The following is a 54,931-nucleotide window of genomic DNA, read 5'->3' on the forward strand; positions in this document are numbered from 1 at the left end:
ATCCGGACGCGGCACATGCACGGCATGAAGCCTGTAGCCGCCGACATCGATCATCTCTCCTGCCGGGGGATAGCGTGCCTCGATTTCGCGGGCCTTCAGCCTTGTCCAGATCGCGAGTCCGGCCAGAGCCAGGAGAATGATGGAAATCAGGATAATCATGATGGTCCGGACCGGTTTTTGAGCGAGCATGAGGGATCGTTGCCAATAGGTGGGGGCAGGGGGCTTCCCCTTGTCATTACCGGAATTGCGCGGGGAAAGTTTCAGATCTTGCTGCCGGTCAGCTTGTCCGCCAGTTCGCCAAGCCGCGTCTGGGCCTGCCGGTTGGCCGGGTAGATTTCCAGCATTTGTTCCCAGGCCCTGAGTTCGAGTTCGTCATTGCCTGCGGCTGAGAGTATGGCGGCCATGCCGGCGATGGCGCCGAAATGGCGCGGCTCCAGCATCAGCACGCGGCTGATATCGGCCATTGACTTGTCGTGGTTGCCGAGCGCGTAATTCAGCGTGGCCCTGCGGTTCCATGCTTCGGGATAATCCGGCATCAGCACCACAACCTGATCCAGCAGATCGAGAGCCAGGCCATTCTTGTTCTCGGCCACCGCCTTGTCGGCCCACTGCATCAGAAGGTTGGCCGTGGCGCTGCCCGAATCGCGCCATTTCGCCCAGATGCGTTCGCTGATTCGCCTGGCCTCGATTTCATCCGGCTCACGCTTGAGTTCGGCAAACAGCGTGTCGAGGGTGTTGGCCGGTTGGGCGGATGTCCCGGTTGCAGGGGACGTCTGGGCGAAAGCCGGCATGGCCTGAACGCTGCCGCACAGGAGCAGCGTGATCAAGACGGGGCGGATTCTGACATACGAAAAATGGCGCATGACGGAAAACTAGTCCGTCTGCGCCAAAGATCAAATGCAAATTTCAGTGATGGCCAAGCGGCCGTCAGCTTCAGCCCTGACGAGCCTTGAAGCGTGGGTTCATCTTGTTGATGATGTAAACCCGGCCCTTGCGACGAACCAGACGGTTGTCACGGTGACGAGCTTTGAGCGCCTTAAGCGAATTCTTGATCTTCATTGTTCTGATCCGCGAGTTATCCGGGCGACGAAGCCGCCTATTCAATCAAAAGCGCGCCAGTCAGGGACGCGCTCATCGGTTGGGAGGCATGTACCCGCTCGGCCATTTCCTGTCAACTGCGGGGCCGCTTTTTCCCGCCCTGAGCCTGTTCAAAACGGCTCTGTGCGTGGACTGATCCGGGTGACATGCCCCATCTTGCGTCCGGGCCGGGCTTCGGATTTGCCATAGAGATGGATGACAGCGTTGGGCTCGCCCGCCAGTTCGGCGACGTTGTTTATGTCGTCGCCGATGAGGTTTTCCATCACGCAGTCGGAATGGCGCTGCGTGTCGCCCAGCGGCAGTCCGGCTATGGCGCGAACATGCTGTTCGAACTGCGATATGGCGCAGGCGGCTTCGGTCCAGTGACCGGAATTGTGAACGCGCGGGGCGATTTCGTTGACCAGCAACCGGTGCCTATCGCCCTCGCGAACGGCGAAGAATTCAACGGCGAAGACCCCGACATAGTCGAGATGCCCGGCAATTGCCGTGGCAATCCGGAGAGCTTCGGCTTGCGCTTCCGGTCCAAGGCCGGACGGAACGGTGGAGGTATGGAGAATGTGATTGCGGTGTTCATTCTCGGACACGTCGAAGGCGCGGACTTCGCCTGACATGCCGCGCGCGGCGACCACCGAGACCTCGCAGTCGAAATGGACAAAGGATTCGAGGATGGCCATCTGGCCCTGCATGGCCGCGAACGCGCTTTCAGCGTCTTCCGGGCGGAGCAGTTTCGCCTGGCCCTTGCCGTCGTAGCCGAGCCGTGTGGTTTTCAAGACTGCCGGCAGTCCGGTGACGGCCATGGCAGCATCGAGATCGGTGCGGTTGGATACGGCGGCGAACAGTGCGGTTTCGGCGCCGAGTTCACGCGCCATGGCTTTTTCGAGCAGGCGGTCCTGAGCCACTTCAAGCGCTTTCGAGCCCGGTCTGACCGGCACGCAGGTTTCGAGCCACTGAACCGCCTTGACCGGGACGTTCTCGAATTCGTAGGTGACGACGTCGCACAGGTCCGCCAATTGCCGGAGAGCTGCAGGATCATCATAGGCAGCGACGATCTGGGTGTTGGCAACCTGCGCTGCCGGCGCATTGCTGTCGGGTTCCAGGATGATGGTTTCATAGCCCAGCCGGGCTGCGGCGATGGCAAGCATGCGGCCGAGCTGGCCGCCGCCGATGATGCCGATAACGGCGCCGGGTGCGAGTGGCTCGATGCTCATGGCTGATCCAACGGATAATCAGCAACTCCATCCGTCCGGGCCTGGCGCCAGTCGTCGAGGCGCTGGGCGAGGGCGTCGTCGGTGAGTGCGAGGACGCTGGCTGCGAGCAGGGCGGCATTGATGGCGCCGGCCTTGCCGATTGCCAAGGTTCCAACCGGAATACCGGCAGGCATCTGCACGATCGACAACAGGCTGTCCTGACCCGAAAGCGCCTTGGATTCGATCGGGACGCCAAACACCGGCAGCGGCGTGAACGCGGCAGTCATGCCGGGCAAATGGGCAGCACCGCCGGCGCCGGCAACAATCACCTTGTAGCCTGCGGCGCGGGCAGTCTTGGAAAACGAAACCAGGCGGTCCGGCGTGCGGTGCGCGGAAATGATGAGCGGCCGATGGGTTATTCCCAGCTCGGCCAGCGTTTCGGATGCATGTTTCATGGTCGGCCAGTCAGACTGGCTTCCCATGATCACTGCGACCTTCGGTGTTTCGGTATCGGTCATACTCGGCTCCGCTGGTCAGGCAATTATATCCGGGATGATCTGGTCCTCGATCTCGATGATCTTGTCCTTGATCGCGAGTTTCTTCTTCTTCATCCGCTGGATACGCAGCTGGTCGCAGCCAGTCTGTATCATTGCATTGATGGCGACGTCGAAGTCTTCGTGCTCATGGCGCAACCGCGCCACCAGCATGCGAAGCTCCGCTTGTTCCTGATCGGACATGCAGTTTCCCCGTTTCACGCATCCTGTCGGCGCTGGTCCGACCTTGGTGTCATGGCGGCGCTCGTATCATAAAAACAGGTGTAACGGGAAGTTATCCACCTTGAAGAATTCATCTTCGACAAATCTAATAAGCCGTGGCACACTCATTGGTGTCAACAAACGATTTGCACCGGTGTTCCGGCGCCGGCGCATCCCAACACAGGAGTCGCTTATGTCGATTGATGCTCACCTTGCCACACTTGAAAAAAAGCATGGCGAACTGGAAGCCGAACTCCGTACTGTGCAATCACAGCCATCTGTAGATGACAAGATGATTGTCGATATCAAACGGCGCAAACTTCGGCTCAAGGATGAGATCAACCGCCTTCGGTCCGACACCCGACATTGACCAGATTTGCATGACACGAAAATGACAGGGGGCGCGGGAAATTTTCCCGCGTCTTTTCGTATCCGGACGCAGCTTGCGATTGTTCCGGTGCGCGGGTTGCTTCAATTGACAGGCAGGATCTCAATCAGGACCAGAACTGGTCGACCCACAGGTTGAGGTGCAGAAATCCATCGGTGCGGACCGTGTAGATCCGCCGGGTTCCCTGGTTGGTGACGGTCACCAGGTTGCTTTCGAGAAGCGCCTTGAGATGCTGCGAGACGGCCGGCCTGCTGATCGGCAAGCCCTCGGCCAACTCATTGACGGTGCGTGGCTGCCGGCGCAATTCTTCCAGAAGATAACGTCTGTTAGGATCGGCAATGGCTTGGAAAGCATCCATGGTCATTCATCCAAGCTAATTTAAAGCTTCCAGCCCGGCAAGTCTTTTGTGTGCGCTGCACACAAGGTGTTCTTCTTCAGTGCAATTCCGGCGCAGCCGCCGGATTGCCTGAAAAAAGACGGTGCCTGTAAAAAAGTGCAACGCATTATGATTGGCATGAAGTGCCAGTTCAGGAAGAACCCATCGTCCTGGCCTTGTCGCGCAGCAGATATTTCTGGATTTTGCCGGTCGATGTCTTCGGGACATCTTGGAAAATCACAGTACGCGGACATTTGAACCGGGCCAGCAACCCGCGGCAGTGCTCGATGACTTCGTCTTCGGTCAGGCTGTGGCCGGGACGAAGCTCGACGAAAGCGCAAGGGGTTTCGCCCCATTTGTCATCGGGCCGGGCAACGACCGCCGCCGCCAGAATGCCGGGATGCTTGTAGAGTGCGTCTTCGACCTCGATCGAAGAGATGTTCTCACCGCCGGAAATGATAATGTCCTTGGAGCGGTCCTTGAGCTGCAGATAGCCGTCGGGATGTATGACGCCGAGGTCGCCGGAATGAAACCAGCCGCCCCGGAAGGCCTCTTCGCTGGCCGCCGGGTTCTTCAGATAGCCCTTCATGACGATATTGCCGCGGAACATGACCTCGCCAATTGTTTCGCCATCTGCAGGCGTTCTTTCCATGGTCTTCGGGTCCATCACCGCCAGATTTTCCAGCGCCGGATACCGAACGCCCTGACGGGCCTTCTTGGTGGTCCGGGGGCCATGGTCGAGCGCTGTCCATTCCGCCTTCCACTCGTTGACGACGGCCGGCCCGTAGGTTTCGGTCAGGCCGTAGAGGTGAACCACCTCGAAGCCGGCATCGGCCATGCCGGCGAGCACGGCTTCCGGGGGAGGGGCTGCGGCGGTGTTGAAGCTGACGGTGTGGGAAAACTCGCGTTTTTCATCTTCGGGCGCGTTCAGAAGCGTCGACATGACAATCGGCGCGCCGCACAAGTGGGTCACGCCATGGTCGGCGATGGCATCATACATGGCCTTGGCGCGGACCCAGCGCAGGCAGACATGGGTGCCGCCGACCACGCCAAGCGTCCAGGGAAAGCACCAGCCGTTGCAGTGAAACATCGGCAGGGTCCAGAGATAGACCGGGTGGCGCCCCATGCCCGAAGCGATCACGTTGGAATAGCCCATCATGGCCGCACCGCGGTGGTGATAGACCACGCCCTTCGGATTGCCGGTGGTTCCCGATGTATAGTTCAGCGAGACCGCTTCCCATTCATCGTCGGGCAGGGTCCGGGTGAAGTCAGGCGAAGCCGCGAGCACGAATTCATTGTAGTCATGCGATCCGATAGGGGCGCCCTTCGGAAAAGGCGCGTCATCCGGATATTCGGTGTCGTCATAGTCGATGACAACCGGTGTGACGTCGGCAAGGGCCAGCGCTTCGGCCATGACGGCGGAGAATTCGCGGTCAACGATCAGGACCTTGCATTCGGCATGATCGAGCTGAAAGGCAATTGCCGGTGCATCAAGCCGGGTGTTGATGGAATGCAGCACGGCCCCGATCATCGGCACGCCGTGATGGGCTTCAAGCATTGCCGGCGTGTTCGAAAGCATCACCGATACGGTGTCACCCTTTGAAATTCCCAGGCCTGACAACGCGTTGGCAAGCCGTTTGGACCGCTTGAGGAAATCGCGGTAGCTCACGCGCATCGCGCCATGGATGATGGCCACGTGATCGGGATGGATCAGTGCCGCGCGCTCAAGATGCGCCAGCGGCGTCAGAGGCTGGTAATTGGCCGGGTTGCGGTCGAGATCGGTTTCATAGGGATTGGTGCTCAATGTCGGGTTCCAATGCATCGTGACTTGGACAGACCGGCATCAAATCATCTGCACGCCGCATTGTCATCAAGCCGTTAGATGAATGACACCATCCCAGATCAGTTTCAGCGCGGTAAAGAAGACCATCACGTACATGAAGGGATAAAAGATATCCGGTTTCATGCGGCGGACGATGAAGGCTCCGGCCAGTGTTGCCACCGGCGCCAGCGGCGCCAACGCCAGTGACGTGGACAGGTTTGTCGCGTCGAACTGACCGAGCGCGAAATACGGCACCAGCTTGATCGCATTGATGATGGCGAAGAAGCGGACACTGGTTCCGGTGTAGGTCTTGGGGTCCTGGCGCAGCGGCAAGGTGTAAATCTGGTAGGGCGGGCCGCCGGCATGGGAGACAAAGCTGGTGAAGCCGGTCAGGGATCCCCAAAGCGCGCCGCGGATTGGCTGATGCCCACGTGAGGTCTGCGTGCCGCCGCCGCGGCTGGCAGCGAAGCGCCGTGCCAGGTATTGCAGGACAAACCACAGCGCCACAACGCCGACGATCAGCCGGACCATCGGTGCGGTGACCCATGCGGCGGTGGCCCAGCCGATGGTGATCCCGATCAGTGCGCCGGGCAGCATGATGACGAGCGTCTTGTTGTCCTTGTGGCCGCGCCATGTCCACAGGCTGACCATGTCCATGACGATCAGGATTGGCAGCAGGATGGCCGCGGCCTGTACCGGCGGTACGGCCAGTGCCATCAGCGGGACTCCCAGCAGCGCCATGGCGCCACCGAAGCCGCCTTTGGAGAGGCCTACCATTACCACCGCCGGAATGGCAGCAGCATAGAAGAAGGGGTCAGTCATCATTGCAGTGGTTGATCCTTGTGTCGCGCCGGTCTATCCCGTTTGGAGCAAATTGGCCATATCGGCTTGCAGCGCTGGCCCTGACAGGAAATCTCATGACCGACCCGATCGATCGTTGCCGTCTCGTACTCGTAACACCGGATATCGCGGATGCCGCTCAACTGGCCCAGGTGACAGGTGATGCGCTTCGTGGAGGTGACGTGGCTTCCGTCATCATTCCGCAGCATGACCTGGATGAGAAAAGCTTCCAGAAGCGCTGTGAAGCCTTGATACCCGTCATTCAGGCAGCCGGCGCCGCCGCACTTGTGGCCGGTGATTCCAGGGTTGCCGGACGGGTTCGGCCCGACGGGCTGCATATAGAAGCCGGCCCCACCGCCATGGCCGAGGCCGTTGCCAAACATGCTCCGGGGTTGATTGTCGGTGGCGGCAATGCGCGCGAGCGCCATGCGGCACTGTCGATCGGCGAGGCGCAGCCCGATTACGTGATATTCGGTTCCATCGCAGGCGACATCAAGCCGGAGCCGCACTCGAAAAACATCGCGCTGGCGGAATGGTGGGCCGACATGATCGAGATCCCTTGCGTGGTGATGGGTGGGACAAGCATCGCGTTCGTGGAAGAGATGGCGCAGACCAGAGCGGAATTCATCGCCTTCTCAAAGGCTGTCTTCAGCGATCCTGCCGATGCCGCGCGTGTCGTTGCCGAAATCAATGCTGTTCTTGACCAAAAAGCGCCACGGTTAGGCCGATAATGGCAGAAATGTCCGACCACGACGTTTTGACCTGCCACGGGATGGTTTCCATGCTTTGCCGATCATCCAGAGTGCTCCCGTTTGCATTGATGCTGGCGCTTGCCGCCGGACCTTCGGCTGCTCAGACTGCCGGCAGTGAAACCGAACCGAGTGCCGAGGTGCAGGATGCGGAGAAACCCGCTGATGCCACAGCGCGGGCATTCGGTGCGTTTCAGCGCGGTTATTACCTGACTGCAATGGAACTGGCGTTGCCGCGGGCGCAGCTTGGCGACCCTGCGGCGCAGACCTTGCTGGCAGAGCTGTTTGCCGGCGGGCTCGGCGTGGCGCGCAACATGGATGACGCCGCCTTCTGGTACAAACAGGCCGCCGAGAGCGGGGATGCCTCGGCACAGTTCAAATATGGCCTGATGCTGCTAGAGGGCAGATATGTGGAGCCTGACCGGGCCAAGGCCGAGGAACTGATGAAGAAGGCGGCCGATGCCGGCAATGCCTTCGCCCAGTTCAACCACGCCCAGATACTGGTTTCCGAAAAACCCGGTGACGCCGGAATTTTCGAGGCATTGCCCTATTTCGAGAAAGCCGCGGAGCAGGGCGTTGCCGATGCGCAATATGCGCTTGCCCAGATCTACCGCAACACCGATGGCATTCCTGACGAGAAACGCGCCCGGGCACGGGAGCTGATGGAAAAGGCGGCGCGTGCCGGCTTTGATACCGCTCAACTGGATTATGCGATCTGGCTGATTGACGGGGTCGGCGGCCCCAAGGACTATGAAAACGGATTTCGCTGGATGCAGGTTGCTGCAACACGCGGCAACGTGGTGGCGCAAAACAGGATGGCGGTGTTGCATATCAATGCGATCGGGACCAGCGGCGATCCGGTCGAGGCGGCGAAATGGTATATCCTGTCGCGGCGGGCAGGCTTTGATGACCGGGCACTTGATGATTTCTACCAGGGCCTGACCGAAGAAGAGCAAAAGCAGGCGATCGAGGCTGCAAACAAGTTCAGCAAGCGCTGATTCCGCTCAATGACGCTGTTGGCCGGAGGCGCAGACTTGAAAAGCTGCGTTATTTGTGGTCTTGAAGCCGCCAAGCGGGCCCGAAAACCGGGCCCGGACAAAGCTTGACGCGGAATGCTCTCATGAAAATCAACGGAAATGAAATTCGCCCCGGCAACGTGCTCGAGCACAATGGCGGCCTGTGGGCAGTGGTGAAAACCAATGCGGTCAAGCCCGGCAAGGGTGGCGCCTTCAACCAGGTCGAGATGAAGAATCTCATCGACGGCACCAAGCTCAATGAACGGTTCCGGGCTTCCGAAACCGTCGAGCGCATCCGGCTCGAGCAGAAGGACTTCCAGTTCCTCTACGAGCAGGGTGAAGCGCTGGTGTTCATGGATCTGGAAAGCTACGAGCAGCTGGAACTGCAGAAGGAATTTGTCGGTGACCGCCGCGCGTTCCTGCAGGATGGCATGATGGTGACCGTCGAGCTCTATGAAGAGCGCCCGATCGGCATTGCCCTGCCGGATCATGTGACCCTGGCAATCGCCGAGGCGGATCCCGTGGTCAAGGGCCAGACGGCCGCTTCGTCCTACAAGCCCGCGATCCTCGAAAATGGCGTGCGCATTCTCGTGCCACCGTTCATTTCTGCCGGCGAACGGGTGATCGTCGACACCAATGAACTGACCTACCTGCGCCGCGCCGACTAAACCGGCCGCGCAGGACCATGCTCCGAAAGGAGCGCTGAGACACCGGCCTGTGGCGCGTTTTTACAGCGCGCTGCCGACACCAAGGAATAAGACAGATGGCGCGTTCAGCCCTTCTCAATGTAATGGTCCAGTCCGCGCTCAAGGCCGGACGTTCGCTTGCCCGCGATTTCGGCGAGGTGCAGAACCTGCAGGTCTCGCTCAAGGGCCCGGGCGATTATGTCAGCCAGGCCGACCGCAAGGCGGAAACCATCATCAAGACCGAATTGATGCGGGCGCGGCCGACATACGGCTTCCTCGGCGAGGAAAGCGAAGAGCAGACCGGCACCGATGGCGCACATCGCTGGATTGTCGATCCGCTCGACGGCACCACCAACTTCCTGCACGGCATGCCGCATTTCGCGGTTTCGATCGCGCTTGAACGCAATGGCGAGATCGTCGCCGGCGTCATCTACAATCCGTCCACGGACGAGCTCTACACCGCCGAGCGCGGCGGCGGAGCGTTTCTCAATGACCGCCGCCTTCGGGTTGCAGGCCGCAAGGCAATGTCGGATGCGGTGATCGGCACCGGCGTGCCGCATCTCGGACGCGGCCATCATGGCAAGTTCCTGGTCGAGTTGCGTCATGTCATGGGCGAATGCGCAGGCATCCGCCGGATGGGCGCGGCAGCGCTGGATCTGGCTTATGTGGCTGCGGGCCGGCTTGACGGGTTCTGGGAAACGCCGCTCGAGCCATGGGACATGGCTGCCGGTCTGATCCTGATTCGTGAAGCCGGCGGTTTTGTTTCCGACACCAAGGGCGGGACAGACATGTTCGGTACGCGCTCCGTTGCCGCGGGCAATGAATACATCCTCAAGGGCCTTCTCGAGCTTGTCCAGCGGCCTGTGCCGAAGGCTTGATGGCGCCGTCATAGCGTTGTTTTGAAAGCATGCTTTCATTTCCGCCATATTATCGGTTAGTCTTCATCTGATCTGATGATTTGGACAAAGGCCGGGACGGACAACGCATGGCGAAACTGACATTGTCTGGGTGGGGTATCTCCGAAGACGGCAGCGGTGCGGACCCGCACAAACTCTCCAGTCCGCTGGTGTTTTTCTGGAGCATGATGATCTTTCTCATCCTCTCCGGATTTGTTGCGGCCATTCTCTACCGGCAAATCCAGACGGCATTTCTCGCCAATCCGGGCCTTAACGGGCTGATTGTCGGGGTTTTGGCCGTCGGGGTGCTTCTGGTGTTCACCCATGTGCTCAGGCTCCGTCCGGAAGTGCGCTGGGTCAATTCGCTGCGCGCAACGGGTGATGCGGAGAAGGTGGGCCGGGACCCGGTGCTGCTGGCGCCGATGCGGGCGCTGATCGGCCGCCGCCAGGAGATGGCGCTGTCCACCTCATCGCTGCGTTCCATTCTTGATTCGATCGGCACCCGGCTCGACGAATCCCGTGACACCTCGCGTTACCTCATCGGCCTTCTCGTGTTCCTCGGGCTGCTCGGCACTTTCTGGGGCCTGCTTGGCACCATCGGTTCGATCAACCAGGTGATCCAGTCGCTTGATCCGGGAAGCGGGGGAACCGAAGACGTGCTGTCGACGCTGAAGAGCGGGCTGTCCGCGCCGCTTGACGGTATGGGAACGGCGTTCTCATCCTCCCTGTTCGGTCTGGCCGGATCGCTGGTCCTAGGATTTTTGGACCTGCAGGCAGGCCGGGCGCAGAACCGGTTTTACACCGAGCTTGAAAACTGGCTGTCGACGATGACCGATCTCGATTCGGGCATGGTGATGCCGGCGGAAAGTGCCGGCACGACAGAAGAGATTAGGATGCTGTCCGAGCGGATGCAGAAGATGTCGCAGGAGTCCGGGATGACGCCGCGCACCACTGCGGCGATGGCCAGCCTTGCGGAGGGTATTCAGGGCTTGGTCAAGAACATGCGCAACGAGCAGCAGATGCTCAGGGACTGGATCGAGGCGCAGCAGGTGGAATCGCGACGGCTGCGCGAGACGCTCGACAAGCTTGCCGACAAGATCGGGGAAAAATAGGCGATGGCGCTGGCACGAAACCGGCGGCGCGAGCGGACGGTCGATTACTGGCCGGGATTTGTCGATGCGTTGTCGACATTGCTGCTGGCGATCATGTTTCTGCTCACCGTGTTCGTGCTGGCGCAGTTTTTCCTGTCGCGCGAAATATCGGGCCGTGACCAGGTGCTCAACCGGCTCAACAGCCAGATCAATGAACTGACCCAGCTTCTGGCGCTCGAGCGCTCGGGCAAACAGGATCTTGAGGATACGCTGGCCAATCTGCAGGCCTCGCTGTCCGAATCGGAATCCGACCGGTCGAGATTGCAGGAACTGCTGGCCAGCGGTTCCGGCGCAAGTGCTGCGGCAGAGGCCAGGATCGGCACACTGACGGAAACGCTTGATGCCGAGAAGAAAGTCTCGCAACGGGCGCTCAATCAGGTCGATTTGCTCAACCAGCAGATTGCGGCACTGAGAACCCAGCTGGGCGCACTCGAAGATGCGCTTGAGGTCTCCGAGAGCAAGGACCGCGAGACCCAGGCGAAAATCGCCGATCTGGGGCGGCGCCTGAATGTGGCGCTGGCGCAGCGGGTGCAGGAACTCAACCGCTACCGGTCCGATTTCTTTGGCCGCTTGCGTGAAATCCTGTCCAGCCGCGAGGATGTGCGGGTGGTGGGCGACCGGTTCGTGTTCCAGTCGGAAGTCCTGTTCCCCTCCGGGGGCAACGAGCTCAACCCTGCGGGCAAGGAGCAGATGGCCAAGCTTGCAGCCGCGATCATCGAGCTTGCCCGCGAGATCCCGGAGGAAATCAACTGGGTGCTGCGGGTGGATGGCCATACCGACAATGTGCCGCTGTCGGGCAATGGCCGCTATGCCGACAACTGGGAGCTTTCCAGTGCCCGGGCAACATCGGTGGTCAAATACCTGATTTCCGAAGGCGTGCCGGCCAACCGCCTGGTGGCTGCCGGCTTTGGCGAGTTCCAGCCGATTGCCGAGGGCGATACCGACGAAGACCGGGCAACCAACCGGCGTATCGAGCTCAAGCTGACCGAACGCTGAGAACGGCTGTTCAGTCCGCCCTGCCAGGGAAGGCTTGCCGGACGGGCAGGATATCCGCGAGCGGCGCATAGTCCGCCGGGGTGAACCGTGCCAGCCCGGTCAGAAACACGGCGTCGCGCACTTCTGCTTCAAGACCGGCGATGGCCTTCTCTACAGCATCGGCAATCGTACCTGCGCGATCTGCAAGCCCGGCGCTGGTGATGAGCGGCAAGGCTGGCGTCTGCGGTGTTGTCGCGAAGATCACCAGCTCCTCTGCCGCGGGCTCATGGCGCCTGGCCAGTTGCCAGGTGACGACGTCGATTGCAGCCCAGTCTGCCTTGCGCTGAGCAACGGCACGAATGGAAGCGCGGTGTGCTCCGGTTTCGAGCGGCTGTGGCTGCGATTGGGAACCGCCAGTCGCCAGCAGGCGGACCGGGGCGGCAAAGCCTGACTGCGAGTGAGCCATGTTGAAGGCAAAGCGCCTATTGGCCAGACCGCTCAAATCCCGGGGGCACTCGTCCTTGCGGGCGATCAGCACGCTGAAATAGTGGCCTGGCTCTGCACCGGTCACCGCATAGGCAGGAGTTCCGACGAGGGCCACCTTGCCCGCAAGCCTGTTGGCGTAAGGGAAGCCGCAGGTTTGCGACAGGATCAGGTCGGGGGTGGTCCAGAGAGGTTCGGGATCGTCGCTGCGATCAAGTGCCCGGGGCGCCGCTATGCCGCTGACGGTCAATTGCCGGTGGATTGCAGCCCACAGGGCATCGGTCGCATCACGGATCTCGGGCCAGTCATACATGGGCAGGGAAACGGCGCCGGTCATCGGCGCCGTTTCCGGTGGTGTCCGGCGATCACGTGGTGTCTCCACGCCGTTTCCGATTGCCTTCGATCGGCCAAGCCACCGGCTCCTTTGGCCGGAAGGCGAAGCGGCGGAACACTTCCCAGTAGCTTTCATAGCGATAGCCGCCGTTCATGCGCAGGAACCGGTCCCGGTTTTCCCGAAAGAATTCGGGGATCCGGTACCAGGCAAGCGATGGATAGGCGTGATGCACCGAGTGAAAGTTGTTGTTGAGAAACAGCAGGCTCAACGGGCCCCTGGTCTCGATGATCACCGAGCGCTGGTTGGCCTTTTCAACGGCCTGGTGCTCGATGAAGGAGCGCACCATCAGCAGCCCCATGCCGAAATAGGCAGCAAGGAAATACGCCGTCGGGGGCAGGCTGCCATAATTGGCGACCAGCCAGAACAGCAAGCCTACTGCCAGAAAATGACGCAGCCATACCTTAGGGATGATTGCGTCACCGGCCTTGGCGCGGACGCATTCGCTGCGCATGAAGCCAACGGTGGCGAGCGCCGGTCCAAGGGTTACCCGGCCAACAAGGGTGTTGTTGGCGACGAGCAGGGACCTGAGCCAGCCCGGCAGTGACACCCAGACGTCACGGTCGAGATAGTAACTCTCCGGGTCGTCATAGGGGTCGGTGATGTTTTCGTTGATGTGATGGGTGAGATGGCAGGATTTGAAGCGCAGGTAGGGCACCAGCACTCCAATTGGCGGTGAGATCAAGAGATCGTTTAACTCCTGGTTCCTGAATGGATGACCGTGCAAAAATTCATGTTGTAGCGAGGAATGCAGCGTGATCGTGGGGATCAGCAACAGGACACGAACGATGTCCGGCAGGTCAGCCCACCCGAACGCCAGCAACAACCACACAGCATAGCAAACACCTGCCAGAAGCAGGGTCCGCCACTCCGCGTCATTCCGCATTGTGGATACACCTTCTGAATGTTCCCGTTATAGCCCGCGGTCAGATGTCCCGTCCCCCGCGTGGCTTCCAGACGAACGGCAGATGATTACCCCGATTTTGCTATTTTCGCAATATTCCCAACAGAGGTATCGGGAATTATTTGCCGGCTGTCGATTCCAGAACGGTGCCGGCTTCCGCCGAAAGCGCCTCTGCCCCGTGTTCGAACTGCAGCCGGGCCAGGCGGGCGTAGAGGCCGCCGCGGGCGACAAGTTCGGCGTGGGTGCCCTCTTCGACGATCCTGCCTTTGTCCATCACCAGAATTCTGTCGGCGCGCAATACGGTCGCGAGCCTGTGGGCGATGACGATGGTTGTCCGGTTCTGCATCAGCCCTTCGAGAGCCTTCTGCACGAGCGTTTCGTTTTCCGCATCAAGCGCCGAGGTGGCCTCGTCCAGCAGCAGGATCGGGGCGTCGCGCAGGATTGCCCGTGCAATAGCCACCCGCTGGCGCTGGCCCCCGGAGAGCGTGATGCCGCGTTCCCCGACCTGGGTGTCGTAGCCCTTGTCCAGAGCCATGATGAAGTCGTGGGCCTGGGCGGCCTTGGCCGCGGCTTCGATGTCCGCCTGGCTGGCGCCGGAGCGTCCAAAGGCAATGTTGTCGCCAACGGTGCCGGCAAAAATCGTCACGTCCTGCGGAACCAGCGCTATGCGGGCGCGTACTTCGGCCGGGTCGGCTTCCCTCACATCGACATTGTCGATGAAGACGGATCCGGTGGTGGTGTCGTAGAAACGCAGGATCAGCGAAAACAGCGTCGATTTTCCGGCACCGGACGCCCCGACGACCGCTACCGTTTCGCCCGGGCGGACGTGAAAGCTGGTTCCGGTCAGTGCCGAGGTGTCGGGTCGTGAGGGGTAGGCGAAATGGACGTTGTCGAAACGGATGTCGCCGATTGCCGGGGAAGGCAGGGCCTTGGGGGATTGCGGTGCGCGGATCTCTGGCACCTCATCGAGCAACTCGCTCAGGCGCTCGGCGGCGCCTGCGGCCTGGGACAATTCTCCCCACACTTCGGACAGGGCGCCGAGGCTTCCGGCGGCAAAGACCGAGTAGAGCAGGAACTGGCCCAGCGTGCCGGGTGTGAGTTCGCCCGAAAGCACGGACTGGGCGCCGTACCAGAGCACGGCGACGACCGAGCCGAAGGCCATGGCGATGGCGAAGCCGGTGAGGATGGAGCGGGCCAGGATGGACTGGCGTGCCGCGGAGAAGGCGGCTTCCACGGCCTTGCTGAAGCGGGCCTGCGCACGGGCCTCGGTGTTGAAGGCCTGCACGGTGCGGGTGGCACCGATGGCCTCTCCGGCGAAGGTCATGGCCTCGGCCAGGCTGTCCTGTGCCATGCGCGAGCGCTTGCGGACCTTGCGGCCGAAGCCGACCATGGGAAAGACGATGACCGGGATGGCGATGAGAACCAGGGCCGAGAGCTTGGGCGAGGTGATGAACATCATGCCGCCGGCGCCGATGCACAGGATGGTGTTGCGCAAGGCAAGCGAAGCCGTCGCACCGACCGTGGACTTGATCTGCGTGGTGTCCGCGGTCAGGCGCGAAACGATTTCACCTGACCGGTTGGCGTCATAGAAGGAGGCCGAAAGCCGGGTGACGTGATCGAAGACATCGCGGCGGATATCGGAGACCACGCGCTCGCCCAGCGTGATGACGAAGTAGTAGCGGCAGGCCGAAGCAAGCGCCAGCATGATGGCAATCGCCGCCAGCATGGAAAAATAGGTGTTGATGAAGCCTGCATCCTGGGCCGAGAAACCGTGGTCGATCATGCGGCGGACCGCCATCGGCAGGGTCAGCGTGGTAACGGCGGCCAGCAACAAGAACGCAAGCGCGCCAATCACGAGATGCGGATAACGCCGGACATAGGGGATAAGCCTTGCGAGCGGACGCACCGACAGGCGGGCCGTTTTGGGGGTATCGGTTTGTTCAGCCACGTCTGCTCCTGGAATGCGCACTCAATGTATTGGCAGACCTGCAAAAACGGATGCGGCCCTTGTTATCGCCCATGCCTTCATGTATAGGCTCGCCATCGAATTGGGAAGTCGTTGTTCCTAGGGACACCGGCTTCATTTATGTGTTTGGCCAAAATGCCGCAAGCATCGCTGCGCAGGGGCCTCCCAACGGCAGGACAAAGAAGATGAAGGCGAACATCCATCCCGATTACCACATGATCAAGGTGGTCATGACTGACGGCACCGAATACATGACCCAGTCCACCTGGGGTGCCGAAGGCGACACCATGAACCTCGAAATCGATCCGAAGTCGCATCCGGCCTGGACCGGCGGCAACCAGCAGATGCTGGACCGTGGCGGCCGTCTTTCGAAGTTCAAGAAGCGTTTCGAAGGCCTCAGCCTCTAAGACGTACGGCACCAGCCGGCAATCAGAACCCGCCGTTTCGGCGGGTTTTTTGTTGTCTGGATGCCGGGGCGGATCGTCTTCAAAACGGGAATGCAAAAAGCCCGCGGGATGTGCCGCGGGCTATGAAAAAAGAGACGGTTTCCGGCGCCGGGTTTCAGCGCTTGTTGAAAACAGTCTGCAGCAGGTGCTGCTGGGCCTGGACCGAATTTTCGTTGTCCGGCTTCAAGCTTGCGGCTTCCTCGGGGCGGTAGATTTCGCGGTCGAGCAGTGCGACGCGGTTCTGGATCCGCAGCGAGCGTTCGACCAGATCGCGGAAATGTTCCGGCAGGTCGCTCCAGCCCTGGGCGTTGCGGTCGCAGTTGAAGCTGTCGAGGCGAACCTTGTTCTTCTCGGCGAGAACCTGGTCCCGGTTCATTTCGCCATTGTTGACCGCACGCTGCAACAGCAACCACGATGCCATCTGCATCAGGCGGGTCGTCAGGCGCATGGATTCGGCGGCGTAGAGAACGCTGGCCAGCCGCGGCAAACCTTTCGAGGCCACCCGGCCGGGGCCATCCAGATAGTTTGCGGTTTCCTCAACCAGTGCCATGCCTTCGGTATAGAGCGCCTTGAACTGGGCCGAGTTGGCCATGCGATCCGCGAGGTTGATTGTGTTGAGGCTGGTTTCAGACATGGGCCGGAAATTCCTGTTTACAAAGTACTGGGTAGGCGGCTTTTGCGGGCACTGGATATCTCTGCGGATATCTCTGTCGAGCCAGGCCAGAATGAACCGGGGCTCCTGTTCCGGCAAGTGTATTCTTAAGAAAGGGTTAACGTCAAAACCGCGATGAAACAGCTTGTGCAACGGGCTGTTTGCGACCGGTTTGCACGGATCCTTAGGTGAATTGTCGGGGCGTTCTTGCCCGCAAGAGGCATGTTTGTGAAGCTGCTTTAGCTTAGGTGCTCTTGCTGCCCGGGATCAAGTCAAAAAAAGAGCCGCATCAGCGGCTCTCAAGAGTTTAACAGGGAGGCGTCAAACAGAATGACCGCAGGTCAGACTGTTAAATCCAGAAAGTCTGGATACCCATAGTAAAGACTTGTAAAGCTTAACCGAGGCTTAACGGAAAATGTGATTTCTGTAAGTTCTTGCTAATCAAGCTCTATTTTGATTTGAAAAAGCTCTCCGCGGCGCTCTTGCTGGATGTCTTGGACGATTTATCTGCTTCCAGACGTGCAATTTCATCCCGCAACAGGGCGATTCGCTCGTCCAGCTCCCCGGCGGAGAGAAATGTCAGGTCACAGCCGATTTCATGGCGTTGTTTGGGTTTGGGACGGTCGTCATCTGCAAACATGGTCTTGTCCTCGCCTTCCGGTCTTCCCGCGCCTGGCTTCCGGCGGGAGCCGGGTTTTCCCGTGTATTGTTCTGGTCCATGCCGTGCATTGGCATTGCCGTCATCCTAGCCCGTGCCTAAGCTGTGGAAAAGTATCAGCAGGAGAATGATTTGATGCGTGCAATCGAAATCCGGGAACCCGGCGGCCCCGAAGTGCTTACCCTGACGACTCGCGAGAAGCCTGTTCCGGGTGAGACCGAATTGCTGATCAAGGTTGCGGCAGCCGGTGTGAACCGCCCCGACTGCCTGCAGCGGCAGGGGGCCTATCCTCCACCTGCGGGTGCTTCCGATATTCCGGGACTGGAAATTGCCGGAGAGGTGGAGGCTACCGGTGCCTCGGTTCAGGGGTTCAAGCCGGGTGACCAGGTCTGCGCACTGGTGGCAGGCGGCGGCTATGCCGACTACTGCACGGTGGACGAGAGCAATGCCCTTCTGGCCCCTGCGGCGCTGACCATGACGGAGGCGGCCGCGATCCCCGAAACGTTCTTCACGGTCTGGCACAATGTGTTCCAGCGCGGCGGGTTGAAGTCAGGCGAGACCTTCCTGGTGCACGGCGGGACCTCGGGTATCGGTACGACCGCCATTCAGCTCGCCAAGGCCTTTGGCGCACGCGTGATGGCGACGGCCGGGTCGGATGCCAAATGCGCAGCCATGAAGGACCTGGGGGTCGATGTCGCCATCAATTACCGTGACACGGATTTTGTCGAGGCGGTCAAGGACGCGACCGGCGGCAAGGGTGTCGATCTTATCCTGGACATGGTGGGCGGCGACTACATCACCCGCAATTACCAGGCCGCGGCGATGGACGGCAGGGTCGTCCAGATCGCCTTCCTGCGCGGACGCAAGGCGGAGGCGGATTTCGCGCTGCTGATGACAAAGCGCCTGACCCACACCGGATCGACCCTGCGAGCCCGTGATATCGGCTTCAAGGCGGAAATTGCCCAGGAACTGCGCAAGCACGTCTGGCCGCTGTTGAACGAGCGCAAGGTGCTGCCGGTGATGGACTCGATCTTTCCAATGGAACAGGCATCAGCCGCGCATCGCCGGATGGAAGATGGCGATCACATCGGGAAGATCGTGCTCGACATGAGCTGAAGCCGCGGCTGACCCGGACGGGCGATGAAGTGTCCTAGTTTTCCGGGGTGGCGCGAGGATCAAGATTGATGGACTCGGGCGTGGCAGCCCGGGCCGATGGCGTGGAGGTGAAGTTCTCACGCTCGTCGGCGGGTATGGCCGCACGCATGCGGGTGCGGACCAGCGCATAGGTGGCGAGAGCGAGGTGGGCAACGGCTGTCACCGCGAACAGAAGATGTGGCTCCGTGGCCATGACAAGGCCTGCGAGCAGCGGGCCGATGATGGTGCCGACCCCGTAAAGCAGCAGCAATCCGCCCGACACGGTGACGAACTTGTCGCTGGCCGCAAAGTCGTTCGCGTGCGCAACGGTGATGGAGTAAAGCGTGTAGGACATCGCCCCGTAAAGCGAGACCAGGCCAAACAGGATGCCAATGCTGTCCGGTTTGATGATCGTGATGGCAAGGCCGGAAAGACCGGCGATGGCGGCAAGAGCGGCAAGGACGAAACGACGGTCCATCCGGTCCGAGATGCGCCCGGCCGGAACCTGCATGACGGCGCCGGAGAAAATCGTGACCGACATCATGGTGGCGATGGTGAAGGTGCTCAGGCCGACATCGGCGCCAAAGACCGGGGCCAGTGTGCCGAATGCACCGTTGGCGACGCCGATCAGCAGGATGCCGACGAAGGATACCGGCGAATTGCGGTAAATCATCCCGAGATCGAGTTTGACCTCCTGCAATGGCGCCGGGCTGGAGGCGGTCGAGATCGCCGTGGGCAGCAGCGCCAGGCAATAGAGAATGCCGGCGATCATGAAGAAGGTCGTCTGGGTGACGTCACCGAAGGCGAGGCTCATCTGACCGGCAACGATGGCGACGTAGGTGACTGTCATGTAGAGCGAGAAGATGAGGCCACGGGTCTCGTTGGTGGCGCGCTCGTTGAGCCAGCTTTCGATGATCATGAATGCGGCGGCCAGCGAGAAGCCGGTGACCACCCGCAGCAGGATCCAGCTGACCGGATCGACCAGCAAGCCGGTCAGCAGCGCTATGATGGCAATCATTGCGGAAAAAGCCGAGAAGGCGCGGACGTGGCCGATGCGCCGGACCAGCCGTTGCGAGAAAATGCAGCCGAGCACGAAGCCGGTTGCCCAGGCCGTGCCCAAAAGGCCAAGCGAGGTGGGGGAAAAGCCCTCGGCAGATCCACGCATGGGCAGCAGCAAGCCGTGAAGGCCATTGCCGGCGAGCAGAAAGGCCGTGCCGAGAAGCAATGACAGGACAGGGAGAAGATTGCTGCGCATGATGTACCGGTGTGCAAAAGTGTTTCAAAGGCCGAGCATGCCGGGAATCATCGCCCGAACCTCGATTAGCCTAGCTGATTGACCAGGATCATGACAGGTATGTGGCCGAATGGAAAAAGGCATGACGCATGGCGACTAAAATACTGCTCGTCCTGGTTCTGGTGGCCATGACACTGCATCTTATCAAGCCCTTCGGCCTTCCTGGGCTGAAGCGGCGGAGCGATGTCTGGAAAATAGCGCTTATTCTGATTTTTGCGATGATGATGGCGCTGGTGCTTCGCCCAGAATGACCCGGGCGATGTGCTGAGCCCAGTGTCTGTAGCCCAATGCGTTGGCGTGAAACCCATCGATGGCAAAGCCCTCGGGCCCTTCCACCGGCAGCGGCTCCAGTGCAGTCGCGTTCCGCTCCCGGCAGAGCTGGGCGCCCATGGCGTTGATGATCTGTGCCCGCAGTCCAAGAATGAAGGCGAGCGAGGATGGCAGCGCCGGCACATCCGGCATGTCGACCACCGGTGACCAATAGGCCTTGGCTTCCGGCCAGCGGGCATGGACCGCGTAGAGCAAGCCGCCGAAGCCTTTCTTGAAAGCGGAGCGGGTTACAAAGTTCTTGGCGTCATTGGTGCCGACGGCGACGATCACATGGGTGAAATCGCGCTCCTCGATATGCGGGAGCACATGGTCGCGAACCTGGGCGGCAATGGCGGAATTGGCGCCGGCATTGCGCCAGGCGACGGCTTTGCCGGTTGTCTCTCCAAGAATTCCGGCGAGTTGCGGGCCGAGCGTGTCCTCGATCCGGTCGGCGCCAACGCCGGCGGCAGACGAATCGCCAATGATCAGGAGCCGGATTTCCGGATTGCCTTCGCCGGACTGTCCCCTTGGCCGTCCGCGAGGTGGGGGAAGACGGGGCACGGTTTTGCGTACGCCCAGCCCCTTGGTCACGGCGACCGGAACCAGCAACCAACTGACGAGACCGGCGAGGAAATTGTTCATGGCGCTTGTCGTGGCTCCCGTGTTTGCAGCACAGCGCTTTAAACAATGGGATTACCCTGCAATGCAACCCGCCGTGTTGTCACGGCGGGTTGCGATACAGTGTTTGGGATGACGGTGTCTCAGGCCTTGCGGGAGGCTTCGAAGATGCTGTCGATGGCCGCGGCAAGCGTTGCATCGAATTCGGCATCGGTCTGGCCGTCCGACAGTCCCTCGGTCAGAGCGCGCGAGAAGGAGGCAATCACCCCGTCATTGGCGCTGAGCAGACGGTTGGCCTCATCGCGGGAATAGCCGCCCGAGAGCGCGACGACGCGCATGACCCGCGGATCGTCGACCAGCGGCTTGTAGAGATTGGCCACTGTCGGCAGCGACAGTTTCAGCATGATCTGCTGACCGGCGGGTACGGAGTCGAGGTGCCGCTGGATTGCGGCCAGAAGCAATGTTTCCGCTTCGGCCTTGTCGGCAATCTTGATGTTCACTTCCGGTTCGAGGATCGGCATCAGGCCGTGGCCGAGAATCTGGCGGCCGACTTCGAACTGCTGGGCAACGATGGCCTCGATGCCGTCGTTGTCAGCTGCATTGACGACCGAACGCATCTTGGTGCCGAAGATGTTCTTGGCCACGGCGCGTTCCAGCAACGCATCGAGACCGGTCATCGGTTTCATCAGCTGCACGCCGTTTTCTTCCGCCATCAGGCCCTGGTCGACTTTCAGGAACGGCACGATGCCGCGCTTGTCCCAGAGATAGTCGGCGGTTGGGATGCCGTCGATTTCGCCATCCATGGTGCGCTCGAACAGGATCGCGCCGATTACCTTCTCGCCGGTGAAGGCCGGCGACTTGATGATGCGGGCACGCATGGCGTGGATCAGCGCGAACATTTCCTCGTCATTGGAATAGGCGTCTTCCGCCACGCCGTAGAGCTTGAGAGCCTTGGGCGTGGAACCGCCCGACTGATCGAGGGCGGCGATGAAGCCGTCCTTCTGTGCCATCTGTTTCGCCATGGTTGCGTTCATCATGCCTTGACCCCTGGTTATCTGTATCTTGCGGCTGCTTTAACAGATGCTGCGGCGGAGAGAAAATAGGCGTGACGCAGCTTGAATCGATTGAAAAAAATTCAATCGTTTAAATGGCTTGGACAAATGGAAGCAGAGTTAACGGGCGGCAGATGCCGTCCGCAGAACTCAGCTTTTGAGGACGTCAACGCCGGGCAGCGGCTTGCCTTCCATCCATTCGAGAAATGCGCCGCCGGCGGTCGAGACATAGGAGAAATCCTCGGCCACTCCGGCGTGATTGAGCGCCGAGACGGTGTCTCCGCCTCCGGCCACCGACACCAGAAGGCCTTCGCCGGTGCGACGTGCAGCATGCTGGGCGGCAGAGACGGTGGCAGTATCGAATGGCGGGATTTCAAACGCACCGAGCGGGCCGTTCCAGACCAGGGTGTCGGCCTTGCTGATCCAGGCGTTGATGGCTTCGACGGACTTCGGCCCGACGTCGAGCATCATGGCATCGGCGGGGATCGCCGTTACATCAACGGTCTCGTTATCGGCGCCGGCCTTGAACTCACGGGCGACAACGCCATCGACCGGCAGGACGATGGCACATCCCGATGCTTGAGCCTCTGCTTCGATCGCCTTGACGGTTTCGGCGAGGTCGTGTTCGCAAAGCGACTTGCCGACATCGATGCCGCGGGCAGCCAGGAACGTGTTGGCCATGCCGCCGCCGATGACCAGCGCATCGACCTTCTTCACCAGGTTCTGCAACAGGTCGATCTTGGTGGAAACCTTGGCGCCGCCGACGATGGCGACAACAGGGCGGGCCGGATTGCCGAGGCCCTTTTCAAGCGCGACCAGTTCGGCCTGCATCGTCCGTCCAGCATAGGCGGGCAGGAGATGGGCCAGGCCTTCGGTCGAGGCGTGGGCGCGGTGGGCGGCCGAAAATGCGTCGTTGACATAAATATCGCCGTTTGCCGCAAGCGCCTTGGCGAAGTCGGGATTGTTCTTTTCCTCGCCTGGATGGAACCGGGTGTTTTCCAGCAGCAGGATGTCGCCGTCGACCATGGCGTCAACCGCTTTCTTGGCGGGTTCGCCGATGCAGTCGGAGGCAAAATGCACCCGGTGATCGAGAACGCTTTCGACGATCCCGGCAATCGGGTCGAGCGACATCGAAGGCACCACTTCGCCCTTTGGGCGGCCGAAATGCGCCAGCAGGATGACCCGCGCGCCCTTGCCCGACAATTCCATGATGGTCGGTGCAACGCGTTCGATGCGGGTGGTGTCGGTTACCTTGCCGTCCTTGACGGGAACATTGAGATCGACGCGCAGGAGAACCCGCTTGCCAGCGATGTCCGAGATGTCGTCGAGGGTCTTGAAGGCGGTCATTTCATGGTCCGTTCGTCGAGTTTGTGTCGTGTAGGGATTTTGGCGCGGAGATTACACCGCCTGCATGGCGACGCAAGGCGAGGGAGGCAGAATCCTGCGCCGGGGGCGATGTCTATGACGCCTTGCGGCGGCGGATATAGTCCTTCACCGCCTGGATGATCTCGCGCAGGTTGAGGAACAATGGCAACCGGGTTGCCGGCGTCACCGGTTCGAGCGAGATCCCGACCATTTTCACGGCGCCGTGCTCATCGGTCTCACGCACTATCAGCACGATCCGGCCGATCTTGACCCGGTCGGCGTAGTCAGGCTTGCCGCCCAGGCGCTGCTCCATCAGTTCGGCAATGGTGAGCTGCTTTTCAGCCTCGCTGAGAAGACCCGGTCCATAGGCACGGTCAAGCTCTTCGCCGGTCCGGGATGGATCGATGGTGAACGTGCCGAAAAACTCGGTGTCGTTTTCACTCACGGCCACCTTGGATGCAAACAGGCGGTCGAGGAGACGGGAAAACCCGGGTGCGATGAACAGGTAGACCTGGTCGTTTTCCTGCAGACGCCCGGCATACTGGTAGCGCATCGACTTGCCGTCACGAATGACCAGCGAGGGGCGCGCCCAGCGGGGAATTCTCTCACCGCGAAGGACCGGGCTGTCGGCGACAACGCGGTACGCCAGCAGTTCGTGGCTGGCGGCACCGGGGAGATCGAGCTCGATCTTGTCGATGGCGCCGATCTGCGGCGGAACGATCAATCCGAGCCGTCGCGCGATCGGCTTGACGGTCCAGCCCTGGATGGCAAGCGAGACCATCACGACGATGAAGGTCGTGTTGAAATAGAGTTGCCCGTTTTCCAGATTGCCAAGGATCGGCAGGATCGCCAGTAGGATCGAGACCGCGCCGCGCAAACCGACCCAGGCCACGAAGCCGGTTTCGCGCTGCGTGTAGTCAAATGGCAGCAGGCAGAGCCAGACCGCCAGAGGCCGGGCAATGAAGACAAGAAAGACGGCAAGGCCGACGGCGGGGATGGCAATCTGGGGAAACTGCGATGGCGTTGCCAGCAGCCCGAGAACGAGGAACATGATGATTTGCGCCAGCCAGGTCAGGCCTTCCTGAAAGCGCATGATCGACGCCTTGGGCTGGAGCTTCTTGTTGCCCGCATAAATCCCGGCGACATAAACAGCCAGGAAACCACTGCCGCCGATGACCGAGGTGTAGGCGAAGACCAGCAGTGCCAGCGCCAGCACGAAAATCGGGGCAAGCCCGCGCTCAACCGGCATCCGGCGGATGATCTGGACGATCAGGACACCGCCGAGCAGCCCCAGCACCAGCCCGAGGCCGATCTGCTTGCCGAACAGCACCAGGAGATCGAGGCCCGCGCCGTTCAGATTCTCTCCGCTGGCCATGATGCCGACCAGTGCGGTGGTCAGGAAAATCGCCATCGGGTCGTTGGTGCCGGATTCGACTTCCAGCGAGGAGCGGACCTTGTCGCGGATGTTGATGCCGCCGGTGCGCAACAGGAAAAACACCGCGGCGGCATCGGTTGAGGCCACGATGGAGCCCAGCAGCATGCCTTCCAGCCAGGAAAAACCAAGCAGGAAATGAGCGGCGACACCGAACAGGATGGCGGTAAACAGCACGCCGACGGTGGCCAGCGTCAGGGCAGGCAATGCGGCCTGGCGGAAAGACTGCAGCGAGGTGCCGTAGCCAGAATCGAACAGGATGATGGCAAGGGCGATCGATCCCAGCATGTAGGCGGCAGAATTGTTGGAAAAATCGATCCCCAGGCCGTCGACACCGGCGAGCAGCCCGATGAGCAGGAACAGCAGCAGCAATGGTGCACCGAAGCGCTCGGCCAGAAGGCTCGAGAATGCAGCGATGAGGATGAGTGACATGGTTGCCAGTGTCACCAGGTAGAATGTGTCCAACCGTCGCCCCTTGTCTAGGTTGTCATCATGAGCCAGCCAACTTTGCTTGGATGTCGAGTATGGAAGGTGGTCGCAACCGGATCAATGATTCGGACGCTGCAATCCTCATACTTTCCTCAAAACACGGTGAGATTTGGACCGGAACCGTTGCCGCTTGTCGAAAATCAGCGGCCGGGTGGCCCCGGAGCCGGAATCGGCACCGCCACCGTCCTTTCGAACGGTGGCGGTGCGCAATCAAGGTTCTGTCCGGTTGCCCAAGGCGAGCAGGCCGGTGACCGGTTGTCAGATCAGCTTTGCCATCGCAACAGCTGTGTCGCCCATCCGGTTTGAGAAGCCCCATTCATTGTCATACCAGGTCAGGATCGAGCACAGTGTGCCGTCCATCACCTTGGTCTGGTCCATGTGGAAGACCGAGGAATGCGGGTTGTGGTTGAAGTCGATGGAGACATTCGGCTCGTCGGTGAAGCCGAGAACGCCCTTCAACGGACCGTTCGCTGCGTCGCGGATGGCCTTGTTGATCTCTTCAACGGAGGTCGCGCGCTTGGCAATGAACTTCAGGTCAACAACCGAGACGTTCGGGGTCGGCACGCGGATCGACATGCCGTCGAGCTTGCCGTTGAGCTCGGGCAGGACGAGGCCAACGGCCTTGGCTGCACCGGTCGAGGTCGGGATCATCGACATGGCCGCTGCACGGCCGCGGTAGAGATCCTTGTGCATGGTGTCGAGCGTGGGCTGGTCACCGGTGTAGGAGTGGATCGTCGTCATCATGCCCTTTTCAATGCCGATGGCATTGTGCAGCACGTGGGCGACGGGAGCCAGGCAGTTGGTGGTGCACGACGCGTTGGAGACGACGAGATCATCCTTGGTCAGCACATCGGTGTTGACGCCATAGACGATGGTCTTGTCGGCACCGGCGGAAGGTGCGGACACCAGAACGCGCTTGGCGCCGGCTTCGAGGTGAATGGCGGCCTTCTCACGTGCGGTGAAGATGCCGGTGCATTCCATCACGATGTCGATGCCGAGATCACCCCAGGGCAGGTTCTTCGGATCGCGTTCGGCGAAGACCTTGAAGGAATCGCCACCTTCGATGCGGATCGTGTCGCCGTCGACTTCAACGGTCTTGGGGAACTTCCCGTGGACAGAATCCCAGCGCATCAGGTGTGCATTGGTTTCAACCGGACCGAGATCGTTGATCGCAACGATGTCGATATCGGTGCGACCGGATTCATAAATGGCTCGCACAACATTGCGGCCGATACGGCCAAATCCGTTAATTGCAATCCTGGTCTTCATGCTATTCCTCCGTCCTGGGTCCGAGTGTGCCTGTATCCGTCACAGATCAGGCTTCGTCATGTAAGCGGGCTTCGACTGCTGCCACAGCGGCTGCAGCGGTGATGCCGAAATGCTCGTAGAGTTCCTTGTAGGGGCCGGATGCGCCGAACCCGGTCATGCCAATGAAAATGCCGTCGGAACCGATGAAACGGTCCCATCCCTGGCGGATGCCCGCCTCGATGGCGATCTTGACCCTGGAATCTCCGATAACCGCCTTTTTGTACTCCATGCTCTGCTCTTCGAACAACTCGAAGCAGGGCACTGAGACCACACGTGTGGTGTGACCATTCGCCTCAAGCATCTGGCGGGCTTCAAGAGCGATTTCGATTTCCGAACCGGTCGCGAAAATCGTGACTTCCGCATCGCTGGCCGAAACGAGGTCATAGGCGCCATAGGCGCAGAGGTTCTCCTCGGTGAAATCGGTGCGCACGGTCGGCAGGTTCTGACGGGTCAGCGCGATGCCGCTCGGACGCTTGCCCTGCTCGAGCGCAATTTCCCAGCATTCGGCGGTTTCGACCGTGTCGGCGGGCCGGAACATCAGGAGATTGGGGATCGCACGCAGAGCCGCCATCTGTTCGACCGGCTGGTGGGTCGGCCCGTCTTCGCCAAGGCCGATGGAATCATGGGTCAGAACATGAATGACACGGATGCCCATCAGGGCTGCGAGGCGGATCGAAGGCCGGCAATAATCCGAGAAAATCAGGAAGCCGCCGGAATAGGGGATCAGGCCACCATGCAGCGCGATGCCGTTCATGATCGCGGCCATGCCGTGTTCACGAATGCCGTAGTGAATGTAGCGTCCGGAGAAGTCGTCCGGAGTGATCGGCTTGGTCTGGCTGGTCCGGGTGTTGTTGGAACCGGTCAGGTCGGCCGATCCGCCGATGGTTTCGGGAACCACGCCGTTGATGATCTCGAGCGCCATTTCCGAAGCCTTGCGGGTGGCGACCGTTGGCAGGTCTTCGGCCAGCTTCTTCTTGTAGGCGGTAATGGCGGGCTGCAATTCACCCGGCAGTTCACCGCTCATGCGGCGCTCGAAAGCCATGCGGACGTCGTTGTCGGCGTCGGCAAGGCGGGCTTCCCAGGCCTTGCGGTCCTTGACCGAGCGGAGGCCTGCCAGACGCCAGGCGTCGAGAATGTCGGAGGGAACCACGAAGGGTTCTTCGTCCCAGCCGAGTGCCTTGCGGGTGCCGGCGATTTCCTTTTCGCCGAGCGGGGAGCCGTGGGCGCCGCTGGTGCCGGCCTTGTTGGGCGCGCCAAAGCCGATGACGGTCTTTGCGGCGATCAGTGTCGGCCGGTCCGATTTCTGCGCTGCCTCGATGGCCTGGGCGATGGCATCGGGATCGTGGCCGTCAATGTCGAGCGTGTTCCAGCCGGAAGCTGCGAAGCGGGCAAGCTGGTCGGTGGAATCGGTCAGTGAAACCGGGCCGTCGATGGAAATCGAGTTGTTGTCCCAGAACACGATCAGCTTGTTGAGCTTGAGATGGCCAGCCAGCGAAATCGCTTCCTGGCTGATGCCTTCCATCAGGCAGCCGTCGCCTGCGAGCGCATAGGTGTAGTGTTCGACCAGATCGGAGCCGAACTCTGTGGCGAGCTTGCGCTCGGCGATGGCCATGCCGACTGCGTTGCCGATGCCCTGGCCAAGCGGACCGGTGGTGGTCTCGATTCCAGCTGCGTGGCCGTATTCGGGATGGCCGGCCGTGGGAGAGCCGAGCTGCCGGAAATTCTTGATGTCGTCGAGCGAGATGTCATCATATCCGAGCAGATAGAGCAGCGAATAGATCAGCATCGAGCCGTGGCCGGCAGACAGCACAAAGCGGTCGCGATCGGGCCAGTCGGGCTTTTTCGGGTCGAAGGTCAGGTAGCGCGAAAACAGCACCGTGGCGACATCGGCTGCGCCCATAGGCAGGCCGGGGTGCCCGGATTTGGCTTTCTCTACAGCATCGATGGACAGAAACCGGATTGCATTCGCCATCCGGTCGTGTTTTTCGCGTGAAATCATGATGGTTCCGCCTGGTCGCGTTCATGTCAGGTCCGGGCTGGATATAGACCGGATCGAAGGCCGCGCACACATAGCACTTGCTAGGCGGGAGTCAACAAATGCCTTGGCCTCAAACGGCTGGGGATGCAAAAGGTGGTTTTGTTGACGCCCCGTTCGGCTAATGCGTAAACTCATGCTCACAAGTGTCCGGAATTCAAGCGATTCGGCTTGTAATCCAGATCCAGGGAAGCTGATAATGCCGGTTGAAAAGACTGTACAATCCGCACTTGAGGCTTTGAAAAAAGCCTTGAATCAGCTCGACAATGAAGTCGACCGGCAAGTGGAAGCGAGCCGCAGCTCGACCGAAGCGGCTGCCGAACTTGACCGGATGATCGAGGATCGCTCGCGCATTGCGCTGGAACTTGACCAGTCGCAGGACAGGGCCAACCGTCTCGAAGAAGCCAATCGCGAGGTTTCGCGCCGGCTGGTGACGGCCATGGAAACAATCCGGGCGGTCCTGGACCGCTGAAACGTGTGTTTATCATCTTGCACTTGCCTTCGGATCCTACGGGGCGTGCAAAACAGGACGTGTTGAATGGCTCAGGTTACGGTTACCATTGACAGCAAGACCTACCGGATGGCCTGCGAAGAGGGCCAGGAAGAGCACCTCAGCGATCTCGCCGGGCGATTCGACCGTTATGTCGGCCATCTGAAGAGCCAGTTCGGCGAAATCGGCGATCTGCGGATCACGGTGATGGCCGGGATCATGGTGATGGACGAGCTGCATGAATTGCAGCGCCGGATGCGCGGGCTCGAGGCGGAGGTCGAAACACTGAAAAAGACCCGCGACAACGCGCTGAGCAAGGTCGACAAGACCGATCATGACCTGGCCGAGGCCTTGACCGAAGTCACCGGCAAGATCGAGCAGATTACCGGGAAACTGTCCGGGCGGAGCTGACGGCTCGAAGATGACACTCCGAAGCGAGCGGCTTTGCCGGAACGGGGCAGGGACACTGGTCATCTGCAGTGGTGGTTTTCAGGCAATCCGCCTGTTGGGCAAAGGCTTCACCGGCTTGAGCGGGATAAAGCACCGATCTGCAATTTGCTGATTGGAGTTGGGCTTGGCATGACCTATATAGCAGAAGCGATCTGCGCCTCTCGACAGGATACGTAATCCCTGGGGCCTTAATTGATCCAAAGGGAGCTGTCCCTGACCGGACCCGTGGGTCCGGACATATGGCGCCCACCTACGTTGTAGGTTCCCAGGATCAATAAATCCATCGGTTGCCGCGGATCGCACTGTATCCAATGACAAAATTGCAGTTCTTGTTTTATCGCCGCGGAAATCTGCTGGATGGCTTCAACTATCTGGTTGCAAATGATCCCGGGTGATTTGCAACCAGCAATTTTGCCGCGCCGGGTCAGTCATCAAGCTCAGGTGATGATTTGTCCTTGGTTTTCACCGAGCCATTGCCGGCAAATGCAAGGCGGATGCGATCATAGCATTCACAGGCATTGTCTTCCAGAATGCGCCGATCGGTAATTGTCACATTTCCGCGTGTGTATTTAAGGGCGCCCTCCTTCATCAGGGCGTGACACACCGAACTGACCGTCGCGCGACGCATGCCCAGAACCTCTGATATACCCTGCTGGGTAAGCTGAAATGTATCTGAACTGACGCGGTCATGGGCGTGCAAAAGCCAACGGCTGACCCGTTGCTCGGCCTTGTGAAGGCTGTTGCAGGCGACGGACTCCATCAACTGAACAGTCAGTGATTTGGCGTAGCGCATCATGGCGTCGCTGACGCAGGGATAGATCTCAATCGCTTCGTCGAGATCCTCGATTGAAATCCATGACGCATATCCGGGCACCTGAACCACAGGTTCACCTATCGAATTTCCGCCGCCGAAAATGAAGGAAATGCCAATGAACCCTTCATTGCCAATTGACGCTTTTTCCACACTTCGTCCGTCCTGCATCTGTGCCATCAGGCATGTGACACCTTCATGTGGAAAAACTGCGTGAGTGAATGGCTCTCCATCGGTGTAGAGAACCTGGCCCTGCGACAATCGCTTTACGACTGCGCGTGACTCCAGAAAAGCGAGTGCGTCCGGGCGTATTGCCAGCAGAATCTTGTTTCTGGTGTCGAAGTCGCCGACTATTTCAGGTTTCAATTGTTTGACCTCTCGCGGATCCTTTGCTGGATCCCATCGCATAAAAATGTGCTTCTTAATAATGAATTCAGTAAAGATTTATTAATTATATTATACGTACGGTAACGTTCATATATAGAACGTAATCGTTCATACTTGCGCTTGCGGATGATCGGACATGTTGGGAGCCATGCCTATGATTCTTGAAGAAGTCGACGCCGGTGACGGCACAAAGTCCGGTGATGCGCAGCGCTCAGGTGAGTATTCCGAGCATCTGGTGGCATATCATGAAGCATGTAATGAGTTGTTCGCTTACAAAGAAGCTCTAGATCAGAATACTATCGTTTCTATAACGGATAAGTCTGGAAAAATAATTTATGCAAATGAAAAATTTTGTAATATAAGTAAATATAGCAACAAAGAGCTTGTGGGTAAGAAAATAAGTATATTGAACTCCGGTTATCATGATCGGAAATTTTTTTCCGACATGTGGAGAACGATTGGAAATGGTCTCCCGTGGCGCAATGAAATCCGGAATCGTGACAAGAACGGAGATTTCTATTGGGTCGATACGACCATCGTCCCCAAGCGCAATCAGTTCGGCAAAATCGACGGGTACGTATCAATTCGGTATGATATTACCGAACGAAAGGCGATCGAAAACGCACTGAATGACGAGGTCGAAAAAAGAAGGAATACGGAATTACTGCTTAGAGAGTTGATTTCAACCATCCCGGATGGGGTTGTCGCTTTCGATGCAGAGGACAAGCTACTTCATTTCAACAAGGCCTACAAAGATTTCCATACTGCAAAGGCCAAGCATCTTGTTGCGGGTGTCTCGTTTTCGGAGCTGTTGAAAATTGCGGTTGAAAACAACCAGTATACGGGTTTGCCCGAGGACCCGAAAGCACGCGAAATCTATATCGAAAACCGATTGAGGCGGCATCACAATCCGGGACTCCCGATCATTCAGCAACTGAGTGACGGACGCTGGATCCAGGTGCAGGAGCGTCGCTCGAAGGCAGGTTACACCGTCGGTGTCTGCACCGACATCACCGACATCAAGCAGGCCGAGAAAACCATAAAAACCCAAGCCGAGCAGGATTCCCTGACCGGGTTGTCCAATCGCGCCGTGCTGATCAGTCGGCTTACCAAGGCTTTGGGTGAACGCAAGGGTGTTGCGCAAACCGGTGCTCTGGTTCTGATCGACCTTGATCATTTCAAGGATGTCAACGACACGCTTGGTCATGATGCGGGAGACGAATTGCTGGTTGAAGTTGCCCGGCGGCTTAGAGAGGTGCTGCGCAAGACTGATACGGTTGCCCGGATCGGGGGCGATGAATTTGCCATCTTGCTGTCCAATGTCAGCACCGTCGCTGAAGTCGAGAAAATCGGCGAGAAAATCATAACGAGACTCAACGAAATCGTCATGCTGGGTCATAGGGTGGTTTGTCCCAGTTGCAGTCTTGGAATAACGTTTTTTCCCGCGGATGGCTCTACGCCGAAGGATCTGCTGAAGAACGCAGACATCGCCCTGTATCAGGCAAAGGCGAGAGGCCGCGGCGTTTGGTCGTTCTTCGATCCGGCCCTCAAGCGGCAAGTGGAGCAACGCCAGGCAACCGCCGATGCATTGCGTGTGGCTCTGGCTGAAAACCGGATCGAAATTGCGGCGCAGACCCAGGTTTCGTTCAGCACAGGGCAACATGTCGGGTTCGAGATTCTTGCCCGATGGAAGCATCGCGGGAGCTATGTGCCGCCATCAGAATTCATTCCGGTTGCCGAAGAAACCGGATTGATCATTCCGCTTGGTCAGGCGGTCCTTGATCAAGCCATGTCGATGGTCCGCGACATCAGGGACAAGGGATTTGATCCCGGCCGGATTGCCGTCAATGTCGCCGCTTCGCAGCTTAAACAGCATGACTTTGCCGAAACCCTTACTTCGATGCTCGATCAATATGGTCTCGATGCGGCTGTGCTGGAAATCGAAGTCACGGAAAACGTGCTGCTGGCGCGCGGCAGCAACCGGATTGGCCGCTCTCTGGAGGAGCTGCATCGCCTTGGTGTGCAGATTGCTCTGGATGATTTCGGCACCGGTCATGCATCGCTTTCGCATCTCAAGCGGTTCCCGGTTGACTGTCTCAAGATCGATCAGTCCTTCGTCCGCGAAATCCAGACCGGATCCGAAGATGCCTTTATTGTTCGAGCGATCATAAACCTGGCTCACAACCTCGGCATGCGCGTTGTCGCAGAGGGTATCGAAACACAGGGGCAGTTCGAGCTTCTGCGCGGGCACGCCTGTGATCTCGGGCAGGGGTATCTGCTCGGAAAGCCGGTTGCACCTTCAGAGGCGCTTGCGTTCTGTGCGCCCCTTGCTTCGCGTGAGAAGGGAACAGGTTTTGAGCCAGGGATATCTGCGACCAGACTGAAGCGAACCGCTTAGGTTAGGGAATTTGTGGTCCATGAATTTGGGGGCCGGTGACGAATACCGATATAAAAACATGTAACAAATACAAAAATCGGCAACGGGGCGGTCTACTCAATACACCGTATTAGGAGGAAAACGATGAGTAGTGTTGCACGTGCAGTGAGCGAATCCGATCAGGACATTCAGGGCCGGTTGGAATTCATCGGTATGAACAAGGAGAGCTGCGAGGATCTGCTTCAGCTCAAACCAATTATAGAGCGAGAGCTTCCCAAGGGGCTGGACCGGTTTTACGCGATCGTCTCGAAGACGCCGGAAGCCAGGAAATTCTTTTCCTCCGAAAAACAAATGAGCGGCGCCAAGAGTGCACAGCTGAGCCATTGGGAATCGATCGCCAATGGTTGTTTCAACGAGGATTATGTCGAACGCGTACGCACGATTGGTGCCGTACATGCCAGAATTGGCCTAGAGCCGAGATGGTATATTGGCGGTTACGGTCTGCTTGTCGAGCAACTGATCCGTGGCATCATGCAGGAACACTGGCCTGCCGGCGGCATGTTTTCGAAGCCAAAGGGGTCGGCCGAGGAGGTCAGTTCCCTGATTGTCAGTCTCGTCAAGGCTGTCATGCTGGATATGGATCTGTCGATATCGGTCTATATCGAGCAGGGCGAAGTGGCAAAGAAGAAGGCCGAGCAGGAGGCTATCGCCAGCGAACGGAAACTGGTGATCGACAGCTTCGGCAAGGCGATGGAGCAGATTGCGGCGAAGAATCTCGGCCACCGTATCGAGGAGGACCTGCCGGAGCCCTATGAGGCCCTGGTGCAGGATTTCAACAACGCGCTGGAACAGCTTGCCGATATCATCGAGCGGATCGGCGGATCGGCTGAGCAGATCAATTCCGGGTCCGAAGAAATACGGTCGGCTGCCGACAACCTGTCCAAGCGGGCCGAGCAGCAGGCCGCCTCGGTTGAGGAAACCGCGTCGGCAGTTGAGGAAATCACAGTGACCGTCAAATCGTCGACCGGCAGGGCCGAGGAAGCTGGAAAACTGGTCGAGCGCACCCGGCAGAATGCCGAGCATTCAGGCGAGGTGATGAAGCAGGCTGTCACGGCCATGGACCTGATCAGCAAATCGTCGGACGATATTTCCCGGATTATCGGCGTGATCGACGAGATCGCATTTCAGACCAACCTTCTTGCACTCAATGCGGGGGTCGAGGCTGCCCGGGCCGGCGAGGCCGGGCGGGGGTTTGCCGTCGTGGCCCAGGAAGTGCGGGAGCTGGCGCAGCGATCGGCGGAGGCTGCCAAGGAAATCAAGGAGCTCATCACCACGTCCGGCGAGCAGGTCAAATCCGGCGTGTCGCTGGTCAGTGAAACGGGCGCGGCACTGGACAGTATTTCCCGTGAAGTCCTGGAGATTGCCACCAATGTCGATGCGATCATCGGCGCTGCGCGGGAACAGTCGGGTGCCTTGCAGGAAATCAACACCGCAGTTTCGGCCGTGGACAAGGGAACCCAGCAGAACGCTGCAATGGCCGAGCAAATGACAGCCAGCAGCCACTCCCTTGTCAACGAGGTGGCCGAGATCACTGCCATGTTGCGGACTTTCGAGACCCGGTCGAGCCGGCAGCATCTCGAGGTTGTTTCAAACAACGTTCACTCAATGAGTGCCTGACAACGGCATCACCCTGTCGCTCGTCCAGAGCGGCAGGATCGCGTGCTCAATCGATCAGCCCCATTTTCATGGCGCGGGCCACGGCCTCGATCGTGGTGCTTGCCATCAGCTTTCTGCGCGCTGATGCAAGGTGGCTTTCCGGGCTTTCCTGGTCATTGCCATCCGGTTTGGCAGGGCTGGGGAGTTGACCTCTTGCAACGGATTGCAGGCAAGATCTTTCGGGATGAGTCAAGCGCTCCGTCTGGTCTTTCATGGATGTCCGCAAATTGGTTGGTATGAATAATTAATTTTCTATGCCGTCTGGGCGGCCAGTTTTGACGGTGGGGTGATAGGCAGACTGCCGGGCAGCGGCAATCGGAAACCCGAGACGTCGTTTACAGTTCGTGAGGGGACAGTCTCAAAATTGCACTATTCCGGACTCCGGTCCTGGCTGCGCAGCCGACACCATTGACGTTGAGCCGTCGACAGCGTTACGCCGCATCCATGAAAACCACCACGGAGAGGCAGATGGACAGCAAGGCAGACATCCGCTCGGCGATGCTGGCGCGGCGAGATGCGCTCGCTCCCGACCACCGGATCGAAATGAGCCTTGCGATGGCGGAGGCCGCCGAAGCCCTGTCCTTTGATCCGGGCACGGTCATCGCCGGGTATCTGCCGATCCGCTCGGAACCCGATCTCAGGCCGATGCTTGCGCACTTGCGCGAACGCGGCGCCCGGCTTTGCCTGCCGGTGGTGCTCGACCGCGAGACAATCGTCTTCCGGGATTTCGTCCGGGGCGCGGATCTTGTCAAAACCGGGTTCGGTACCTCCGGCCCGGGAGACGATGCGGAGATTCTTGATCCGGACATGCTGTTGATGCCGTTGTCGTCATTTGACGCCCGGGGCAATCGCCTCGGCTACGGTGCGGGGCACTATGACCGGGCGATCGCGGGCTTGCGGGCCAGGGGCAAGTCGCCGCTCCTGATCGGGACCGCGTTCTCGGTTCAGGAAGCCGAAGCGCTGCCCGCTGAAGATCATGACGTGCCGCTCGACATGATCCTGACAGAGCAAGGCTTGCGCTCGCTTTCGCAACCTTTATAGAGAACCGATGCGCCTTTTGTTTCTTGGAGATCTGGTCGGACGATCCGGCCGCACCGCGGTCTGGAACCGCCTTCCCGGCCTGATCCGCGATTTCAAGCTGGATTTCGTCGTCGTCAATGGCGAGAACGCGGCGGGCGGTTTCGGCATTACCGAGGAGATTTTCCTCGAAACGCTCAATGCCGGCGCCGATGTGGTGACCACCGGCAATCACGTCTGGGATCAACGCGAAGCGCTTGTCTATGCTGACCGGCATGACCGTTTTCTCAGGCCGGCCAACTATCCCGCGGGAACGCCTGGACGCGGCTCCAACCTTTACATCGCCCGCAACGGCGCACGGGTGCTTGTCGCCAATATAATGGGACGGGTGTTCATGCACCCTGATCTTGACGACCCGTTTGCAGCCGGAGAAGCAATCCTGTCCGCATGCCCCCTGGGAGAACAGGCGGATGCGGTGGTGTTCGACTTCCACGCCGAAGCCACCAGCGAGAAACTGTGCTTTGCCCATTTCGTCGACGGCAGGGCAAGCTTCGTGGTGGGAACCCACACGCATGTGCCGACCGCTGACGCACAAATCCTGAACGGCGGCACGGCCTATCTGTCGGATGCGGGCATGTGCGGGGATTACGATTCCTCGATCGGAATGGACAAGGAAGAGCCGGTCAACCGGTTTGTCTCGAAGATTCCCAAGGGCCGTTTCGAGGCGGCTTCCGGGCCTGCAACGATTTGCGGTGTGGCCGTCGAGATCTCCGACCGGACGGGGCTGGCCGAGAAGATTGCGCCGCTGAGGATCGGGCCGCGGCTCTCCGAAACCTTCCCCGAATTCTGGAACTGATATCCGGCAAGGACTGACTGGTCGGGTTCTACAGGTCCTGCTGTTTTCCCTTGATTGCGGGCCGCCTGGCATCCGGGTCAGGTGGCAACATGCCGCGTTCCTTGAGCCACGGGTGGATTGTGACAGCGCGGCTCAAAGCCGAAGCCGCCACCTCCGGCCGGCCCATCCGCATCAGCACATGGTACATGCCCGACCAGGCGCCAAAATGCTCGGGATCAAGTTCGACGGCTTTTTCGAGGTCCGATAGCGCTCCGTCGATATTGTCGCGCAGGAAGCGGGCGAAGGCGCGCTGGTTCCAGCCCTCGGCATAGTCGGGGGCTTTCTCGATCACGCTGTCGAAGGCTTTCTCCGCGGCTTCGAAATCGTAGCTCTCGCGCCGTTCCATGCCGTAGTCGATGGCTGCGCGAACCTCAGGTGTCGGCGACTGGTCGAGCCACCAGTTCCATATCGCGTTTTCTGCAAGGCGGCCCTCGCGCTCTGTCCTTGCTGTCTTCAGGGCTTGGAACAGTTTTTCGCGCTCGCTTAAGGTCTCGGCCGACAGGGGGGAGGCGACCATCAGCGCAGGGACAAGACCTGCAGCCGTGATCAGAAATCGCCTGCGCTGCATGATCAGATCCCCTTCAAGACCAGAATTGTCGGCCGGCGCGGCAATGTGCGGGCCGAGATGGTGAAGCTGTCATCATTGACAAAATCGGTTGCGAACCTGTCGCCCATCATCTCGATGAAACTCGAGAGCGGCGCACCGCGGCGGTGCATCGGCAACAGGATCGAGGATTGCAGCCGCTGGGCAATCCCGGTCATCGCCGCGTGGCTGAGCGTGAGGCCGCCATCGACCGGTACCATGACGATGTCGAGCCGGCCGATCTGGGCAAAATGCCGGTCTTCCAGCGGATGGTGCAAATGGCCCAGGTGACCGATGCACAGGTCAGCCACTTCGAAAATGAAGATCGAATTGCCGTCGGGCTCCATCTGGCCGAAATTGCGGATGTCGGTGGTGACATTGCGGACGTAGACGTCCCCGGCCACCACATCATGATCGGCAGGCGTGCCGTCAAAATTCCAGCCGCGCAGCACATGTTTTATGCGTTCGTCGGGTGACAGGGTGAAATGCGAGGAGTGCGCCTTGTTCATGGTGACGACATCCGGGGTGGCCACACGGCCTGCCCAGCCGTTGTAGTCGGTGGCGATGGTAACGCCGCCGGGCGTGGTGATGACATAGGTCGAATGGCCGGCAAACATGATCTCGACTTCGCCTGTTCCGGCAGCCGCAAGCTCCACCTGGAGGCCGGAATCTTCAGGCGTCAGGTTGGCGTAGACAACGCCGGGAAGCGCCTGCGCGATTGCAAGGCACTGGCTGAACGGTCGTTGATTTTCCTGGGCGCCGGCGGGCGAAGCGAGGACAAGCGCTGCAAGGGCGAAGATGAAGGCCTTTATACGGTGCATGGCGGCGGCTCCGTGAAACAGTCTCACAGTAGAGTGTAGAGCGCGGCTACGTAACGTAAAGGGGAGAGTTCATTCCGGCATACCCGGGGTATGGTCAGGATGAGCGTGTCATCTCCTGCCAGCGCTGCTTCAGCGCTTCATACCCATCTTCCGGCTGGGTGTCGTAGCTGAGCTCGTCGGCGGAGATATTCATGAACGGCTGTCTCGAGCGGCACCAGATGTGTCCGGCCGGAACCAGCCAGGAGGTGTCGTCGAGTGTACCTGCCTTGATGTTGATCTCCGCCGAGCCGCTGGTGCCGTGCCAGATGCGCACCCCGCAATCGGGGCAGAACCATCCCTGGCGCTCGTTGCCGGATTCGCTCATCCGGCTCACGCTGACAAGACCGGGATCGACATCGAGATGTTCGCGCTTGAACCTGAGACTTTCGCCGAAGGCCGACGAGGTGTGCCGCTGGCATTCGGTGCAATGGCAGAGGTAGAACACCACCGGATTGGCCCGCATCCGGTAGCTGATGCGGCCGCACTGGCAACCACCGGTCAGGGGCAGGGGCGGAACGGTGGTCTTTTGCATGGTCTGAACCTTCTGGACGAAACGCGGTAAGGACCTTATAACGCGCCAATCCAGATTCCAGAGCAAAGATCAGGGGCATTATGGCCGGCCATTCACAATTTAAAAACATCATGCACCGCAAGGGGCGGCAGGATGCCGTCCGTTCCAAGATGTTCTCCAAGCTTGCACGCGAAATCACCGTTGCCGCCAAGATGGGCTCGCCGGACCCGGCGATGAACCCGCGGCTGCGACTGGCGATCCAGAATGCCAAATCGCAATCGATGCCCAAGGACAACATTCAGCGTGCCATCAACAAGGCTTCGGGCGGCGACAGCGAGAGCTACGAGGAAGTGCGCTACGAGGGCTACGGCCCGGGTGGCGTTGCCGTGATCGTCGAGGCGCTGACCGACAACCGCAACCGCACGGCATCGAGCGTGCGCGCGGCGTTCACCAAGTCCGGCGGAGCGCTGGGCGAGACCGGATCCGTGGGGTTCATGTTTTCGCGCGTTGGTGAAATCATCTATCCGGTCGAGGCCGGTGATGCCGACGCGATCATGGAAGCCGCGATCATGGCCGGCGCCGAGGATGTGACCAGCGGCGAAGAAGAACACGTCATTCTCTGCGCGTTCGAGGATATCGGCGAGGTGTCGACAGCGCTCGAAGAAGCGCTTGGCGAAGCACAGTCGGTCAAGGCCATCTGGAAGCCGCAGACATCTGCCCCCGTCGATGAAGACAAGGCGATGTCGGTGCTCAAGCTGATCGCGACGCTTGACGATGATGACGACGTGCAGAACGTCTATGCCAACTTCGAAGTTTCCGACGAGGTGATGGCGAAACTGTCTGCCTGAGCGGCGATCTCACCGAACATTCAAAACCGCCGGTTTCGTGACCGGCGGTTTTTTCATGCCTTAAAGCGCTTCCCGCATGGCGCCGAACAGTTCGACGGATTTCAGCCGGGCCTCGATGGAGTGGATCGGCATGGAAATCATGATCTCGTCGGCCTTGGTGGCGGCGATGAAATCCCGCATCTTCTTCGTCGCCGTTTCCGGACTGCCGACCACCGCGTAGCGCAGGGTGTGTTCGACGGCGACTTTTTCCATCTCGTTCCAGTACCCGTCCATGCTGTCGATCGGTCTTGGCATCTTGCCGCGGGCGTTGCGGCGCATGTTGACGAAGGTCTGCTGCAGCGTGGTGAACAGGTAATTCGCCTCAGCGTCGGTATCGGCCATCACGCCCATGGTGGCGGCCATGACGTAGGGCGCGTCAAGCTGGGCTGACGGTGTGAACTTGGAGCGGTAGATATCCAGCGCTTCCATCAGCATGTCCGGCGCGAAATGCGATGCGAATGCATAGGGCAGGCCGAGTGCCGCGGCCAGGTGGGCGCTGTAGATGCTCGATCCGAGAATCCACAGGGGCACATGCGAGCCGGCTCCGGGTACCGCGAGCAGCATGCGCTCGTCGGGGTCTCCGAGGTAGTACTGCAACTCGACGATGTCATCGGGGAAACTGTTTGCGCCTGCCTCCAGGTTGCGGCGCAGGGCGCGCGCGGTGTTCATGTCGGTGCCCGGGGCGCGGCCAAGACCGAGATCGACCCGGCCGGGGAAAAGGGCTTCGAGTGTTCCGAACTGTTCGGCAATGACCAGCGGTGAGTGATTTGGCAGCATGACGCCGCCCGAACCGATGCGGATAGTGCTTGTTGCATGGCCGGCTTCGGCAATCACCAGCGCCGTTGCCGCGCTGGCGATGCCCTTCATGCCGTGATGCTCGGCCAGCCAGAACCGGGTAAAGCCTGCGTCTTCGGCCTGCTTGGCCATCAGTCTGGTGCTTGCGAGAGCGTCGCTAACTGTACCGCCCTCGACGATGGGGCAGAGATCGAGAATTGAAAAGGCGGTCATTGGGATCTTTCAACGCTGGTGTGATGGCTGGTGTCGTGTTCGCCCAATGTAGGAAGTCAGGCGCACATTGCCAAAACTGATTTCGATTCCGGACGTTTGTTTTTGGTTTGTTCACATTTCGATGGAATGGTTCAGCGCATGCAGCTAGGGTTTTTTCATGAAAGAAGCGATTCGGATAATCGGGATTGATCCCGGGCTTAGAAACACCGGCTGGGGTGTGATCGACAGTCTCGGGAACTCCCTGCGCTTTGTCGCTTCGGGAACGATCAAGTCCGACAACAAGCTGGATCTCGCCTCACGGCTGAACCAGCTCTATGCGGGGCTGGAGACGGTGCTGCACGAGTTTCAACCGTTCGAGGCCGCGGTCGAGAACACCTTCGTCAACAAGGACGCCACGGCGACCTTGAAGCTCGGGCAGGCGCGCGGTATCGCCATGCTTGCACCGGCGCGGGCGGGCCTGCGGGTTGGCGAATACGCGCCGAACGCGGTCAAGAAGGCGGTGATCGGGGTCGGGCATGGCGACAAGAAGCAGATCCTGATGATGGTCAAGATGCTGATACCGAAAGCCACCTTTGACAGTGATCATGCGGCGGACGCGCTGGCGATCGCGATCTGTCATGCACATCATCGCACATCGCTGGAGTGGCGGATGGCGGCGGAATTGGGGACAGTCCAATGATTGGCAAACTCAAGGGCACCATTGATGAAATCGGAGAAGATCATGTGCTGATCGATGTGCACGGGGTCTGTTACGTGGCGTTTTGTTCCTCCCGCACGCTGTCACGGCTTGGCTCTGTCGGCGAGGCGGCCGTGCTGTTCATCGAGACCTATGTGCGCGAGGATCAATTCAGGCTTTTCGGGTTCGAGTCCGCGCTGGAACGCGAATGGTTCCGGCTGTTGCAAAGCGTTCAGGGCGTCGGTGCCAAGGTTGCGCTGGCGGTTCTGTCCACACTGACAGCATCCGAGCTTGCCAATGCGATTGCGCTTCAGGACAAGGCGACGGTGGCGCGAGCGCCGGGCATCGGGCCGAAAGTGGCGCAACGGATTGTCACGGAACTCAAGAACAAGGCTCCGGCGCTTGGCGGCGATGCAGGCGAGGCGATGGGGCTGAAGCAGGAACTGGGCGAGGGCGTGGCGTCGGCGCCGGTGGCCGATGCCGTGTCCGCTCTGTCCAATCTCGGCTATTCGCGCGATCAGGCGGCCAATGCGGTGGCAGCGGCGCTGAAGGTGGCGGGCGAGGATCCGGATTCGGCCAAGCTGATCAGGTTGGGCCTGAAAGAGCTGGCGCGGTAGGAGCAAGTGCAGTTGAGCGTGTGCAAGTGCCATTGCCAGCGGGCGACGATGATGGGAAAAGCGGTTTATGAGTGACCCTGATCGTTTGATATCTCCTGACAAGCGTGGCGAGGATGTCGACACGACATTGCGCCCGCAAACTCTGGATGATTTTACCGGCCAAGCCGAGGCGCGGGCCAACCTGAAGGTGTTCATCGAGGCAGCCAAGGGCCGGGCCGAAGCGCTCGATCACGTGCTGTTTGTCGGTCCTCCGGGCCTGGGCAAGACCACGCTGGCGCAGATCATGGCCAAGGAACTGGGCGTGAATTTCCGCTCGACCTCCGGTCCGGTGATTGCCAAGGCCGGCGATCTGGCAGCGCTGCTGACCAATCTCGAAGACCGCGACGTGCTGTTCATCGACGAGATCCACCGGCTCAACCCGGCGGTCGAGGAAATCCTCTATCCGGCGATGGAGGATTTTCAGCTCGACCTGATCATCGGCGAGGGGCCGGCGGCGCGATCGGTCAAGATCGACCTGTCGCGGTTCACGCTGGTGGCTGCTACCACCCGTCTCGGACTGCTGACCACGCCGCTGAGGGACCGCTTCGGCATCCCGGTGCGGCTGCAGTTCTACACGGTCGAGGAGCTGGAACTGATCGTGCGGCGTGGGGCGCGGATCATGGGGCTCGGCATGACCGATGACGGTGCGCTGGAGATTGCGCGGCGGGCGCGCGGCACACCACGTATCGCCGGACGGTTACTCCGGCGGGTGAGGGATTTCGCGGAAGTGGCGAAAGCCGAAGCCGTGACCCGGAAAATCGCCGACGAGGCGCTGACCCGGCTCTCGGTCGACAGTATCGGGCTGGACCAGCTTGACCGGCGCTATCTCGACATGATCGTGCGCAATTTCGGCGGCGGGCCGGTGGGGATCGAGACCATCGCTGCGGGCCTGTCGGAACCGCGTGACGCCATCGAGGACATCATCGAGCCTTACCTGATCCAGCAGGGCTTCCTGCAGCGAACGCCGCGGGGCCGGGTGCTGACAGCACGCGCCTGGGGGCATATGGGGCTCAATGCACCCAAGGACCTTGCGGCCACGCAGGCCAGCCTGTTCGAGGACGAGTGACGCCGGCCGGTGAGTGGTCAGGCATGGCAACTGCCGCAAGCCAATTGTGGTATGCGTTTGCCATCCGTTTGAGGAACTGATTTTGGTCGCGGTGCCACACCGTTTTCCGGTCCCCCGTTGACCACATTCTGAACGCCTTCAAGCTACTGATAACATTACAAAACATTAACATGTACGTTCATTTTGGGTTCATGTGACGGGGCCTAACTTCCGCTCATAGACAACGGAAGGAAACGTCATGAAAAAGGCATTCATTATCTCCATTGCCGCACTGTTGATGGCAGCGCCCGTGGCCCAGGCAGGGTCCAGAACGGATCACAGCAAGCGCCATACCCACTCTAAGTTCGAAATGAACCAGAACCAGCCTAAGGCTCGGTCCCAAAAGAAATCCGCGCCGCAGAAGGTCTCCGCCAGGAAGCACTGGACGAAGGGCCAGCGGATGAGCGACTGGAAGAAGCATTCCGCATTGAATGACTACAAGCGCCACGGTCTGCGCAAGCCGGGTCGCGGTCAGAGCTGGGTCAAGGTCGACAACCAGTATGTGCTGATCAGCGTGGTCTCGGGTTTGATCGCCGGCATCATCGCCGCTCAGTAATGGCGCAAAGCCTCTCTCGCGCAGAGCGAAGAGGCGTTAGCCGGAACAGAGGGACCGGACTGTTTTCTCCAGCAATTCGGTCCCGCCCGGTGTCCAGCCCAGGCCTCTGAGGCGTCCCGTGTCCATCATACCCTGTGCGGAACAGGTCACCGGGGCGGGCAGGGGATGCATGCAACCGGTAGCGGCCTGCACCAACTTGAGCAGGTCGTGACGGCCGAGCAGCAGGTCGGACACGTTGAAGGCAAGGCCGTTGATTACACCGGGTTGCAGCTCCAGCATCATCTGTACTGCTTGGGCCGCATCGCGGCCATGCACCTCGGTACCCCGCCGCGGTTTGACCGCGTGCCCGGCGAGATAGTCGGAGAACAGCATTTGCCATTTGTGCGGCATTCCGGGCCTGGCAGCGCCGTAGACGCCGGTGATCCTGAGGCTGCTGGTTACAAAATCCGGCCGCGCCAACGCCGCCAGTGCCTGCTCGGCCGCGAGTTTGACCGTGCCATAGAGCGTGTCGGGGTGCGGTGCCGTCTCCTCGTTGAGCCAGATGCCCTCAGGCTGGGGACCATAGACGGCGCGGCTGGAGAGGAACACGCAGCGTTTGACGCCGGACTGTCGCGCGGTCTCGAACAGCCGCACCGTGCCATCCAGATTACGGGCGCGAAAGCCGTCCGGGTCATCACCCTCGCCGCCACGATATTTGCCCGGCAGATGGTCGAATGCCGCGTGGATGAAATGGTCGATGCCGTTAAAAGCCGCGGCCTGATCGAGGTCCGGATCAAGCGTCAGCGGCGCAAAGCTGACGGGTTTGGAAAACACACCATCCGCCGGTCGGGTTCTGCCGCCGATGGTGACCTGATAGCCCTGGCCGAGAAGTTCCTCGACAATGAAACTGCCAACCTGTCCGGTCCCGCCTGAAACCAGGGCCTGGGTCATGAGGTTTTCGAAGCGGTTGCGCCGGTTCCCTCGTTCCAGTCGCTTGAAAGCGGACCGGGGAGCGTGGCGATGTCGGGGATGCCGTCGCCTGTCAGATAGGCATACCAGAGATCGATCAGCGGCCTGAGATCTGCAGATCTCGGATGGCCTTCTTCCCACGGTTTTTCATACTGATAATGCAGCACGCCGATCTGCTTCCAGTCCCACAGCTCCGGCAGGTTGAACCAGACATATTGCAGCATGTTCATGAAGACCGGCAGGCCGTGCCAGTCGGGGAAGAATGTTTCGAGAAAGGTCTGATCCGTCCTGCGCCAGAAGGCGTCGGGTTGATCCAGCATCACGAGCATGGCGGCGAAGGTTTCTAGCGACGGGCGGGCCACGAAGACGCCGGAATTCATCCGGTGGAAATCCCGCAATGTCTCGTAGACATTGGGGGCGGCGGAAAACTCGGGGTAATCAAACAGCTTGTCGATGTTGCGCAACACAAGCGCATCGGCGTCGATGAAAACGCAGGACTGGTAATCAGTGAGTTGCCAGAGCCTGAGCTTGCAGAAATTGTCGAGCGGCGAGTGAAATGCCGGTTTTCGGCCCTTGGTGAAAGGCGCATCGGCGTGCAGCTTGCCCCGTGCATGGCGTTCGTTGAAGGCATCGGAGGTGTCGAGCAGTTCGGTCCGGATCAACCGGCAGCCGAGATCCGACAGCGGAATCAACGCCGAAGCCTCGACCCCACCCGTGTGCAGCACGACCATGTCGGCCTCGGTCCCGGTCAGTTGAACCGACCTCGCAAGCGCCAAGGCACCCATGGCGTAGTCCGCATTGGTGACAAGCGTGACATAGGCGCGATGGCTGGCCGCGGGCCTGTTCGCAGCCAGGCCAGCGGGAAGGGTAGGGAAATCGCTCATGAAACGGATTTGAGCGCCTTGCCTTCAGGGTCGCGGTTGATCGCGTTGGCGATGTCCTTGGTCCAGGCGGAGACGGCCGGAACGCGCGAACGGTCGACGCGGTAAGCGTATTTCCTGGCCACGTCGACGACTTCTTCCAGAAGGCCTTCCTTCAGCGTGGTCGGCTCAAGCCCGAGCCCGAGGAACTTTTCATTGTGAACAACGAGGTCGTTCTCGGCCGCTTCCTTGCGCGGATTCGGCAACCAGGCGATGTCGGCGCCGGTCATGCTCGAAATCATCTTGGCCAGATCCCGCACCCGGTGGGTCTCGGTCATCTGGTTGAAGATCTCGACCTTCGAGCCGCTCGCAGGCGGATTGTTCAGCGCGATTTCGATGCAGCGCACGGAATCCTGGATGTGGATGAAGGCGCGGGTCTGTCCGCCGGTGCCATGCACGGTCAGCGGATAGCCGATGGCGGCCTGGATGAGAAAGCGGTTGAGCACGGTGCCGTAGTCGCCGTCATAATCGAACCGGTTGACCAGCTGCTCGTGGCGGCGGGTCTGGTCGGTATGGGTGCCCCAGACGATGCCCTGATGCAGGTCGGTGATGCGCAGATTGTCGTTCTTGGCGTAGAACTGGAAAATCAGCTGATCGAGGCATTTGGTCATGTGGTAGATCGAGCCGGGATTGGCCGGATACAGGATGTCCTGCTTCACAGTCTCGCCGTCCATGGTCTCGATGCCCACCGGCAGATAGCCTTCAGGGATCGCCGCGCCAACGGTCGAGTAGCCGTAGACGCCCATGGTGCCCAGATGCACCAGATGCGAATCGAGGCCGAGTTCCACCAGCGCGTTGAGCAAATTGTGGGTGGCGTTGACGTTGTTGTTGACGGTGTAATTCTTGTGCCGGTCGCTCTTCATCGAGTAGGGCGCGGCGCGCTGTTCGGCAAAATGCACGATGGCGTCGGGACGCTCTTCGGCAAGCCAGTTCTTGAGCAGCTGATAATCCTGTGCGAGATCGATGAGATGGAAATGGATCTTCCTGCCGGTTTCCGCGTGCCAGATCCGGGTGCGTTCCTGGATCGAATCCATCGGGGTGAGCGACTGAACGCCGAGTTCGGTGTCGATCCAGCGGCGCGACAGGTTGTCGATGATGTGGATTTCATGCCCTGCGTTGGAGAGATGCAGTGATGTCGGCCAACCGACGAACCCGTCGCCGCCCATAATTGCAATCTTCATTGATGATTCTCCTGTGCCTGCATGGTTTTAATCCTGATAGATCGGTTTTATGACAGAAACACGATTGTCTCAAATCGAACTTGGGGCTGTGGAAAACGAGGCGCGGGATCAGGCAGGCCGGAACCATGGACATATCGCTATCGGGACACATGCGCGACGGCAGCCACCAGCTGACGCAGCGGGTGTATTACGAGGACACGGATTTTTCCGGCTTCGTCTATCATGCGCGTTATCTGCATTTCTTCGAACGGGGCCGGACGGACTTCATCCGGCTGCTCGGGGTTTCTCAGGGCGCGCTGCAGGCGCAGGCCAACCCTGCCGACGCGGTGGCGTTTGTCGTTCGGCGGATGGAGATCGATTTCAAATCCCCGGCGCGAATGGACGATGTACTGACCATCGTCACCAGCCCGGGCGAGGTGCGCGGCGCCCGCATGATGCTGGAACAGACCATTCTTCGCGGCGACGATGTGCTGGCCGGTGCCGTTGTCACGGTCGCTGTCGTCAACGGGCTGGGCCGTGCGAGACGGTTGCCTGACGCTCTCCTGGAGCGGTTTACCGGTGGCGGAGCTGCCTGAAATTCAAGGAAAGGATGATCGCCGTGGTGATCTCATCGGAAGACGAACTGGAAAAACTGCGGCACATCGGCAAGATTTGCGCAAATACGATACACATCATGGCCAGGGCGATGGAGCCGGGCATGACCACCCGCGAACTTGACCTGATCGGGCGTCAGAACCTGGAGGCGCATGGCGCCCAGTCGGCGCCCGAGGTCTGCTACGAGTTTCCCGGGGCGACCTGCATCTCGATCAATGAGGAAGTCGCGCATGGCGTTCCCGGTGACCGTGTGATTGCCGCCGGCGACCTGATCAACATCGATGTATCGGCGGTCAAGGACGGCTATTTCGGCGACACGGGGGCATCGTTCGGTCTTGCGCCCGTCGCGCAGAAGACAGCGCGTTTGCTGAGGGACGGCAAGCGGGCGCTGACGGCAGGTCTCACGCAAGTCAAAAGCGGTGCGCGCTATGCAGCGATCGGGGACTCGGTGGGCAAGTTTGCCAAGAAGAACGGCTATACACTCATCCGCAATCTGGCCAGCCACGGGGTGGGACTGTCGCTGCACGACGAGCCGGAGGAAATTGCCACCTGGCCGGACCGCCGCGAAAAACGGCTGATGCAGGACGGGCAGGTGTTCACGATTGAACCCTTCCTGTCGCTGGGGGCAACATTTGCCGATGACGGGGATGATGGAGCCTGGACGCTCTATTCCCATCCGCGCGCGCTGACGGTCCAGTTTGAACACACGGTGGTCGCCAGCCGCAACGGCCCGGTTATCCTCACGCTGCCGGACTGACGGATGGGGTCTGGTACCGTCACGGCATCGTGTTTTGAATCCTAACCAAGCCTTAACCATAATAATTTATTACCGAAACCAATAGGATTGTGTGGAACGCGTACGCCATCCTTTGACCAAAATTGGCCGCAAGAAGACTAGCAAGTGAATAGGCGGCAATCGCTCACTTCTGGTCTCCCGGCAAAAGTGACGTCTTGGCCGCCCGGTAATTAAACCGGGCGTTTGGATTCGAGGGTTTATTGAATGGAACAGGTTGGACTTGCAGCAACCAGCGACGTAACGCTTTGGTCGCTCTTCATGCAGGCTGGTTTTGTAGTCAAGATCGTCATGCTTGGCCTTATTGGCGCATCGATCTGGACCTGGGCCATTGTCGCGGACAAATGGATCTCGTTCGGCAAGTTCCGGCGCCAGCTTGACCAGTTCGAGCAGGTGTTCTGGTCCGGGCAGTCGCTTGAGGAATTGTACCGCACTCTCTCGGACAAGAAGTCGTCGGGCATGAGCGCGATTTTCGTCTCGGCCATGCGCGAATGGAAAAAATCGTTTGAGCGCGGCGCCAAGTCGCCGATCGGTCTGCAAATGCGCATCGACAAGGCGATGGACGTGACGCTGGCGCGTGAAGCGGACGGGCTGGAAGCACGGCTGAGTTCGCTGGCGACAATCGGATCGGCGGCTCCGTTCATCGGGCTGTTCGGCACCGTGGTCGGCATCATGACCTCCTTCCAGGCGATTGCCGGATCGAAATCGACCAATCTTGCCGTCGTGGCGCCGGGTATCGCCGAAGCGCTGCTTGCCACCGCCATCGGCCTGCTCGCCGCCATTCCCGCGGTTATCGCCTACAACAAGTTTTCGTCCGACGCCGGCAAGCTGTCGGCCCGGATGGAAGGTTTTGCCGACGAGTTTTCAGGCATCCTTTCGCGCCAGATCGACGAGCGTTCGAACGCCCGTCAGGCCGCGGAATAGGGGGCTCACATGGGCATGTCCGCACAGGGTGGCCGGGGCGGCGGTTCGCGCCGCGGAAGACGGGGCAACCGCAAGCAGCTTTTGAGCGAAATCAACGTCACGCCGTTCGTCGACGTGATGCTGGTGCTGCTGATCATCTTCATGGTCGCCGCACCGCTGCTGACGGTCGGCGTGCCGATCGACCTGCCGGAGACAGAAGCCAAGGCGCTGAATTCCGAAACCCAGCCGATTACGGTTTCGGTCAATTCAACGGGCCAGGTGTTTCTGCAGGAAACCGAAATCGCAATCGATGAAGTGGTTGCCAAGCTCGAGGCCATCGCCACCACCGGCTATGATGAACGGATTTATGTCCGCGGCGACACCAATGCGGACTACGGCACGGTCATGAAGGTGATGGCGCGTATTTCCGCGGCCGGGTTCAAGAACCTTGGCCTGGTGACGTTGCAGGAACAGGACAGTTGACGGCGCGCTGATGAAGGGAAGTCTGGCGACATCTACGGTATTGCATGCGCTTGTGCTGGGGGTCGCGCTGTCGTCCTTCACTGCACCGCGCACGCTTGAGGTCGCGGATGTGGAATCCTTTCCGGTCAGCATCGTGCCGATCGAGGAGATCACCCAGATCCAGCAGGGCGAGAAAACAGCGCCCGTTGCCGAAAAGGCAGCGCCCACTCCGACGTCGCGTCCCGACCCGGTGCCGGATGCGCAAAATGCCGGTGACAACTCGGTCGACCTGAAATCGAGCAAGGCGGCCAAGCCAAGCCCGAAGGAAGTGGTGTCCGAAGCGCCGCCGAAACCAGCTGAGAAACCCGCACCGAAGGCCGAGCCTGCGCCCAAGGCACCAGCGCCGGAACCGGTCAAGGTAACGGAACCCAAACCGGCGCCAAAGCCTGCCGCCGAACCGGCGCAAAAGCCCGCTGAACCGACACCCGCGCCGGTCGATGTCGCGGCCTTGCCGGCCCAGACGACACCGGATCCGGTGGCCGAAGCGATTGCCGAGGCAGCGCCGTCCGAACCGCAATTCGCGGCGCTGCCGAGTGCCGGACCGGTGCCGGAAAAACGGCCTGAACCGGTCAAGAAAGTTGCCAAGCAGGACGCGCAGGAAAATGCCTCGTCGAAAGAGAGCGATTTCAATGCCGACCAGGTTGCAGCGCTTCTCAACAAGCAGGATGCTGCCGGCGGCGGCGCCAAGCGGACGACCGAAACCGCATCACTCGGCGGTACCCGGACAACGCGGGGCAATACGCTGAGCCAGAGCGAGATGGATGCCCTGCGCGGCCAGATCCAGAAATACTGGAACATCATCCCGGGCATGGCGGATGGCGGAGATGTGCGGGTCACGGTCAGGATGCGACTTGATCTGGCGGGCAATATCATCGGCGAGCCGGATGTCACCGCCAGCGGCGGATCTGCGGGAACACGTGGTACCTTGTCCGGCAGCGCCCGTCGCGCGGTGCTCAGGGCACAGCCCTACCAGTTGCCGAAAGAGAAATATGATTCATGGGCGGATGTGATCGTGAACTTCGATCCCAGCCAGATGTTCTAAGCGCTGAAAGGCTGCATTATGAAAACGATCAACCACATTCTTGTCTTGCCACTGGCAATGGTTGCCGCACTTGTTCTGCTGACGGCAGGCCCTGCGCGTGCGGTCGTCGAGATCGACATCAACCGCGCCAATGTCGAGCCCTTGCCGATCGCGATCACCGATTTCATTTCCGACGACGCGGTGGGGGCACAGATTGCCGCGGTTGTTGCTGCCGATCTCAAGCGGTCCGGCCTGTTTGCACCGATCGACAAGGCCGCCTTCATCGAGAAGATTTCCAATCCCGATGTGGCGCCCCGGTTCCAGGACTGGCGGGTGATCAACGCGCAGGCGCTGGTGACCGGCCGGCTGGCGCGCGAGGCGGATGGCCGCTTGCGGGCCGAGTTCCGGCTTTGGGACACGTTTGCCAACCAGCAGCTTTCGGGCGAGCAGTTCTTCACCCGTCCTGAAAACTGGCGGCGTGTGGCGCATATCATCGCCGATTCGATCTACGAGCGACTGACCGGCGAGAAGGGTTATTTCGACAGCCGGGTGGTGTTCGTCTCCGAAAGCGGACCGAAAACCGACCGCAAGAAACAGCTCGCGATCATGGACCAGGACGGCGCGAACCTGCGCATGCTGACCAATGCCAACGACATCGTCCTGACCCCGCGGTTTTCGCCCTCGCGCCAGGAAATCACCTACATGTCGTTCGAGGGCGGTCAGCCGCGGGTCTATCTGCTGCAACTGGAAACCGGCCAGCGCGAACTGGTCGGCAATTTTCCCGGCATGACGTTCTCGCCGCGGTTCTCGCCAGATGGGCAGAAGGTGATCATGAGCCTTCAGCAGGAAGGCAATGCCAACATCTACACCATGGACTTGCGTTCGCGTCAGACCACGCGGCTGACGAATACGGCCGCGATCGACACATCGCCGTCCTACTCGCCTGATGGCAGCCAGATCGTTTTCGAAAGCGACCGCGGTGGGCGCCAGCAGCTCTACATCATGGGAGCTGACGGTTCCAACCAGCGCCGTGTGTCATTCGGGGACGGGTCCTATTCGACGCCGGTCTGGTCCCCGCGCGGCGATCTGATCGCGTTCACCAAGCAATCGGGCGGCAAGTTCTCGATCGGCGTGATGCGCACTGACGGGTCAGGCGAGCGCATCCTGACCACCGGGTTTCACAATGAAGGCCCGACCTGGAGCCCGAATGGCCGGGTGCTGATGTTCTTCCGTCAGCCAGCCGGTGCGGGCGGTCCGCAGATCTACTCGATCGACCTGACCGGCTACAACGAGCAGCTGGTGAGCACTCCGAGCTATGCTTCGGATCCGGCCTGGTCGCCCTTGCTGGAGTAGTGCAGGTCCTGAAAAAGGCAGGTTTCTGCCGTGTTTGCGCCGCATTGTGCGTCCAAACGCTGCAACCAGGGACGAAATAGAGAGAATTTTAACCGTCTTTCTTCAACGCCGATTAACCGCGACCGGTTACAAATGATCAACCAAACACTTCCAAGGAGTCCGGCCATGCGCCGCATGCAAGAACTTGCCCGCAACCCGGCGATGATCGCGCTGTTCGCAGCGCTCATGCTGACAGGTTGCGCGTCGAAAAAGAACAATCTGCCCAACAACGCCGCCGATCTCGGCCTGGCCGGAAACGCGGCTCCGGGAACCCAGCAGGACTTCACCGTCAATGTTGGCGACCGGATTTTCTTCGACACGGATTCCTCGGTGATCCGCTCCGATGCGGCCGCGACGCTTGACCGGCAGGCACAGTGGCTCAACCAGTATCCGAATTACCAGATCACGGTTGAAGGCCATGCCGACGAGCGCGGCACACGGGAATACAACCTTGCGCTCGGAGCCCGCCGCGCTGCTGCCGCACGGCAGTATCTCTCCACTCGCGGTGTTGCCGCCAACCGTATCCGCACGATCTCGTTCGGCAAGGAACGTCCGGTCGCGGTTTGCGACGACATCTCCTGCTGGTCGCAGAACCGGCGTGCGGTTACCGTTATCGGTGGCGCCGGAAGCTGACGGCAGATACAGGCTTTGAAATGCAAGATGGCGGTCTCTGGGCCGCCATCTTTTTTATGGCAGCTCCGTTTCACCATAGTTTGGCCGGTTTGTGCGTTGATTTGGTGTCCCGCCATGCGTTATCCAGTTGTCCGGGCATATACCCGCGTAATGAGGTCAGGCCGATGAAATCCATTTCCAGATTACTCGCAGCGGTGGCGATCAGTGCATTCGCCTTTCCTGTGAATGCAGCACCGCTGCTTTCCGCATTTTCGCATCAATCGCCGTTGCCGCCGGCTCCGGTCGGCGCTGCACAGACAAGCCGCGCACCGGTTGTCCTGGCGCAGGCCGGAGACCCGGTCTACCGGATCGGGCAGCTTGAAGAACAGATCCGCGGGCTCAATGGCCGCATCGAGGAGCTCGGGTTCCAGCTGCTGCAGATGCAGGAGCAGATGCGCCAGATGCAGCAGGACAACGAGTTCCGCTTCCAGGAACTTGAGAAAACCGGCAACCAGCGCTCCGATGCAGGTCCGGCGGTCACCCAGCCGGGCATCGAGCAATCAACCACTGCATCGACCAGCCAGGCCGGGCAGGGGGCAGGTGCGCCTGCCACCGATCTCGGATCGATCCGGTTTGACGACAAGGGTGATCTCATCGGCGGAATCATCGAGCCGATGGACGGGGGCAACGAAACGGCTTCGCTGTCATCACCCGAGGACATGTACCAGGCTGGCTACAATCACATGCTGGCGGGTGATTATGCCCTGGCCGAGCAGGTGTTCCAGGACTACGTCGCCAGCAATCCGGAAGATCCGCGTGCCTCCGATGCAATGTTCTGGCTGGGCGAGGCGCAGTATTCGCAAGGCAAATACCAGGACTCGGCCAAGACCTTTCTCGACGCGCACAAGCGCTATCCCCGTGCAGACAAGGGTGCCGATACGCTGTTGAAGCTGGGCATGTCGCTGGCCAAGCTCGACAATCGCGAAACGGCCTGCGCCACGCTGCGCGAAGTCCTGATCCGCTACCCGGGCGCTTCCGCTGCGGTCCGCGCCAAGGTCAGCGAAGAGCAGCTGCGGGCAAGTTGCTGACTTCCTGCCGATCCCGATGATGCCTGATCCTTCGGGCGGCCCTGCGCAAACGCCGCAGCAATGTCTTCAATGTCTCCGTGAATTTCTAGCCGGTCTGACCAGCCCGCGTCCGCTTGGAATCGCGGTGTCGGGAGGTTCGGATTCTCTCGGGCTGCTGTACGGGCTTGCTGCCCTGCTGCCGGCGACACGGCTTGTGGCCTTGACGGTGGATCATGGTCTTCGTCCCGGATCGGCGGACGAGGCGCGCTGGGTGAAATCGCGCTGCCGGAGGCTCGGCATCCGTCATGAAACGCTCAGATGGGAAAGCGGCCAGCCGGCCACCGGGGTGCAAGCCGCAGCCCGGGCGGCGCGTTATCGCCTGATGGTCGAGGCCTCCGCACGCCTGGGCCTCGGGGCTGTTCTGACCGCGCATACGCGGGATGACCAGAACGAGACACTGGCCATGCGCCGTGTTCGCAGTTCATCGGACGATGCGCCGGGCCTTGCAGGCATTCCGCCGGCAACCCTGTTTGACGGGCGAATGTGGGTGTTGCGTCCGCTGCTGGGGCTCCCCCGCGCCGCGATCCGGGACTTTCTTCGCGAGAGAGGTGTTGGGGACTGGATCGAGGATCCGTCGAACACCGATCCGCGCTTCGAGCGGGTGCGGGTTCGAACCAGGCTCAGCGAAGAAGGGGCGGCTGTTGCCGATCCCGATGCCGGGCGGATTGCTGTCGCCCGTTACCAGCTTGCCTGCCGGGTGGCGGACTTTGTCGATGCCAATTGCCTTGTTGATGTGAGCGGCCTGGTCCGGATGCGGTTCGGCCCGGATGATGCTGCGGATGTGACCGTGGCCGCGCTGGAAGCGCTGATCGACTTGTGCGGCGGGGCGCCGCGTCCCATCGACAGGCGCGGCAAAGCGACGCTTGCAGAGTTTATGCGTTCATTCAGCGCGGACGGCAACGGCCAGGCAATCAGCCTGGGGCGGACACTGATCCGGCGTCGCGGCGGCTGCCTCACTCTCCGGCGGGAAGGCCGGGGCATTGCCGATCTCACCCTCGCGCCGGGTGCATGCGGCGTCTGGGACCGGCGCTTTCGTGTTCACAATCTCTCTTCCAAATCCGTTCTCAAGGTATCAGGCGGCGGAAACGGTGGATTTATGCCCTGTTTCAGCCGCGAAGCCGGCATTTTTCCGGCAGATCTGGGCATGGAGGACGGCGTGGTTGGCGGATTTGTCTGTCAGCCGCTTGCCGGCCGCAGTTCCCATATTCTGACGGTGCAGCAGTTGCCCGTGGCCCAGGCGCTGGCACGATTGGCCAAGCTTAAGCCGTTTGCTAAGTGCCCGTGGGCCAATTCGCTGGATATTCCGGCGTTAACTGCGATGAAAGTGCAATGACAAACACCGCTGCCAGCCTTGGCAAGACCCCTCCGGGCTCCTATGTTACAGGTTGAGTTTTCGAAATACGGTTATGCGCCGGTGGCTGCAGGCCTTGATCCCCGAGGAAGAGTATGAATCCCAAC

General features: G+C 60.2%; 60 protein-coding genes and 1 other RNA gene (2 of these 61 only partly in view). 31 read left to right on the plus strand and 30 right to left on the minus strand.

Annotated elements, in window-relative coordinates:
• From WNY80_RS20220 to WNY80_RS20245, 6 genes are all read right to left on the minus strand, one after another.
• Positions 1-159, minus strand: the 5' portion of a protein-coding gene (locus WNY80_RS20220; RefSeq protein WP_342889282.1) for an alpha/beta hydrolase. It extends 855 nt beyond the left edge of the window; only the first 159 of its 1,014 coding nucleotides appear in the window; the start codon lies at positions 157-159; its stop codon lies off the left edge, out of view.
• A 101-nt stretch (positions 160-260) separates the two neighbouring features.
• Entirely contained in the window at positions 261-791 is a 531-nt protein-coding gene (locus tag WNY80_RS20225; RefSeq protein WP_342889283.1) for a hypothetical protein, read from the minus strand.
• A gap of 142 nt (positions 792-933) precedes the next feature.
• The gene (gene ykgO / locus WNY80_RS20230; RefSeq protein WP_007607121.1) at positions 934-1,059 is read right to left on the minus strand and encodes a type B 50S ribosomal protein L36; all 126 of its coding nucleotides are present in this window, start codon (positions 1,057-1,059) and stop codon (positions 934-936) included.
• Between the two features lie 149 nt (positions 1,060-1,208).
• Complete coding sequence (locus WNY80_RS20235) at positions 1,209-2,306, minus strand: 5-(carboxyamino)imidazole ribonucleotide synthase (protein ID WP_342889210.1); 1,098 nt, start codon at positions 2,304-2,306, stop codon at positions 1,209-1,211.
• Positions 2,303-2,803, minus strand: a complete 501-nt coding sequence (gene purE, locus WNY80_RS20240) for a 5-(carboxyamino)imidazole ribonucleotide mutase (protein ID WP_342889211.1) — start codon at positions 2,801-2,803, stop codon at positions 2,303-2,305. The genes WNY80_RS20235 and purE overlap by 4 nt, the downstream gene beginning before the upstream one ends.
• A gap of 15 nt (positions 2,804-2,818) precedes the next feature.
• Positions 2,819-3,022 carry a DUF465 domain-containing protein gene (locus WNY80_RS20245; RefSeq protein ID WP_342889212.1) on the minus strand — a complete coding sequence of 68 codons (204 nt, stop codon included), beginning with the start codon at positions 3,020-3,022 and terminating at the stop codon, positions 2,819-2,821.
• Positions 3,023-3,233: 211 nt separating this feature from the next.
• Here WNY80_RS20245 and WNY80_RS20250 point away from each other — a divergent pair, with 211 nt between their 5' ends.
• Entirely contained in the window at positions 3,234-3,410 is a 177-nt protein-coding gene (locus tag WNY80_RS20250; RefSeq protein ID WP_342889213.1) for a DUF465 domain-containing protein, read from the plus strand.
• Positions 3,411-3,534: 124 nt separating this feature from the next.
• On the opposite strand, the gene WNY80_RS20255 is transcribed toward WNY80_RS20250, so the two are convergent.
• From WNY80_RS20255 to WNY80_RS20265, 3 genes are all read right to left on the minus strand, one after another.
• Complete coding sequence (locus tag WNY80_RS20255) at positions 3,535-3,792, minus strand: metalloregulator ArsR/SmtB family transcription factor (protein WP_342889214.1); 258 nt, start codon at positions 3,790-3,792, stop codon at positions 3,535-3,537.
• Between the two features lie 163 nt (positions 3,793-3,955).
• A complete protein-coding gene (locus WNY80_RS20260) occupies positions 3,956-5,626 on the minus strand; it encodes an acyl-CoA synthetase (protein ID WP_342889215.1) in 1,671 nt (556 codons plus the stop codon).
• Between the two features lie 48 nt (positions 5,627-5,674).
• Positions 5,675-6,451 carry a sulfite exporter TauE/SafE family protein gene (locus WNY80_RS20265; RefSeq protein WP_342889216.1) on the minus strand — a complete coding sequence of 259 codons (777 nt, stop codon included), beginning with the start codon at positions 6,449-6,451 and terminating at the stop codon, positions 5,675-5,677.
• A 92-nt stretch (positions 6,452-6,543) separates the two neighbouring features.
• Here WNY80_RS20265 and WNY80_RS20270 point away from each other — a divergent pair, with 92 nt between their 5' ends.
• The 6 genes from WNY80_RS20270 (at position 6,544) to WNY80_RS20295 (ending at position 11,960) form a co-directional block, all read left to right on the plus strand.
• Entirely contained in the window at positions 6,544-7,197 is a 654-nt protein-coding gene (locus WNY80_RS20270; RefSeq protein ID WP_342889217.1) for a thiamine phosphate synthase, read from the plus strand.
• A gap of 89 nt (positions 7,198-7,286) precedes the next feature.
• Positions 7,287-8,213, plus strand: a complete 927-nt coding sequence (locus WNY80_RS20275) for a tetratricopeptide repeat protein (protein ID WP_342889284.1) — start codon at positions 7,287-7,289, stop codon at positions 8,211-8,213.
• A 122-nt stretch (positions 8,214-8,335) separates the two neighbouring features.
• Positions 8,336-8,899, plus strand: coding sequence for an elongation factor P (efp, locus tag WNY80_RS20280; RefSeq protein WP_342889218.1), 564 nt, complete (start codon positions 8,336-8,338; stop codon positions 8,897-8,899).
• Between the two features lie 95 nt (positions 8,900-8,994).
• Complete coding sequence (locus WNY80_RS20285; protein WP_342889219.1) at positions 8,995-9,795, plus strand: inositol monophosphatase family protein; 801 nt, start codon at positions 8,995-8,997, stop codon at positions 9,793-9,795.
• 107 nt (positions 9,796-9,902) lie between these two features.
• Positions 9,903-10,925, plus strand: coding sequence for a flagellar motor protein MotA (locus tag WNY80_RS20290; protein ID WP_342889220.1), 1,023 nt, complete (start codon positions 9,903-9,905; stop codon positions 10,923-10,925).
• 3 nt (positions 10,926-10,928) lie between these two features.
• Complete coding sequence (locus tag WNY80_RS20295; protein WP_342889221.1) at positions 10,929-11,960, plus strand: peptidoglycan -binding protein; 1,032 nt, start codon at positions 10,929-10,931, stop codon at positions 11,958-11,960.
• Positions 11,961-11,970: 10 nt separating this feature from the next.
• Here the strand turns inward: WNY80_RS20295 and WNY80_RS20300 are convergent, their stop codons facing one another.
• The 3 genes from WNY80_RS20300 to WNY80_RS20310 form a co-directional block, all read right to left on the minus strand.
• A complete protein-coding gene (locus WNY80_RS20300; protein WP_342889222.1) occupies positions 11,971-12,804 on the minus strand; it encodes a PhnD/SsuA/transferrin family substrate-binding protein in 834 nt (277 codons plus the stop codon).
• Positions 12,788-13,699, minus strand: coding sequence for a fatty acid desaturase (locus WNY80_RS20305; protein WP_342889223.1), 912 nt, complete (start codon positions 13,697-13,699; stop codon positions 12,788-12,790). The genes WNY80_RS20300 and WNY80_RS20305 overlap by 17 nt, the downstream gene beginning before the upstream one ends.
• A 136-nt stretch (positions 13,700-13,835) precedes the next feature.
• On the minus strand, positions 13,836-15,665 hold the full coding sequence (locus WNY80_RS20310; RefSeq protein WP_342889224.1) for an ABC transporter transmembrane domain-containing protein: 1,830 nt from the start codon (positions 15,663-15,665) through the stop codon (positions 13,836-13,838).
• A gap of 203 nt (positions 15,666-15,868) precedes the next feature.
• On the opposite strand from WNY80_RS20310, the gene rpmE reads away from it, so the two are divergent.
• Positions 15,869-16,090, plus strand: coding sequence for a 50S ribosomal protein L31 (gene rpmE, locus WNY80_RS20315; RefSeq protein WP_152007527.1), 222 nt, complete (start codon positions 15,869-15,871; stop codon positions 16,088-16,090).
• Between the two features lie 154 nt (positions 16,091-16,244).
• Here the strand turns inward: rpmE and WNY80_RS20320 are convergent, their stop codons facing one another.
• Both WNY80_RS20320 and WNY80_RS20325 read right to left on the minus strand, forming a co-directional pair.
• Positions 16,245-16,763: a DUF1465 family protein gene (locus tag WNY80_RS20320; protein WP_342889225.1), complete on the minus strand. Its 519-nt coding sequence runs from the start codon at positions 16,761-16,763 to the stop codon at positions 16,245-16,247.
• A gap of 466 nt (positions 16,764-17,229) precedes the next feature.
• Positions 17,230-17,421, minus strand: coding sequence for a DUF1192 domain-containing protein (locus tag WNY80_RS20325; protein ID WP_342889226.1), 192 nt, complete (start codon positions 17,419-17,421; stop codon positions 17,230-17,232).
• Between the two features lie 153 nt (positions 17,422-17,574).
• On the opposite strand from WNY80_RS20325, the gene WNY80_RS20330 reads away from it, so the two are divergent.
• Positions 17,575-18,555 carry an NAD(P)H-quinone oxidoreductase gene (locus WNY80_RS20330; RefSeq protein ID WP_342889227.1) on the plus strand — a complete coding sequence of 327 codons (981 nt, stop codon included), beginning with the start codon at positions 17,575-17,577 and terminating at the stop codon, positions 18,553-18,555.
• Positions 18,556-18,589: 34 nt separating this feature from the next.
• Here the strand turns inward: WNY80_RS20330 and WNY80_RS20335 are convergent, their stop codons facing one another.
• The 7 genes from WNY80_RS20335 to tkt form a co-directional block, all read right to left on the minus strand.
• Positions 18,590-19,828 carry an MFS transporter gene (locus tag WNY80_RS20335; RefSeq protein ID WP_342889228.1) on the minus strand — a complete coding sequence of 413 codons (1,239 nt, stop codon included), beginning with the start codon at positions 19,826-19,828 and terminating at the stop codon, positions 18,590-18,592.
• A 240-nt stretch (positions 19,829-20,068) separates the two neighbouring features.
• Positions 20,069-20,818 carry an SGNH/GDSL hydrolase family protein gene (locus WNY80_RS20340; protein WP_342889229.1) on the minus strand — a complete coding sequence of 250 codons (750 nt, stop codon included), beginning with the start codon at positions 20,816-20,818 and terminating at the stop codon, positions 20,069-20,071.
• A 119-nt stretch (positions 20,819-20,937) separates the two neighbouring features.
• Positions 20,938-21,831 carry a fructose bisphosphate aldolase gene (locus tag WNY80_RS20345; protein ID WP_342889230.1) on the minus strand — a complete coding sequence of 298 codons (894 nt, stop codon included), beginning with the start codon at positions 21,829-21,831 and terminating at the stop codon, positions 20,938-20,940.
• A 165-nt stretch (positions 21,832-21,996) separates the two neighbouring features.
• Positions 21,997-23,193, minus strand: coding sequence for a phosphoglycerate kinase (locus tag WNY80_RS20350; RefSeq protein WP_342889231.1), 1,197 nt, complete (start codon positions 23,191-23,193; stop codon positions 21,997-21,999).
• A gap of 112 nt (positions 23,194-23,305) precedes the next feature.
• Positions 23,306-25,108 carry a potassium/proton antiporter gene (locus tag WNY80_RS20355; RefSeq protein ID WP_342889232.1) on the minus strand — a complete coding sequence of 601 codons (1,803 nt, stop codon included), beginning with the start codon at positions 25,106-25,108 and terminating at the stop codon, positions 23,306-23,308.
• A gap of 282 nt (positions 25,109-25,390) precedes the next feature.
• Complete coding sequence (gene gap / locus WNY80_RS20360) at positions 25,391-26,401, minus strand: type I glyceraldehyde-3-phosphate dehydrogenase (RefSeq protein WP_342889233.1); 1,011 nt, start codon at positions 26,399-26,401, stop codon at positions 25,391-25,393.
• 46 nt (positions 26,402-26,447) lie between these two features.
• Positions 26,448-28,439, minus strand: a complete 1,992-nt coding sequence (gene tkt / locus WNY80_RS20365; protein WP_342889234.1) for a transketolase — start codon at positions 28,437-28,439, stop codon at positions 26,448-26,450.
• A gap of 235 nt (positions 28,440-28,674) precedes the next feature.
• Here tkt and WNY80_RS20370 point away from each other — a divergent pair, with 235 nt between their 5' ends.
• The 3 genes from WNY80_RS20370 (at position 28,675) to ssrS (ending at position 29,718) form a co-directional block, all read left to right on the plus strand.
• Complete coding sequence (locus WNY80_RS20370; protein WP_342889235.1) at positions 28,675-28,947, plus strand: DUF4164 domain-containing protein; 273 nt, start codon at positions 28,675-28,677, stop codon at positions 28,945-28,947.
• Positions 28,948-29,013: 66 nt separating this feature from the next.
• On the plus strand, positions 29,014-29,376 hold the full coding sequence (locus WNY80_RS20375; protein ID WP_342889236.1) for a cell division protein ZapA: 363 nt from the start codon (positions 29,014-29,016) through the stop codon (positions 29,374-29,376).
• Positions 29,377-29,561: 185 nt separating this feature from the next.
• Positions 29,562-29,718: non-coding RNA, 6S RNA (ssrS, locus tag WNY80_RS20380), on the plus strand.
• 121 nt (positions 29,719-29,839) lie between these two features.
• Here the strand turns inward: ssrS and WNY80_RS20385 are convergent.
• Complete coding sequence (locus tag WNY80_RS20385) at positions 29,840-30,592, minus strand: Crp/Fnr family transcriptional regulator (RefSeq protein WP_342889237.1); 753 nt, start codon at positions 30,590-30,592, stop codon at positions 29,840-29,842.
• Positions 30,593-30,767: 175 nt separating this feature from the next.
• On the opposite strand from WNY80_RS20385, the gene WNY80_RS20390 reads away from it, so the two are divergent.
• Both WNY80_RS20390 and WNY80_RS20395 read left to right on the plus strand, forming a co-directional pair.
• Positions 30,768-33,011 (plus strand): EAL domain-containing protein, encoded by a 2,244-nt coding sequence (locus WNY80_RS20390; RefSeq protein WP_342889238.1) that lies wholly within the window; start codon positions 30,768-30,770, stop codon positions 33,009-33,011.
• Positions 33,012-33,134: 123 nt separating this feature from the next.
• On the plus strand, positions 33,135-34,667 hold the full coding sequence (locus WNY80_RS20395; RefSeq protein ID WP_342889239.1) for a globin-coupled sensor protein: 1,533 nt from the start codon (positions 33,135-33,137) through the stop codon (positions 34,665-34,667).
• A gap of 46 nt (positions 34,668-34,713) precedes the next feature.
• On the opposite strand, the gene WNY80_RS20400 is transcribed toward WNY80_RS20395, so the two are convergent.
• Positions 34,714-34,920 carry a hypothetical protein gene (locus WNY80_RS20400; RefSeq protein ID WP_342889240.1) on the minus strand — a complete coding sequence of 69 codons (207 nt, stop codon included), beginning with the start codon at positions 34,918-34,920 and terminating at the stop codon, positions 34,714-34,716.
• Positions 34,921-35,174: 254 nt separating this feature from the next.
• Here WNY80_RS20400 and WNY80_RS20405 point away from each other — a divergent pair, with 254 nt between their 5' ends.
• Together WNY80_RS20405 and WNY80_RS20410 are read left to right on the plus strand one after the other, a co-directional pair.
• Positions 35,175-35,747 (plus strand): 5-formyltetrahydrofolate cyclo-ligase, encoded by a 573-nt coding sequence (locus WNY80_RS20405; protein ID WP_342889241.1) that lies wholly within the window; start codon positions 35,175-35,177, stop codon positions 35,745-35,747.
• A 7-nt stretch (positions 35,748-35,754) separates the two neighbouring features.
• Positions 35,755-36,579, plus strand: coding sequence for a YmdB family metallophosphoesterase (locus tag WNY80_RS20410; RefSeq protein WP_342889242.1), 825 nt, complete (start codon positions 35,755-35,757; stop codon positions 36,577-36,579).
• 28 nt (positions 36,580-36,607) lie between these two features.
• Here the strand turns inward: WNY80_RS20410 and WNY80_RS20415 are convergent, their stop codons facing one another.
• From WNY80_RS20415 to WNY80_RS20425, 3 genes are all read right to left on the minus strand, one after another.
• Complete coding sequence (locus tag WNY80_RS20415; RefSeq protein WP_342889243.1) at positions 36,608-37,186, minus strand: tetratricopeptide repeat protein; 579 nt, start codon at positions 37,184-37,186, stop codon at positions 36,608-36,610.
• 2 nt (positions 37,187-37,188) lie between these two features.
• Positions 37,189-38,022 carry an MBL fold metallo-hydrolase gene (locus WNY80_RS20420; RefSeq protein ID WP_342889244.1) on the minus strand — a complete coding sequence of 278 codons (834 nt, stop codon included), beginning with the start codon at positions 38,020-38,022 and terminating at the stop codon, positions 37,189-37,191.
• A gap of 94 nt (positions 38,023-38,116) precedes the next feature.
• Complete coding sequence (locus tag WNY80_RS20425) at positions 38,117-38,593, minus strand: GFA family protein (protein WP_342889245.1); 477 nt, start codon at positions 38,591-38,593, stop codon at positions 38,117-38,119.
• Positions 38,594-38,673: 80 nt separating this feature from the next.
• Between WNY80_RS20425 and WNY80_RS20430 the strand changes: the two genes are divergently transcribed.
• Positions 38,674-39,420: a YebC/PmpR family DNA-binding transcriptional regulator gene (locus tag WNY80_RS20430; protein WP_342889246.1), complete on the plus strand. Its 747-nt coding sequence runs from the start codon at positions 38,674-38,676 to the stop codon at positions 39,418-39,420.
• Positions 39,421-39,480: 60 nt separating this feature from the next.
• On the opposite strand, the gene WNY80_RS20435 is transcribed toward WNY80_RS20430, so the two are convergent.
• Complete coding sequence (locus WNY80_RS20435; RefSeq protein ID WP_342889247.1) at positions 39,481-40,467, minus strand: LLM class flavin-dependent oxidoreductase; 987 nt, start codon at positions 40,465-40,467, stop codon at positions 39,481-39,483.
• Positions 40,468-40,624: 157 nt separating this feature from the next.
• On the opposite strand from WNY80_RS20435, the gene ruvC reads away from it, so the two are divergent.
• The 4 genes from ruvC to WNY80_RS20455 all read left to right on the plus strand — a co-directional run bounded on the left by ruvC (position 40,625) and on the right by WNY80_RS20455 (position 43,460).
• A complete protein-coding gene (gene ruvC / locus WNY80_RS20440; RefSeq protein ID WP_342889248.1) occupies positions 40,625-41,146 on the plus strand; it encodes a crossover junction endodeoxyribonuclease RuvC in 522 nt (173 codons plus the stop codon).
• Positions 41,143-41,760 carry a Holliday junction branch migration protein RuvA gene (gene ruvA, locus WNY80_RS20445; RefSeq protein ID WP_342889249.1) on the plus strand — a complete coding sequence of 206 codons (618 nt, stop codon included), beginning with the start codon at positions 41,143-41,145 and terminating at the stop codon, positions 41,758-41,760. The genes ruvC and ruvA overlap by 4 nt, the downstream gene beginning before the upstream one ends.
• A 67-nt stretch (positions 41,761-41,827) precedes the next feature.
• Positions 41,828-42,865, plus strand: coding sequence for a Holliday junction branch migration DNA helicase RuvB (gene ruvB / locus WNY80_RS20450; RefSeq protein WP_342889250.1), 1,038 nt, complete (start codon positions 41,828-41,830; stop codon positions 42,863-42,865).
• Positions 42,866-43,103: 238 nt separating this feature from the next.
• Positions 43,104-43,460, plus strand: a complete 357-nt coding sequence (locus tag WNY80_RS20455) for an RcnB family protein (protein WP_342889251.1) — start codon at positions 43,104-43,106, stop codon at positions 43,458-43,460.
• 36 nt (positions 43,461-43,496) lie between these two features.
• Here the strand turns inward: WNY80_RS20455 and WNY80_RS20460 are convergent, their stop codons facing one another.
• Genes WNY80_RS20460 through WNY80_RS20470 form a run of 3 tightly spaced genes read right to left on the minus strand, consistent with a single transcriptional unit; the run spans position 43,497 to position 46,509 of the window.
• Positions 43,497-44,390, minus strand: coding sequence for an NAD(P)-dependent oxidoreductase (locus WNY80_RS20460; protein WP_342889252.1), 894 nt, complete (start codon positions 44,388-44,390; stop codon positions 43,497-43,499).
• Complete coding sequence (locus WNY80_RS20465) at positions 44,387-45,292, minus strand: glycosyltransferase (RefSeq protein WP_342889253.1); 906 nt, start codon at positions 45,290-45,292, stop codon at positions 44,387-44,389. The genes WNY80_RS20460 and WNY80_RS20465 overlap by 4 nt, the downstream gene beginning before the upstream one ends.
• Positions 45,289-46,509 carry an NAD-dependent epimerase/dehydratase family protein gene (locus tag WNY80_RS20470; RefSeq protein ID WP_342889254.1) on the minus strand — a complete coding sequence of 407 codons (1,221 nt, stop codon included), beginning with the start codon at positions 46,507-46,509 and terminating at the stop codon, positions 45,289-45,291. The genes WNY80_RS20465 and WNY80_RS20470 overlap by 4 nt, the downstream gene beginning before the upstream one ends.
• A 125-nt stretch (positions 46,510-46,634) precedes the next feature.
• Between WNY80_RS20470 and ybgC the strand changes: the two genes are divergently transcribed.
• From ybgC to ftsH, 10 genes are all read left to right on the plus strand, one after another.
• Positions 46,635-47,084, plus strand: a complete 450-nt coding sequence (gene ybgC / locus WNY80_RS20475) for a tol-pal system-associated acyl-CoA thioesterase (RefSeq protein ID WP_342889255.1) — start codon at positions 46,635-46,637, stop codon at positions 47,082-47,084.
• Between the two features lie 23 nt (positions 47,085-47,107).
• On the plus strand, positions 47,108-47,860 hold the full coding sequence (gene map, locus WNY80_RS20480; RefSeq protein WP_342889256.1) for a type I methionyl aminopeptidase: 753 nt from the start codon (positions 47,108-47,110) through the stop codon (positions 47,858-47,860).
• A 243-nt stretch (positions 47,861-48,103) separates the two neighbouring features.
• Complete coding sequence (gene tolQ / locus WNY80_RS20485) at positions 48,104-48,820, plus strand: protein TolQ (protein WP_342889257.1); 717 nt, start codon at positions 48,104-48,106, stop codon at positions 48,818-48,820.
• 9 nt (positions 48,821-48,829) lie between these two features.
• Positions 48,830-49,282 (plus strand): protein TolR, encoded by a 453-nt coding sequence (gene tolR / locus WNY80_RS20490; protein WP_342889258.1) that lies wholly within the window; start codon positions 48,830-48,832, stop codon positions 49,280-49,282.
• A 10-nt stretch (positions 49,283-49,292) separates the two neighbouring features.
• On the plus strand, positions 49,293-50,363 hold the full coding sequence (locus tag WNY80_RS20495; protein WP_342889259.1) for a hypothetical protein: 1,071 nt from the start codon (positions 49,293-49,295) through the stop codon (positions 50,361-50,363).
• Between the two features lie 18 nt (positions 50,364-50,381).
• Positions 50,382-51,695, plus strand: coding sequence for a Tol-Pal system beta propeller repeat protein TolB (gene tolB, locus WNY80_RS20500; protein WP_342889260.1), 1,314 nt, complete (start codon positions 50,382-50,384; stop codon positions 51,693-51,695).
• Positions 51,696-51,827: 132 nt separating this feature from the next.
• Positions 51,828-52,367: a peptidoglycan-associated lipoprotein Pal gene (gene pal / locus WNY80_RS20505; protein ID WP_342889261.1), complete on the plus strand. Its 540-nt coding sequence runs from the start codon at positions 51,828-51,830 to the stop codon at positions 52,365-52,367.
• A 164-nt stretch (positions 52,368-52,531) separates the two neighbouring features.
• Positions 52,532-53,434: a tol-pal system protein YbgF gene (gene ybgF / locus WNY80_RS20510; protein WP_342889262.1), complete on the plus strand. Its 903-nt coding sequence runs from the start codon at positions 52,532-52,534 to the stop codon at positions 53,432-53,434.
• 124 nt (positions 53,435-53,558) lie between these two features.
• Positions 53,559-54,806, plus strand: a complete 1,248-nt coding sequence (gene tilS, locus WNY80_RS20515; protein ID WP_342889263.1) for a tRNA lysidine(34) synthetase TilS — start codon at positions 53,559-53,561, stop codon at positions 54,804-54,806.
• A gap of 113 nt (positions 54,807-54,919) precedes the next feature.
• On the plus strand, positions 54,920-54,931 hold the 5' end (the start) of the coding sequence (gene ftsH, locus WNY80_RS20520) for an ATP-dependent zinc metalloprotease FtsH (protein ID WP_342889264.1). 1,926 nt of this gene lie beyond the right edge of the window; only the first 12 of its 1,938 coding nucleotides appear in the window; its start codon is at positions 54,920-54,922; its stop codon lies off the right edge, out of view.

This window comes from Hoeflea sp. AS16 (assembly GCF_038900095.1).
Classification (GTDB): domain Bacteria; phylum Pseudomonadota; class Alphaproteobacteria; order Rhizobiales; family Rhizobiaceae; genus Hoeflea.

Bases quoted from the DNA above. Each gene is read 5' to 3' on its own strand.
- WNY80_RS20400 (WP_342889240.1), bottom strand. From the start codon at position 34,920: ATGAAAGACCAGACGGAGCGCTTGACTCATCCCGAAAGATCTTGCCTG.
- tolB (WP_342889260.1), top strand. From the start codon at position 50,382: ATGAAAACGATCAACCACATTCTTGTCTTGCCACTGGCAATGGTTGCC.
- tolQ (WP_342889257.1), top strand. From the start codon at position 48,104: ATGGAACAGGTTGGACTTGCAGCAACCAGCGACGTAACGCTTTGGTCG.
- WNY80_RS20375 (WP_342889236.1), top strand. From the start codon at position 29,014: ATGGCTCAGGTTACGGTTACCATTGACAGCAAGACCTACCGGATGGCC.
- ykgO (WP_007607121.1), bottom strand. From the start codon at position 1,059: ATGAAGATCAAGAATTCGCTTAAGGCGCTCAAAGCTCGTCACCGTGAC.
- WNY80_RS20420 (WP_342889244.1), bottom strand. From the start codon at position 38,022: ATGCACCGTATAAAGGCCTTCATCTTCGCCCTTGCAGCGCTTGTCCTC.
- WNY80_RS20320 (WP_342889225.1), bottom strand. From the start codon at position 16,763: ATGTCTGAAACCAGCCTCAACACAATCAACCTCGCGGATCGCATGGCC.
- WNY80_RS20345 (WP_342889230.1), bottom strand. From the start codon at position 21,831: ATGATGAACGCAACCATGGCGAAACAGATGGCACAGAAGGACGGCTTC.
- WNY80_RS20330 (WP_342889227.1), top strand. From the start codon at position 17,575: ATGCGTGCAATCGAAATCCGGGAACCCGGCGGCCCCGAAGTGCTTACC.
- WNY80_RS20390 (WP_342889238.1), top strand. From the start codon at position 30,768: ATGATTCTTGAAGAAGTCGACGCCGGTGACGGCACAAAGTCCGGTGAT.
- WNY80_RS20335 (WP_342889228.1), bottom strand. From the start codon at position 19,828: ATGCGCAGCAATCTTCTCCCTGTCCTGTCATTGCTTCTCGGCACGGCC.
- WNY80_RS20460 (WP_342889252.1), bottom strand. From the start codon at position 44,390: ATGACCCAGGCCCTGGTTTCAGGCGGGACCGGACAGGTTGGCAGTTTC.
- WNY80_RS20350 (WP_342889231.1), bottom strand. From the start codon at position 23,193: ATGACCGCCTTCAAGACCCTCGACGACATCTCGGACATCGCTGGCAAG.
- WNY80_RS20425 (WP_342889245.1), bottom strand. From the start codon at position 38,593: ATGCAAAAGACCACCGTTCCGCCCCTGCCCCTGACCGGTGGTTGCCAG.
- tkt (WP_342889234.1), bottom strand. From the start codon at position 28,439: ATGATTTCACGCGAAAAACACGACCGGATGGCGAATGCAATCCGGTTT.
- WNY80_RS20370 (WP_342889235.1), top strand. From the start codon at position 28,675: ATGCCGGTTGAAAAGACTGTACAATCCGCACTTGAGGCTTTGAAAAAA.
- gap (WP_342889233.1), bottom strand. From the start codon at position 26,401: ATGAAGACCAGGATTGCAATTAACGGATTTGGCCGTATCGGCCGCAAT.
- WNY80_RS20255 (WP_342889214.1), bottom strand. From the start codon at position 3,792: ATGACCATGGATGCTTTCCAAGCCATTGCCGATCCTAACAGACGTTAT.
- WNY80_RS20430 (WP_342889246.1), top strand. From the start codon at position 38,674: ATGGCCGGCCATTCACAATTTAAAAACATCATGCACCGCAAGGGGCGG.
- tolR (WP_342889258.1), top strand. From the start codon at position 48,830: ATGGGCATGTCCGCACAGGGTGGCCGGGGCGGCGGTTCGCGCCGCGGA.
- ruvB (WP_342889250.1), top strand. From the start codon at position 41,828: ATGAGTGACCCTGATCGTTTGATATCTCCTGACAAGCGTGGCGAGGAT.
- WNY80_RS20260 (WP_342889215.1), bottom strand. From the start codon at position 5,626: ATGCATTGGAACCCGACATTGAGCACCAATCCCTATGAAACCGATCTC.
- WNY80_RS20495 (WP_342889259.1), top strand. From the start codon at position 49,293: ATGAAGGGAAGTCTGGCGACATCTACGGTATTGCATGCGCTTGTGCTG.
- ybgC (WP_342889255.1), top strand. From the start codon at position 46,635: ATGGACATATCGCTATCGGGACACATGCGCGACGGCAGCCACCAGCTG.
- WNY80_RS20465 (WP_342889253.1), bottom strand. From the start codon at position 45,292: ATGAGCGATTTCCCTACCCTTCCCGCTGGCCTGGCTGCGAACAGGCCC.
- efp (WP_342889218.1), top strand. From the start codon at position 8,336: ATGAAAATCAACGGAAATGAAATTCGCCCCGGCAACGTGCTCGAGCAC.
- WNY80_RS20325 (WP_342889226.1), bottom strand. From the start codon at position 17,421: ATGTTTGCAGATGACGACCGTCCCAAACCCAAACAACGCCATGAAATC.
- WNY80_RS20290 (WP_342889220.1), top strand. From the start codon at position 9,903: ATGGCGAAACTGACATTGTCTGGGTGGGGTATCTCCGAAGACGGCAGC.
- ruvA (WP_342889249.1), top strand. From the start codon at position 41,143: ATGATTGGCAAACTCAAGGGCACCATTGATGAAATCGGAGAAGATCAT.
- WNY80_RS20295 (WP_342889221.1), top strand. From the start codon at position 10,929: ATGGCGCTGGCACGAAACCGGCGGCGCGAGCGGACGGTCGATTACTGG.
- WNY80_RS20270 (WP_342889217.1), top strand. From the start codon at position 6,544: ATGACCGACCCGATCGATCGTTGCCGTCTCGTACTCGTAACACCGGAT.
- WNY80_RS20455 (WP_342889251.1), top strand. From the start codon at position 43,104: ATGAAAAAGGCATTCATTATCTCCATTGCCGCACTGTTGATGGCAGCG.
- WNY80_RS20415 (WP_342889243.1), bottom strand. From the start codon at position 37,186: ATGCAGCGCAGGCGATTTCTGATCACGGCTGCAGGTCTTGTCCCTGCG.
- pal (WP_342889261.1), top strand. From the start codon at position 51,828: ATGATCAACCAAACACTTCCAAGGAGTCCGGCCATGCGCCGCATGCAA.
- WNY80_RS20435 (WP_342889247.1), bottom strand. From the start codon at position 40,467: ATGACCGCCTTTTCAATTCTCGATCTCTGCCCCATCGTCGAGGGCGGT.
- WNY80_RS20285 (WP_342889219.1), top strand. From the start codon at position 8,995: ATGGCGCGTTCAGCCCTTCTCAATGTAATGGTCCAGTCCGCGCTCAAG.
- WNY80_RS20250 (WP_342889213.1), top strand. From the start codon at position 3,234: ATGTCGATTGATGCTCACCTTGCCACACTTGAAAAAAAGCATGGCGAA.
- WNY80_RS20340 (WP_342889229.1), bottom strand. From the start codon at position 20,818: ATGAACAATTTCCTCGCCGGTCTCGTCAGTTGGTTGCTGGTTCCGGTC.
- WNY80_RS20245 (WP_342889212.1), bottom strand. From the start codon at position 3,022: ATGTCCGATCAGGAACAAGCGGAGCTTCGCATGCTGGTGGCGCGGTTG.
- WNY80_RS20470 (WP_342889254.1), bottom strand. From the start codon at position 46,509: ATGAAGATTGCAATTATGGGCGGCGACGGGTTCGTCGGTTGGCCGACA.
- WNY80_RS20305 (WP_342889223.1), bottom strand. From the start codon at position 13,699: ATGCGGAATGACGCGGAGTGGCGGACCCTGCTTCTGGCAGGTGTTTGC.
- WNY80_RS20225 (WP_342889283.1), bottom strand. From the start codon at position 791: ATGCCGGCTTTCGCCCAGACGTCCCCTGCAACCGGGACATCCGCCCAA.
- WNY80_RS20395 (WP_342889239.1), top strand. From the start codon at position 33,135: ATGAGTAGTGTTGCACGTGCAGTGAGCGAATCCGATCAGGACATTCAG.
- purE (WP_342889211.1), bottom strand. From the start codon at position 2,803: ATGACCGATACCGAAACACCGAAGGTCGCAGTGATCATGGGAAGCCAG.
- WNY80_RS20405 (WP_342889241.1), top strand. From the start codon at position 35,175: ATGGACAGCAAGGCAGACATCCGCTCGGCGATGCTGGCGCGGCGAGAT.
- ruvC (WP_342889248.1), top strand. From the start codon at position 40,625: ATGAAAGAAGCGATTCGGATAATCGGGATTGATCCCGGGCTTAGAAAC.
- WNY80_RS20265 (WP_342889216.1), bottom strand. From the start codon at position 6,451: ATGATGACTGACCCCTTCTTCTATGCTGCTGCCATTCCGGCGGTGGTA.
- rpmE (WP_152007527.1), top strand. From the start codon at position 15,869: ATGAAGGCGAACATCCATCCCGATTACCACATGATCAAGGTGGTCATG.
- WNY80_RS20410 (WP_342889242.1), top strand. From the start codon at position 35,755: ATGCGCCTTTTGTTTCTTGGAGATCTGGTCGGACGATCCGGCCGCACC.
- ybgF (WP_342889262.1), top strand. From the start codon at position 52,532: ATGAAATCCATTTCCAGATTACTCGCAGCGGTGGCGATCAGTGCATTC.
- WNY80_RS20235 (WP_342889210.1), bottom strand. From the start codon at position 2,306: ATGAGCATCGAGCCACTCGCACCCGGCGCCGTTATCGGCATCATCGGC.
- WNY80_RS20275 (WP_342889284.1), top strand. From the start codon at position 7,287: ATGCTGGCGCTTGCCGCCGGACCTTCGGCTGCTCAGACTGCCGGCAGT.